The 42,964-nt window shown below is 40.3% G+C and carries 39 protein-coding genes, 1 tRNA gene and 1 pseudogene; 38 read left to right on the top strand and 3 right to left on the bottom strand.

What is annotated here, in order from left to right:
• A tRNA-Pro gene (locus P7J58_RS06810) sits at positions 1-73 on the top strand.
• A 65-nt stretch (positions 74-138) separates the two neighbouring features.
• Here the strand turns inward: P7J58_RS06810 and P7J58_RS06805 are convergent.
• Both P7J58_RS06805 and rlmD read right to left on the bottom strand, forming a co-directional pair.
• Positions 139-301, bottom strand: a pseudogene (locus tag P7J58_RS06805) (transposase); the annotation flags it as partial.
• Positions 302-399: 98 nt separating this feature from the next.
• The gene (gene rlmD, locus P7J58_RS06800; RefSeq protein ID WP_408555965.1) at positions 400-1,752 is read right to left on the bottom strand and encodes a 23S rRNA (uracil(1939)-C(5))-methyltransferase RlmD; all 1,353 of its coding nucleotides are present in this window, start codon (positions 1,750-1,752) and stop codon (positions 400-402) included.
• A gap of 37 nt (positions 1,753-1,789) precedes the next feature.
• On the opposite strand from rlmD, the gene recX reads away from it, so the two are divergent.
• The 4 genes from recX (at position 1,790) to P7J58_RS06780 (ending at position 4,381) form a co-directional block, all read left to right on the top strand.
• Positions 1,790-2,566: a recombination regulator RecX gene (recX, locus tag P7J58_RS06795; protein WP_044692219.1), complete on the top strand. Its 777-nt coding sequence runs from the start codon at positions 1,790-1,792 to the stop codon at positions 2,564-2,566.
• Between the two features lie 75 nt (positions 2,567-2,641).
• On the top strand, positions 2,642-3,175 hold the full coding sequence (locus P7J58_RS06790) for a DUF402 domain-containing protein (protein ID WP_024375910.1): 534 nt from the start codon (positions 2,642-2,644) through the stop codon (positions 3,173-3,175).
• A 57-nt stretch (positions 3,176-3,232) separates the two neighbouring features.
• Positions 3,233-3,550: a DUF960 domain-containing protein gene (locus tag P7J58_RS06785; protein WP_002942715.1), complete on the top strand. Its 318-nt coding sequence runs from the start codon at positions 3,233-3,235 to the stop codon at positions 3,548-3,550.
• 99 nt (positions 3,551-3,649) lie between these two features.
• Positions 3,650-4,381 (top strand): GntR family transcriptional regulator, encoded by a 732-nt coding sequence (locus P7J58_RS06780; protein ID WP_029943392.1) that lies wholly within the window; start codon positions 3,650-3,652, stop codon positions 4,379-4,381.
• Positions 4,382-4,520: 139 nt separating this feature from the next.
• Here P7J58_RS06780 and P7J58_RS06775 read toward each other — a convergent pair whose 3' ends face one another.
• On the bottom strand, positions 4,521-5,231 hold the full coding sequence (locus tag P7J58_RS06775) for a GntR family transcriptional regulator (protein ID WP_172034978.1): 711 nt from the start codon (positions 5,229-5,231) through the stop codon (positions 4,521-4,523).
• Positions 5,232-5,453: 222 nt separating this feature from the next.
• On the opposite strand from P7J58_RS06775, the gene P7J58_RS06770 reads away from it, so the two are divergent.
• The 33 genes from P7J58_RS06770 (at position 5,454) to ileS (ending at position 42,524) form a co-directional block, all read left to right on the top strand.
• Positions 5,454-7,226: a glycoside hydrolase family 35 protein gene (locus tag P7J58_RS06770; RefSeq protein WP_408555964.1), complete on the top strand. Its 1,773-nt coding sequence runs from the start codon at positions 5,454-5,456 to the stop codon at positions 7,224-7,226.
• Between the two features lie 55 nt (positions 7,227-7,281).
• Complete coding sequence (locus P7J58_RS06765) at positions 7,282-7,767, top strand: PTS system mannose/fructose/N-acetylgalactosamine-transporter subunit IIB (protein ID WP_004195634.1); 486 nt, start codon at positions 7,282-7,284, stop codon at positions 7,765-7,767.
• A gap of 38 nt (positions 7,768-7,805) precedes the next feature.
• Positions 7,806-8,702 carry a PTS mannose/fructose/sorbose/N-acetylgalactosamine transporter subunit IIC gene (locus P7J58_RS06760; RefSeq protein WP_024375914.1) on the top strand — a complete coding sequence of 299 codons (897 nt, stop codon included), beginning with the start codon at positions 7,806-7,808 and terminating at the stop codon, positions 8,700-8,702.
• Positions 8,689-9,507: a PTS system mannose/fructose/sorbose family transporter subunit IID gene (locus P7J58_RS06755; RefSeq protein WP_004195637.1), complete on the top strand. Its 819-nt coding sequence runs from the start codon at positions 8,689-8,691 to the stop codon at positions 9,505-9,507. The genes P7J58_RS06760 and P7J58_RS06755 overlap by 14 nt, the downstream gene beginning before the upstream one ends.
• Entirely contained in the window at positions 9,507-9,902 is a 396-nt protein-coding gene (locus P7J58_RS06750) for a PTS sugar transporter subunit IIA (RefSeq protein WP_408555963.1), read from the top strand. The genes P7J58_RS06755 and P7J58_RS06750 overlap by 1 nt, the downstream gene beginning before the upstream one ends.
• Before the next feature lie 228 nt (positions 9,903-10,130).
• On the top strand, positions 10,131-11,132 hold the full coding sequence (locus tag P7J58_RS06745) for an aldose epimerase family protein (protein ID WP_408555962.1): 1,002 nt from the start codon (positions 10,131-10,133) through the stop codon (positions 11,130-11,132).
• A 109-nt stretch (positions 11,133-11,241) separates the two neighbouring features.
• Positions 11,242-11,496 (top strand): DUF1912 family protein, encoded by a 255-nt coding sequence (locus tag P7J58_RS06740; RefSeq protein ID WP_002943432.1) that lies wholly within the window; start codon positions 11,242-11,244, stop codon positions 11,494-11,496.
• A gap of 178 nt (positions 11,497-11,674) precedes the next feature.
• Complete coding sequence (locus P7J58_RS06735) at positions 11,675-12,061, top strand: helix-hairpin-helix domain-containing protein (RefSeq protein WP_408555961.1); 387 nt, start codon at positions 11,675-11,677, stop codon at positions 12,059-12,061.
• 240 nt (positions 12,062-12,301) lie between these two features.
• Positions 12,302-12,688: a VOC family protein gene (locus P7J58_RS06730; protein WP_408555960.1), complete on the top strand. Its 387-nt coding sequence runs from the start codon at positions 12,302-12,304 to the stop codon at positions 12,686-12,688.
• Positions 12,689-12,731: 43 nt separating this feature from the next.
• The gene (locus P7J58_RS06725) at positions 12,732-13,475 is read left to right on the top strand and encodes a hypothetical protein (protein WP_408555959.1); all 744 of its coding nucleotides are present in this window, start codon (positions 12,732-12,734) and stop codon (positions 13,473-13,475) included.
• A 2-nt stretch (positions 13,476-13,477) separates the two neighbouring features.
• On the top strand, positions 13,478-16,123 hold the full coding sequence (locus tag P7J58_RS06720; protein ID WP_408555958.1) for a valine--tRNA ligase: 2,646 nt from the start codon (positions 13,478-13,480) through the stop codon (positions 16,121-16,123).
• A 175-nt stretch (positions 16,124-16,298) separates the two neighbouring features.
• Positions 16,299-17,105, top strand: a complete 807-nt coding sequence (locus P7J58_RS06715) for a Fic family protein (protein ID WP_408555957.1) — start codon at positions 16,299-16,301, stop codon at positions 17,103-17,105.
• Between the two features lie 94 nt (positions 17,106-17,199).
• Entirely contained in the window at positions 17,200-19,899 is a 2,700-nt protein-coding gene (locus P7J58_RS06710) for a TOTE conflict system archaeo-eukaryotic primase domain-containing protein (RefSeq protein WP_408555956.1), read from the top strand.
• A gap of 201 nt (positions 19,900-20,100) precedes the next feature.
• Entirely contained in the window at positions 20,101-21,264 is a 1,164-nt protein-coding gene (locus tag P7J58_RS06705; RefSeq protein ID WP_029173606.1) for a DNA cytosine methyltransferase, read from the top strand.
• A gap of 10 nt (positions 21,265-21,274) precedes the next feature.
• A complete protein-coding gene (locus tag P7J58_RS06700) occupies positions 21,275-23,473 on the top strand; it encodes an ATP-binding protein (protein WP_029173605.1) in 2,199 nt (732 codons plus the stop codon).
• Between the two features lie 115 nt (positions 23,474-23,588).
• Entirely contained in the window at positions 23,589-24,404 is an 816-nt protein-coding gene (locus P7J58_RS06695) for a hypothetical protein (RefSeq protein WP_408555955.1), read from the top strand.
• Positions 24,405-24,408: 4 nt separating this feature from the next.
• Positions 24,409-25,173, top strand: coding sequence for a DUF3883 domain-containing protein (locus tag P7J58_RS06690; protein WP_172052641.1), 765 nt, complete (start codon positions 24,409-24,411; stop codon positions 25,171-25,173).
• A 42-nt stretch (positions 25,174-25,215) separates the two neighbouring features.
• Positions 25,216-26,274 carry an MmcQ/YjbR family DNA-binding protein gene (locus P7J58_RS06685; RefSeq protein WP_408555954.1) on the top strand — a complete coding sequence of 353 codons (1,059 nt, stop codon included), beginning with the start codon at positions 25,216-25,218 and terminating at the stop codon, positions 26,272-26,274.
• Positions 26,275-26,358: 84 nt separating this feature from the next.
• Positions 26,359-27,351 (top strand): aspartate--ammonia ligase, encoded by a 993-nt coding sequence (gene asnA, locus P7J58_RS06680; RefSeq protein WP_015646534.1) that lies wholly within the window; start codon positions 26,359-26,361, stop codon positions 27,349-27,351.
• 134 nt (positions 27,352-27,485) lie between these two features.
• Complete coding sequence (typA, locus tag P7J58_RS06675) at positions 27,486-29,333, top strand: translational GTPase TypA (protein ID WP_408555953.1); 1,848 nt, start codon at positions 27,486-27,488, stop codon at positions 29,331-29,333.
• 17 nt (positions 29,334-29,350) lie between these two features.
• Positions 29,351-29,641: a DUF3165 family protein gene (locus tag P7J58_RS06670; protein WP_024399526.1), complete on the top strand. Its 291-nt coding sequence runs from the start codon at positions 29,351-29,353 to the stop codon at positions 29,639-29,641.
• Positions 29,642-29,738: 97 nt separating this feature from the next.
• Positions 29,739-31,088, top strand: a complete 1,350-nt coding sequence (gene murD, locus P7J58_RS06665) for a UDP-N-acetylmuramoyl-L-alanine--D-glutamate ligase (RefSeq protein ID WP_336371921.1) — start codon at positions 29,739-29,741, stop codon at positions 31,086-31,088.
• Between the two features lie 2 nt (positions 31,089-31,090).
• Entirely contained in the window at positions 31,091-32,155 is a 1,065-nt protein-coding gene (locus tag P7J58_RS06660) for a UDP-N-acetylglucosamine--N-acetylmuramyl-(pentapeptide) pyrophosphoryl-undecaprenol N-acetylglucosamine transferase (RefSeq protein ID WP_408555952.1), read from the top strand.
• A gap of 5 nt (positions 32,156-32,160) precedes the next feature.
• On the top strand, positions 32,161-33,243 hold the full coding sequence (locus P7J58_RS06655; RefSeq protein ID WP_408555951.1) for a cell division protein FtsQ/DivIB: 1,083 nt from the start codon (positions 32,161-32,163) through the stop codon (positions 33,241-33,243).
• A gap of 152 nt (positions 33,244-33,395) precedes the next feature.
• Positions 33,396-34,775, top strand: a complete 1,380-nt coding sequence (gene ftsA, locus P7J58_RS06650; RefSeq protein WP_408555950.1) for a cell division protein FtsA — start codon at positions 33,396-33,398, stop codon at positions 34,773-34,775.
• A gap of 25 nt (positions 34,776-34,800) precedes the next feature.
• The gene (gene ftsZ / locus P7J58_RS06645; protein ID WP_002943037.1) at positions 34,801-36,030 is read left to right on the top strand and encodes a cell division protein FtsZ; all 1,230 of its coding nucleotides are present in this window, start codon (positions 34,801-34,803) and stop codon (positions 36,028-36,030) included.
• 6 nt (positions 36,031-36,036) lie between these two features.
• Positions 36,037-36,708, top strand: coding sequence for a YggS family pyridoxal phosphate-dependent enzyme (locus P7J58_RS06640; RefSeq protein ID WP_105121869.1), 672 nt, complete (start codon positions 36,037-36,039; stop codon positions 36,706-36,708).
• 16 nt (positions 36,709-36,724) lie between these two features.
• Entirely contained in the window at positions 36,725-37,288 is a 564-nt protein-coding gene (locus P7J58_RS06635) for a cell division protein SepF (RefSeq protein ID WP_002943041.1), read from the top strand.
• 4 nt (positions 37,289-37,292) lie between these two features.
• Positions 37,293-37,556, top strand: a complete 264-nt coding sequence (locus P7J58_RS06630; RefSeq protein WP_002943042.1) for a YggT family protein — start codon at positions 37,293-37,295, stop codon at positions 37,554-37,556.
• A 2-nt stretch (positions 37,557-37,558) separates the two neighbouring features.
• The gene (locus P7J58_RS06625) at positions 37,559-38,350 is read left to right on the top strand and encodes an RNA-binding protein (RefSeq protein ID WP_408555949.1); all 792 of its coding nucleotides are present in this window, start codon (positions 37,559-37,561) and stop codon (positions 38,348-38,350) included.
• 8 nt (positions 38,351-38,358) lie between these two features.
• Positions 38,359-39,048: a DivIVA domain-containing protein gene (locus P7J58_RS06620; RefSeq protein WP_029185013.1), complete on the top strand. Its 690-nt coding sequence runs from the start codon at positions 38,359-38,361 to the stop codon at positions 39,046-39,048.
• 232 nt (positions 39,049-39,280) lie between these two features.
• Positions 39,281-39,721: a GNAT family N-acetyltransferase gene (locus tag P7J58_RS06615; protein ID WP_408555948.1), complete on the top strand. Its 441-nt coding sequence runs from the start codon at positions 39,281-39,283 to the stop codon at positions 39,719-39,721.
• A 13-nt stretch (positions 39,722-39,734) separates the two neighbouring features.
• A complete protein-coding gene (ileS, locus tag P7J58_RS06610) occupies positions 39,735-42,524 on the top strand; it encodes an isoleucine--tRNA ligase (RefSeq protein WP_029187356.1) in 2,790 nt (929 codons plus the stop codon).
• Positions 42,525-42,964: the final 440 nt, after the last annotated feature.

The raw sequence follows: 42,964 nt of genomic DNA, 5'->3' as shown, positions 1-42,964 counted from the left end.
GGGAAGTAGCTCAGCTTGGTAGAGTACTTGGTTTGGGACCAAGGTGTCGCAGGTTCGAATCCTGTCTTCCCGATTATTGTAAGAGAGCAGCAATGTTCTTTTTTAGATCTTTGTCAACTGTAGTGGGTAGATGAAAAGCTAACACCTAGAGAGGACGAACTTCGTTCTCCCTTTTTTTGTGTTTAAGGCAATCAAAATCCGTTTTTCTAGTTTTCATCTTCCTGAAACCAAAGGCATTTCTTTTAATGACTTTGATGAGATTGTTAGTTGTTTCTAATTTGGTGTTGGAAAATATGAGTTTTGTTGTTTTTCAGTGTAGGTCATAGGGGACTTTTTTCTACACTCAAAAAGGCTCTATATGACTATGGTGGGTTTACCCGTCATAGTCTTATAGGCCTTTTATTTTTTGTTTAGTTTAACAACCGCCTCTGTCCGTGCTGTGTGGGGAAACATGTCGACAGATTGAATGTATTCTACCTTGTAGGCTTTGCTTAGCTCAACAAGGTCCCTTGCAAGAGTGGAGACATTGCAGGATACATAAACCATTTTAGCTGGTTTGTAATCCAAAATGGTTTTGAGGAGCTTTTCGTCGAGTCCAGTCCGTGGAGGATCAACTACCAAGGCATCGGCCCTGTAGCCTTCTTGGTACCACTTTGGAATGATTTCTTCTGCTTTACCTGCCTCATAGTGGGTATTGGATAGTCCCATTCGCTTAGCGTTTGCTTTAGCATCCTCGATGGCTTCTGGAATAATGTCCATACCTCGAACAGATTTGACCTTTTTAGCAAAGGCGAAGCCGATTGTGCCCACGCCACAGTAGGCATCAATCAAGTCTTCATCTCCTGAAATATCCAAAGCCTTGACGGCCTCGCCATAGAGAATTTCTGTTTGTTGGGGATTTAATTGGTAAAATGCCCGTGGAGATAGTGAGAATTCGTAATCTAAAACAGCTTCATCGATAGCTTGTTCTCCCCATAAAATTTCTGTTTTTTCACCATAAATATCACTCGTTTTCTGCCTATTCCAGTTTAGAGCAATAGTGATTATACTTGGAAATTGACTGGTGAGTTCATCAATTAATTTAATAAGATTAACCTGACAAGAGGTGACAAAGATCACTTGAACTTGACCTGTTTTTCGAGCCTTGCGGACCATAACCGTGCGGATTCCATGTTGCTTGCGCTCATTATAAATAGGAATACGGTGCTTGGTGAGTAGCTTTGCGATTCCGTTGATAATCTCTTGTGTTTCGGCATCTTGGACGTAACAATTCGTAATTCCAATCAAGCGATGGGAATTTTCCGCATAGAGACCGGCCTTGACTTGATCTTTGAAAGATCGAGTCTGGAACTGTAATTTAGCACGATAGTGGCTAGGCTTATCCATACCGATTGTTGGATAAATAGTGTAGTTTTCGTAGCCAGCTGGTTTGAACTTTTTTAGGGCCTGCTGCAAGAGATCTTGTTTGAAGTCTAATTGTTTATCATAGCGGAGGTGCATGATTTGACAGCCACAACAGGCTTGATAGATGTCACAGGCAGGCTTGACACGGAATTTTGATTCCTTGTTGATTTTTAACAATTTTGCTTCAACGAAATTTCGTTTGACTGAGGTAATTTGACAAAAAATTTCTTCCCCCTTAAGGGCACCAGGGACAAAGACTAGCGTTTTTTGATAAAATCCGATGCCTTCTCCGTTGATGCCCATTCGTTTGATTTTTAAGGGGATTCGTTGGTTTACTTGTAGATTCATATTATTATTTTACCGAAAAATCCTGTATAATGAAAGAATGAGAATTACAAAAATTGAAAAGAAGAAACGTCTTTATTTACTTGAAGTGGATGGTCAGGATAGTTTGTATATTACGGAAGACACAATTGTTCGCTTCATGCTTAGTAAGGGAAAGGAAATCACGGAGCAGGAGTTTCGTGAGCTTCGCGATTTTGCTCAGTTTTCTTATGGGAAAAATCTAGCACTTTATTACCTTTCCTTCAAGCAACGTACCCAAAAAGAAGTTAGTGATTATCTAAAAAAATATGAAATTGAAGAAAACAATATTGTCAAGATTGTGACGGTATTAGAAGAGGAAAAATGGCTGGACGATGGGAATTATGTTGATAGCTATGTTCGTCAGAATGCTCTAAATGGAGATAAGGGACCAGCTATGATTCGTCAGAAGTTGATGCAGAAAGGAATTCCTAAACCGCTGATTGATAAAAGGCTGGCTGAGGAAGATTTTTCAGAGCTTGCTGGGAAGATTGGGGAGAAATTGGTGGGTAGATACCAAAGAAAGTTGCCTCTTCGAGCTTTGCAAGATAAAGTTGTACAGGGATTGATGGGTAAGGGGTTTTCTTATGAGACGGCCAAACAAAGCCTGGGTCAGTTGGAACTTGTGGCTGATGAGGAAAATGAAGATGATTTAATCGCCAAGGAATTGGATAAGCAGTATAGAAAATATAGTCGTAAATATGAAGGCTATGAATTGAAGCAAAGGTTGATACAGGCTTTAGCTCGAAAGGGTTATGACTTTGATCGGATTCAGACTGTCCTTCGTGATTATCTGTGAAAAAATTTAGCCTAGGTTAGAAAAATATGATATAATAGTCAAGATAAATTGTAATTGTAGAAAGTTGGTAACAAAGTGAAATTACCAAAGGAAGGCGACTTTATTACAATTCAAAGTTATAAGCATGACGGTGAAATTCATCGCACTTGGCGTGACACCATGGTATTAAAAACAACGGAAAATGCTATTATTGGAGTCAATAATCATACCTTAGTGACTGAAAATGATGGTAGGCGTTGGGTAACAAGAGAACCAGCAATCGTTTATTTTCATAAAAAATACTGGTTCAATATCATTGCAATGATTCGTGAAAACGGAGTTTCCTATTATTGTAACCTTGCTAGTCCATATGTTCTCGACAATGAGGCGCTCAAATACATTGATTATGACCTAGATGTTAAGGTCTTTGCTGATGGTGAAAAGAGATTGCTGGATGTGGATGAATATAAGCGTCATCGTAAGGCGATGAAGTATTCGGATGATATTGATTTTATTTTGAAGGAAAATGTCAAGATACTGGTTGATTGGATTAATAACCAGCGCGGACCATTCTCTCCAGCCTACGTTAATATCTGGTACAAACGCTATTTAGAACTGAGAAGTAGATAAAGTTAGAAAAGAAAATCCTGTTTTACAGGCTTTTTTCTTATTGTAAAGGAGGGGCTTATGGCCTTTGAACAAACAAATGGGCGCTATGCAAGTTTTGGAGTTGTGACCTCGCTTCCCGGGGAAGTGATTGATAGTTTCTGGTATGTTATTGATCACTACTTAAAAGGAGTTATTCCTTTGAAAAATGTAATCCGTTTTTCTATCAAAAATCGTCGTGGTAAGATTACGCTGGTCTTTTCGCAGGAAGGTTATAAAAATGTACTGGCTGTAGATTTAAGTAGTCGTTTTGATCCTTTTTATCCCTCAACAATCTTGGTAATGGACAAGCAGGGAAAAGAGACCATTACTTTGCCAGATGAGGTGACCTTGCTTTAGCTTGAAGAGCTGGTATTTTATCACCCAAGATATTGTTAATATATGAAATTTGGTGTAAAATAGATTTGTAAGCTTATGTGGGTTAGAAAGGAGGAGTCTATGGTTAGTCAAACTGTTGAGAAACCTCTCTATTTGCAGTTGGTTGATGAATTGGAAGTTGCAATTCGTGAGAGGATGGCTCCGAATGACAAGTTATTTTCAGAGCGTGAGTTGACACAGGTTTATGGTGTCAGTCGTATTACAGTTCGTTTGGCTTTGCAAGAATTGGAAAAACGGGGCTTAGTCTATAAGAAGCACGGTAAGGGAACCTATGTATCTGAGATTTCAGATACTGCAGTTGATTTGTCTCAGGCCTATAGTTTTACTGAGCAAATGAAAAAAATTGGGAAAGTACCGAGGACATCAATTTTATCCTTTGAATTGGTTAAGGCGTCAGACTATATTGTGCAGCATTTACAACTTAGTCAGGGTGAGGAAGTGTTTGAAGTTGAACGTTTGAGACTTGCAGATGAGGTTCCGATGATGTTGGAAAGGACATATGTTCCTGCCTCGCTATTTCCTGCCTTAACAGCCATCAGGATGAGGGAAAAACCACTCTATGAAATCTTTCTTGAGGATTATGGTCAGACAATTCGACTAGCAGAAGAAGAGTTCTATGCAAGTATTGCTTTGGATAATGAAGCTAAGATACTCGGAATTCCAAGCAATAGTCCAGTGCTTCATTTGGTAAGAAAAACGTATAATGATAAGAATAGAATTATCGAGTTTACGTTTAGTATTGCTAGAGCGGACCAGTTTCGTTACAAGATTACCCATCAACGGGGATATTAGAATTAATACTCTTCGAAAATCAAAATTATTCGTTGTCAAGAGCCTTTATGAAATCCAGTTCTATCTTCGGTTTCGTTTCCTAGGCTACTGTTGATTGTTATTGGGTATGAAAAAAACGCGGACGTTAGTCTGCGTTTTTTTAGCGATGATTGGCTGTAATTTCAAATTTGTAATACTTCCAGTGTTTGTAAGTTTCAGTATATTCCATCACTTCACCGCTAGTACTGTTAGTAGTTGTTTTGTTTTGTAGTACAGCTGGTTCAGTCGCTTTTAATTTCAAATGGCTGGCAACCTCTTTTGGACATGGGCTGACAATTTCATTCGTTTCTACAAATGGTTCCTCGGACATGTGGATATTGTAGTCCAGTTTGAAGCGTTGATAGATTGATTGATAGTGCTCGAGTGGAGCATCGGGATTCTGGATATATCGTTGAGGGATATATGAATTGTGGAAGATGTATGGAGTGTCTTCTGCTGCGCGGACGCGTACAATTTTATAGTAAAACTCATTCTTGTCAAGATTTAGTTTTTCAAGGATATCGGGTTTATTGCCTTTTTCGCACGAGAGAACAGTAACCTTATCCTTATCCATCGGAAAAATCTCAATATCAGAAAATTCTACAAGCCGTCCTTTGCGTGAACGGGATACAAAGGTCCCTTTACCTTGTTGCCGAACGAGGTAGCCGTCTTTAACTAGTTCGTTTACTGCACGAATAACGGTGATAGAGCTAACGTTAAATAGTTTTGTTAATTCAGATTCTGTGTAAAATTTGTCGCCATTTTCAAATTTACCAGAAATGATTTGCTGACGTAAGTCATTTTGTATAAGCTGGTACTTAGGTACTTTCATACTTATTTCCTTCCTTTCCATGACTTATTATACTAAATTAATTGATGAAAATCAAAAAAATATAGCTAGAATCCATAAAAAAATAGATGTAATCCCTTTCTGACTGATGAAATAGATGTGTTTGCAAAAAAAAAGTAAAAATTTTTTAAAAAGTACTGGACATAACCACAAATAAGTGTTAGTATATTAATAGAAAGGTAAGCGGTTGCATCGGAGGAAGAAATGAAAAAATTTTATATTGGAGACCAATTTTATTTAGACGGTGAACCTTTTAAGATTTTATCAGGTGCGATTCATTATTTTCGTGTCCATCCTGATGATTGGTACCATTCTTTGTATAACTTAAAGGCCCTTGGTTTTAATACGGTTGAAACCTATGTCCCTTGGAATATGCATGAACCTCGAAAGGGTGAGTTTTGTTACGAGGGTATATTGGATATTGAGCGATTTTTGAAATTGGCTCAAGAATTAGGGCTTTATGCAATTGTACGTCCTTCCCCTTATATTTGTGCGGAGTGGGAATGGGGTGGCCTCCCTGCTTGGTTGATGAAGGAAGAGCTTAGAGTACGTTCGAGTGATTCGGTGTACTTGCAGCACTTAGATGAATATTACGCTTCTCTTATTCCTAAATTGGCCAAGCTCCAACTCGCACAGGGTGGAAATGTACTTATGTTCCAAGTGGAAAATGAGTATGGCTCTTATGGTGAGGAGAAGGAGTATCTAAGATCGGTGGCTGGCTTGATGCGTAAACATGGTCTAACTGCTCCCTTGTTTACCTCGGACGGTTCTTGGCGAGCAACATTACGTGCAGGAACACTGATAGAGGACGATGTATTTGTAACAGGAAACTTTGGTTCTAAAGCTAGAGAGAATTTTGCAAATATGACGGCATTCTTTAATGAACATCAGAAGAATTGGCCACTCATGTGTATGGAATTTTGGGATGGTTGGTTCAATCGCTGGGGCGATGAAATTATTCGTAGAGAGCCGGAGGAAATGGTTGATTCGGTTATGGAATGTATCGAATTAGGCTCCTTGAATCTGTACATGTTCCATGGTGGAACAAATTTTGGTTTCATGAATGGTTGCTCTGCTCGTGGTCAAATTGATTTGCCTCAGGTAACTTCTTATGATTATGATGCTATATTGGATGAAGCTGGAAATCCTACTAAGAAGTTTTATATTTTGCAACAACGTTTGAAAGAAGTCTATCCTGAATTAGAGTATGCAGAACCGCTTGTAAAAGAGGCAAAAGCTTTTTCAGATGTGTTGCTTCATGATAAGGTGAGTTTATTTGCTACTCTAAAAAATGTAAGCGATTGCGTAAAAGGGTTTTATCCTAAGAATATGGAAGAACTTGATCAGTCAACAGGTTATATTTTATATAGAACAGAGTTGGAGCGGGATAAGACAGAAGCGGAGCGTTTCCGAGTGGTTGATGCGCGTGACCGTATCCAAATTTATGCAGATGGAAAATTCGTTGCAACTCAGTATCAGACTGAGATTGGTGACGATGTTGAATTGGAGTTTAAAGATGACAAGCTAACATTAGATATTTTGGTAGAAAATATGGGACGTGTCAATTATGGGCACAAACTAACGGCTCCTACCCAGTCTAAAGGGCTTGGTCGAGGTGCGATGGCTGATTTACATTTTATTGGTCATTGGGAAACCTATCCTTTGCATCTTGAGTCAGTTGAGGACCTGGATTTTAGTAAGGGCTGGGAGGAAGGTCAAGCTGCTTTCTATCGTTATCAGTTTGAACTGGATGAACTTGCGGATACTTACTTAGACATGACAGGTTTTGGTAAGGGAGTTGTTTTCGTTAATAATGTAAATATCGGACGTTTCTGGGAAAAAGGACCAATCCTCTATCTCTATATTCCAAAAGGATACTTAAAGAAAGGAGAAAATGAAATCGTCGTCTTCGAGACGGAAGGAAAATATAGAGAGAAGATTAGTTTTTCACAGGAACCCGTTTATAAAGAGGTGTAGGTGTTCTGCAGAGAACATCTAACAGAAAGATTTATGAAGAAAAGGAGAACACTGTATGGCAATTATTGCTACGCGTATTGATGGTCGTTTGATTCACGGTCAGGTTGCTAACCTTTGGACTACTAAATTAAATATTAGTCGTATCATGGTTATTGACGATGCGGTTGCTCAAAACGACATTGAGAAACAAGGTTTGAAATTGGCTTGCCCACCGGGGGTAAAATTATCTATTTTGCCAATCGAAAAAGCAGCCAATAACATCAAGGAAGGCAAATATGATGCGCAACGTCTCTTGATTGTTGCTCGTCGTCCAGAAAACTTCCTTCGCTTGGTAGAATATGGTGTAGAACTTGCTGAATTGAACGTCGGCAATATGTCACAATCACCAGAAACTCGTTCTGTAACTCGTTCTATTAACGTTGTAGATAAGGATATTGCAGATTTTGATGCCTTGGCGGCTAAGGGTGTAAAATTATTTGCACAAATGGTACCTGGCGATTCACCAAAAGACTTTATGCCATTATTGGATAAGGTTAGATAACATTCGGATATTTTTGAAAAATTTAAAGGAGGATCACTATTATGCAATGGTGGCAAATATTACTTCTAACGCTCTACTCTGCTTACCAGATTTGTGATGAGCTGACCATCGTATCGTCAGCAGGTTCACCGGTCTTTGCAGGGTTCATCTCTGGTTTAATCATGGGCGACATGGCAACAGGTTTGGCAATCGGTGCTAGCTTGCAGCTCATGGTACTTGGTGTAGGTACTTTCGGTGGTGCATCTCGTATCGACGCAACCTCTGGTGCGGTATTGGCAACTGCCTTCTCTGTATCACAAGGTATTGACCCTGAACTTGCGGTATCTACTATCGCGGTTCCAGTAGCAGCACTTCTTGTTTATACAGATATTGCTGGTCGTTTCTCAACTACTTTCTTTGCACACCGTGTAGATGCTGCGATTGAACGCTTTGACTACGCTGGTATCGAACGCAACTACTTGCTTGGTGCAATTCCTTGGGCACTTTCTCGTGCACTTCCAGTCTTCCTTGCTCTTGCTTTTGGTGGTGGGTTTGTAGATGCAATGGTTAAAACTATTGAACAATACCAATGGATTGCCAATGGTTTGACGCTTGCAGCTCGTATGCTTCCAGGTCTTGGATTTGCAATCTTGCTCCACTACCTTCCACTTAAACGTAACCTTCACTACTTGGCGGTAGGTTTCGCCCTTACAGCTATGTTGACTGTTCTTTACGGTAATGTGTCAGCTTTGGGTGGTGCAGTTGCTGGTATCGTTGGTACTCTTCCTGAAGATGCAGGCGTGGCTTTTGTTAACAACTTCAAAGGCTTGTCAATGATTGGTATCGCTATTGTGGGTGCATTCCTTTCAGTGCTTCACTTCAAAAATAGCCAAAAAGTAACTGTGGTTGCTCCATCAAATTCAGAAAGTGGGGAAATTGAAGATGACGAAATCTAATTACAAATTAACAAAAGAAGATTTTAATCAAATCAACAAACGTAGTTTATTCACTTTCCAACTTGGTTGGAACTACGAGCGGATGCAAGCGTCTGGTTACCTCTACATGATTTTGCCACAATTGCGTAAAATGTATGGAGATGGTACTCCTGAGTTGAAGGAAATGATGAAACTACATACCCAGTTCTTCAATACTTCACCATTCTTCCATACCATCATCACAGGTATTGACTTGGCTTTGGAAGAAAGCGACGGTGTAGCTTCTAAAGACGCGGTTAACGGTATTAAGACTGGTTTGATGGGTCCATTTGCCCCAATCGGTGACTCTATCTTTGGTTCTCTTGTTCCAGCGATTATGGGTACTGTGGCAGCGACTATGGGTAAGGAAGGTTCTCCGGTAGGTATTTTCCTTTGGGTAGCCGTGGCTGTTGCATATGATATTTTCCGCTGGAAACAGTTGGAAGTTGCCTACAAAGAGGGGACTAAACTCATCACAACTATGCGTGATAAGTTAACAGCTCTTGTTGATGCAGCGTCTGTAATGGGTGTCTTCATGATGGGTGCCTTGATTGCAACTATGATTAACTTTGAAGTGACTTGGGCTCCACATGTAGGTGAGAAAGTGATTGACATTCAAGACTTGCTCAACACAATCTTCCCTCGCCTTGTTCCAGCTGTCTTTACAGGATTTGTCTTCTGGCTTCTTGGTCGTCGTGGCATGACTTCTACTAAAGCTATCTTGATTATCATCGCACTTGCAGTTGGACTTTCTGCAATCGGTCACTTCGTATTTGGTATGGCATAATGACTAGAAGTTTAGTATTAGTAAGTCATGGTATCTTCTGTGAAGAGTTGAAGAAATCTACTGAGATGATTATGGGTCCTCAGGAGGATATCTATACAGTAGCTCTTTTACCAGAAGAAGGTCCAGAAGACTTCCAGAAAAAATTTGAAGAAACAATTGCAGGATTGGAAGATTTCGTTGTCTTCGCAGACTTGTTGGGCGGTACACCAGCCAACGTCGTATCACGAAAATTGATTGAAGGTGGGCGGTTTGACCTCTATGCAGGGATGAACATGCCAATGGTTATCGGATTCTTGAACGGCGTCCTGCTAGGTGAAGCAGTTGACTATGTGGAATTCGGTACAAGCAACCTAGTTCATGTCAATAGTCTATTAACAAGTGATGAAGATGAGTGAAAAACTCCAGTGGAGTTTTTCAGCCCGAGCTTAGAAATAAGAGAGCGAGGGAAGTCTAAGTGACTGTTTCAGCCTGAGCCTAGAAATAAGAGAGTGAGGCTAACTCAGCCGATTGTTACAGACGGATTTGATTTTCGTTAATTATAAACTGTTCTATAGTTGATAGGCTTTAAGTATCCTGAGGGAGTTGCAATAGTGACTCCCTCATTTGGCTTGTGAGGAAAAGAAATGATTGAAGTAAAAACATTTGGTAAAAAAGCAAAACTGTATTGCTTGGAAAACAAGAATGGGATGCAAGTAACCTTGACGGATTTTGGAGCTAGAGTGGTGGGAGTGTTCCTCCCTGTGGAAGAAGGTGGCAATTTACGAAATGTCAGTTTGGGAGCAGGGGCGGCTGAGGAATATTTGCAGACGGATCCCTATCCCGGGGCAACGATTATCCCTGTGGCAGGACGGATTTCGGATGCTCAGGTGGAAATTGGTGGACACGTTTATCCATTGACAGAAAATGAATCGGGTCGGACCTTGCATGGTGGTATTGGAACGGCAAATGAGCAGTACTGGGACGTTGAGCTAGACCAGGAGAGAAATCAAGTGACCTTTGGTATGGTCCTAAAAGATGGTTTTAATGGCTTTCCTGGTGATGTGAGGGTCAAGGCTATTTATTGTTTGACGGATAAAAATGAATTGACGGTTGACTACCAGGCTGTATCGGATAAGGATACGATTTTTAATCCGACCAACCATATCTATTTCAACTTGACTGGTGATTTTCAACGGTCAGTTGCCGAGCACCGTATTAAAATTGCTGCCAATCACTATGCTCCGCTTGGGGAGAATAACCTGCCAACGGGTGTCTTAGAAGATGTGACAGGGACGCCGTTTGATTTTAGAGATTTTGCGCCTTTTGCTCAGGGATTTGATAGCCAATATCCTCAAAATGTATTGGTAAAAGGCTATGACCACCCATGGTTATTGGAAGAGGTGGATATTCCGGTAGAAGTTTTGAGTCCAGATGGGAAAATTGGACTCAGTGTCAAAACCAACCAGCCTGCGGTCGTTATTTATACATATAATTTTCCTGTTGAAGCTTTAGCCTGTTACCACGGTGTCTTTAGTTTAGAGTGTCAGGCCTTGCCGAATGCGTGCAATGTCGATGGATTTGGTTCGATTTTGTTAGAGCAAGGAGAAGAATTTTTGTCTAAAACGACCTATCGTTTTACTTGGTAAAAAAATGAGGACTCTAACTGTGTTATAGTTAGGGTTTTCTTGTGTTTTCTAGAAAATATGGTATAATAAACCGGTGTGTTTCAATCGAAGCAGGCGAAAGAGGAAAATAATGACAAAAGAACAAGAATTTTTAAAAGAATTTGAAGCTTGGGTCAACACTCAGGTCATGGTAAACGAGATGGCGGTTGAAGAAAGTCGTCGTGTCTTGGAAGAAGACAAAGATGAGCGTGCAGCGGATGCTTATATTCGTTATGAGAGCAAGCTGGATGCCTATCGATTCATTCAAGGGAAATTTGCCAACTACCATGCTGGCAAAGGTTTTCATGATTTACCAGATGAGTTGTTTGGTCAAAGGCATTATTAAGAAACTATATTCACAGTTCAGCATTTCTATCTAAGGCTAGTTCTTCAGCTATTCATCGTTGTTTTTTTCAAAATACAGTCAGTATTTCCTTAAAAAACGGCCTTGATTAGTAAAAAACTATTTCTTATATATAGGCACTTTACTTGTGAGTACAGGTTCTAAGGAGAAAGGAGTTAACATGGCAAAGAAAAAAGTAAATCGAAAAAAACAATTGAAAAAACAATTAGCAGACTTGAAACGTGCAGGTCGTGTAGGTCTTGAAAGAGCTGCAGAGGTAGTAGAGACAGTTGCTCACAAGGCTGAGGCTGTAGTAGAGCATGCTGTGGAACAAGTGAAAGAAGTTGTAGCAGAGGTGATTTCTTCAGCGACTTCATTGGAAGACTTCTTGGCACTTCCTGAGTTGGAAGGCATTGCGGCAGCACGTTTGGAAACCTTCTACGAAGCAGGTATTCAATCTGTGGCTGATTTTGCAAACCATACAGAAAAAGAGCTCTTAGCTCTTAAAGGCATCGGTCCTGCAACCATCAAGCAGTTGAAAGAAAAAGGGATTGAGTTGAAAGCCTAAATCCCTTGCTTTTCAAGGTGCAATTTGTTACAATAAAGCCATTCAGAGGTGTTTTGAGCCCCATTTGTCACAGGAAGCGGTGGTACTGAGAAATCCGCACAAATGTCAAAACTGGTTGCTGATGATGTGAATCGAATAAGCAAAGTGCAGATAGTTTATCTGAACAAGGGTGGTACCGCGGAATAACTTCGTCCCTGTCTAGCAAGTCTAGGCAGGGATTTTCATTTGGAAAGGAGAAATATGTTACATCATGTTGAAATATACGTTTCTGACTTGGAGACTTCGCGTGCATTTTACGATTTTCTTCTGACCAAGCTGGGCTACTCGCTCTATCAGGAGTGGGAGGACGGGCTGTCTTATAAAAAAGCAGAGCAGTACCTGGTCTTTGTCCAAACGCCAAAGGACTTCCTAGAGGCAGGTTATCACCGGTGCCGTACAGGTCTCAATCATCTAGCTTTTCATGTGGGCACACCTGATGAAATTGACCAATGGCGGAAGGAATTTTTGACCAGACGAGTCAAACTGCTCTACGACGACCGCTATCCCCATGCAGGAGGACCAGACCACTATGCCCTTTATTTGGAAGACCCAGATGGGATTAAGATAGAGTTGGTGGGGGAGTATTAAATTAAAAATTTATTTATAGAAAGAGGAGGTCAGTGTAAGTAAGATGATCGAAACACTGTTGAAGTCGAATGGATTTTCTAGTGAAGAAAGGTGGTATCCTGAAAAATTAGAAAAGTATAAATCACTACTGCGTAATGGAAGTCTTGCTAATATGGAAGATGAGGTAAGAAGAAATCTAGGGTATAGTTTACAGTATTTAGAATTTTTGAATTTACAAATCGAAGAGTTAGTGTTCTCTTCAGTTATAGAGAAGATGATTTTAAAAAACTTTATAATTGTAGCTGTTTCAATTGTTGAAGCTATTCTTGAAGAGATTGTCAAAAATAATAATTGGCAGACCAAAGAATATTTTGAGGTTATTGGAGATGCGATAGACTCTAATGTATTTACCGATCAAGATGGGAGTAGAAAGAAAATACGAACGGAAATTTTAAAGGAATTAGCTGAGCCTAAAGACGTTCAGATGAAGTTTGATGATATTATAAAGAAAATAAAAAATAGGAATAAGAAGAAAAAAGTTCTTAGCTTAAACCACGATGAACTTCTAGCATTGGATCGTTTTAGAAAGCTTCGAAACAAAGTTCATTTATCAAATATAGAGTCAGGAAAAACTAATTGGCACGAATTTTCAAAATTAGAGTATGTTACTGTAAAATTTCTATTATATAGCATATTAACAGATGATGGATTAGAGAATAATAATGCTAATGAGGTTGTCAAGTTTCTAAAACCTAAAGATGACGAGATGACAGTTTTAGCTAGTTTTAAACGATTTGAGGAGAAGTAATTATGAAAGAATTATCACCAAAATACAATCCAGCCGAAGTTGAGGCTGGTCGTTACCAAACTTGGTTGGACCAAGATGTCTTTAAGCCGTCAGGCGATGCGGAGGCTAAGCCTTATTCTATCGTCATTCCGCCACCAAACGTAACAGGTAAGTTGCATCTGGGACACGCTTGGGATACCACTCTTCAAGACATCATCATCCGTCAAAAACGCATGCAGGGCTTTGATACCCTCTGGCTTCCAGGTATGGACCACGCGGGGATTGCCACTCAGGCTAAGGTTGAGGAACGCTTGCGTGAGCAAGGCGTGACCCGTTATGATCTTGGTCGTGAAAAATTCCTCGACAAAGTCTGGGAATGGAAGGATGAGTACGCAGCGACCATTCGTGAGCAATGGGGTAAGTTGGGGCTGTCTTTGGACTACCAACGTGACCGCTTCACGCTGGACGAAGGTTTGTCGAAAGCTGTTCGCAAGGTCTTTGTAGAACTCTACAAAAAAGGCTGGATCTACCGTGGCGAATTTATCATCAACTGGGACCCAGCGGCTCGCACAGCTCTTTCAGATATTGAAGTGATTCACAAGGACGTAGAAGGTGCCTTCTACCACATGAATTACATGTTGGAAGACGGTTCTCGTGCGCTTCAAGTTGCGACAACCCGTCCTGAAACCATGTTCGGTGACGTTGCGGTGGCAGTTAACCCAGAAGACCCACGTTACAAGGACTTGATTGGTAAAAATGTTATCCTGCCAATCGTTAACAAGTTAATTCCAATCGTTGCGGATGAGCACGCAGATCCTGAATTTGGTACAGGGGTTGTGAAAATCACTCCTGCCCACGATCCAAATGACTTCCTCGTAGGTCAACGCCACAATCTGCCACAAGTCAATGTCATGAACGACGACGGTACCATGAACGAGTTGGCAGGTGAATTTGCAGGTATGGACCGCTTTGAAGCCCGTAAAGCAACGGTTGCTAAGTTACAAGAACTGGGCGCCCTTGTTGAAATCGAAAACCGTGTGCATTCCGTTGGACACTCTGAGCGTACAGGTGTGGTAGTTGAGCCACGCTTGTCAACACAGTGGTTTGTCAAAATGGACCAACTGGCGAAGAATGCCATTGCCAACCAAGACACAGCTGATAAGGTAGAATTTTACCCACCACGCTTCAACGATACCTTCCTACAATGGATGGAAAATGTACACGACTGGGTTATCTCGCGTCAGCTTTGGTGGGGGCACCAGATTCCAGCATGGTATAACGAATCTGGCGAAATGTACGTCGGAGAAGAGGCTCCAGCAGGTGACGGTTGGGTACAGGATGAGGATGTCCTAGATACCTGGTTCAGCTCTGCCCTTTGGCCATTCTCAACCATGGGCTGGCCTGATGAAAATGCGGCGGACTTCCAGCGTTACTTCCCAACCTCAACCTTGGTAACAGGCTACGACATCATCTTCTTCTGGGTGTCACGGATGATTTTCCAATCGCTTGAGTTCACAGGCCGTCAGCCATTTAAGAACGTGCTAATCCACGGTTTGATCCGTGACGAAGAAGGTCGCAAGATGTCCAAGTCGCTTGGAAATGGTATCGACCCAATGGATGTCATCGAGAAATACGGTGCGGACGCTTTGCGTTGGTTCTTGTCAAACGGCTCTGCCCCTGGTCAAGATGTTCGCTTCTCTTATGAGAAGATGGACGCGTCTTGGAACTTCATCAACAAGATTTGGAACATTTCCCGCTACATCCTCATGAACAATGAAGGGTTGACCTTGGATGCGGCGCGTGAGAATGTTGCCAAAGTTGCAGCTGGTGAGGCTGGCAACGTGACGGACCGCTGGATTCTCCACAATCTCAACGAAACCATTGCCAAGGTCACTGAAAACTTCGACAAGTTCGAGTTTGGTGTGGCTGGTCACATCCTCTACAACTTCATCTGGGAAGAGTTCGCCAACTGGTATGTCGAGCTGACCAAGGAAGTGCTTTACAGCGACAACGAAGCTGAGAAAGTCATGACCCGCTCTGTCCTTCTCTACACGCTGGACCAAATCCTTCGCCTTCTTCACCCAATCATGCCGTTTGTGACGGAAGAGATCTTCGCCCAGTACGCAGAGGGCTCTATCGTGGTGGCGGCCTACCCTGTGGTCAACCCAGCATTTGAAAACGCGGAAGCACATAAGGGAGTGGAAAGCCTTAAGGACTTGATCCGTTCGGTGCGCAATAGCAGAGCAGAAGTGAATGTTGCCCCTTCTAAGTCGATTACCATTTTGATTAAGACGGCAGATAGTGAGCTTGAAACCTTCTTCAAAGCAAATGAAAACTACATCCGCCGCTTTACAAATCCAGAACAGTTGGAAATCAGCTCAAGCATCGCTGCACCAGAATTAGCCATGTCAGCTGTTATCACCGGTGCTGAAATCTTCTTACCACTCGCCGACCTCCTCAACGTCGAAGAAGAGTTGGCTCGTCTAGACAAAGAACTTGCCAAATGGCAAAAAGAACTAGACATGGTCGGCAAAAAACTCAGCAACGAACGCTTCATCGCCAACGCCAAACCAGAAGTCGTTGAAAAAGAAAAAGAAAAACAAGCCGACTACCAAGCAAAATACGATGCGACACAGGAGCGTATCGCAGAAATGAAAAAATTGGTCTAGTGGTCTAAAACCACTTGATACTTCGTCAACTCACCTTGCCGTACTCAAGTACTGTCTGCGGTGTCGTTTCCTAGTCTCAAGCTGATTTTAACCGCACTAGATTAACTAAATGCCCAGCCTTAAAAGGCTGGGTTTTGTGGTATAATAAGGCTAGAAATTCAAATAGGAGGAGTCTATGCAAGCAACTTACAATATTGATAATCCCAATCTTTCTTACGAAGCCAAGCAGGAGCTCTGGGAAACGGGTTTTGGTCTTCAAAAGGTGGATGGGTTGACTCCGTCTGTTTATATGGAGGAGTTGGCGGATAGGCAAGCTCGTGGAGAATATACCTATGAGCAGGTGTACGAGGAAATTACGAAATACCACCAGTCAACTGATGCCAGTACACAAGAGGCAGATATTGTCTCTCTTCGGATTGTTGAAATGCTTTCTCAAAATGGTTTTAGCCTCCGACCAACCACTCTCTTACATATCCACAAAGAGCTCTTTCAGGATATTTTTGATAGCAGTATTCCAATTGGTGAGTATCGAACGGTTAACATTACAAAAAACGAGCCAGTTTTAAAGGGTGATACTGTAATCTATTCAGATTTTCCACTAATCGCCGCCACTTTGGACTATGATTTCCAGCAAGAAAGGGATTTTTCTTATATTGGGTTAGATAAACAAACCATTGTTGCTCATATCCAATCCTTTATTTCAGGTGTTTGGCAAATCCATCCATTCCGTGAAGGGAATACTCGAACAATCACCGTATTTCTCATCAAATACCTTCGCTCACTTGGATTCGACATTGACAACGAGCCTTTTCAAAAACATGCCAAATACTTTCGAGATGCTCTTGTACTTGACAATGCTAAGTTAGTCAATAAACGCTCAGACTTTTTAACCGCTTTCTTTGAAAATCTCCTCTTGAATGGTCAGAATGATTTGTCAAGTGAGAGGATGTATGAAGAGTTGGGGATTGTTGAATATCAATAAAGACAGGATAGTTTTCAAGTCGGAAATAGACCAGTGAATACTTGGGCTTTTGACTTTTCGTTGATAAGCTCGTTAGGCAATTTGGAGAAATCGTATGTCCTATTATTATGAAAAATCAACGGGTAAGGTTGCGAAGCATCTTGCTCGTTTTCCCTATTATGCTACCGATAAGATTCTGAATTTATTGCAATTTCAAGATAGCAATCAGCAGTTTCTGATTAGTGATAAGCATTTATACGATTACTTTGAAGAACAAAAACATCAGCTAAGTACCGATGAAAAACTCTCCATTCTACTCAATCTTTTTAAGGGGCGTTTGGATGTCTATGCGAAGTCTTATATTGATGAAAATGGGAAAATAAACTATTTTCCTTCTTACAATTATGGCTGGAAAAGTCTTCCTGTTGAAAAGAGAACTTGTCAACCCTTGACCAAACAGGTGTTATTGGCTCACCTACGTGGCGAAATGAGTATTGGCATTTTTCCAATGAGTTTAGAAGATACTTGTTCTTTTTTGGCGATTGATTTTGATAAAAAGAATTGGAGAGAAGAGGTATCCATTCTACGAGATACAGCAGAAAAGTATGGTTTTGAAGGGCATATTGAAATCTCTCGTTCGGGCAATGGTGCTCACCTCTGGTTTTTCTTCGAGGAAGAAATTGCTTGTCAGCAGGCAAGAAATGTTGGGAAACGATTGCTGGAATTGGCCATGCAGGCGTCAAAGGATATTCGCTTTTCTTCATTTGACCGTATGTTTCCAAATCAAGATATTCTGCCCAAGGGAGGATTTGGTAATCTTATTGCTCTGCCCTTACAAGGGGACGCTTTCAAGAAGGGAAGAACCGTTTTTGTTGATAAACATTTTCAGCCCTTTTCTGAACAATGGACCTATCTTCAACAGGTTCAAAAGATTGGACAGAAGAAAATACTAGACTTCTTAGGGCAGGAGTTTTCAGGTTCTGTAGATGATACAGTGTTAGATTGTAGCTTATCAAACGTTATTCAAGTCGAGAAGAGGACGATTTCTTCAAAGACAAATTATTTATTGAGAAAGCTGACATCTTTTCCTAACCCTGAATTTTATCTAAAACAAGCGACCAGACAACCAACCTATCAGACTCCAGAACGTATCTACTTATTTGAAGAAACGGATGAAGTCTTGCATCTTCCAAGAGGAATATTGGCTAGGTTACAGGAATTATTTGAAACAGTAACTGTTAGGGACAATCGCAACAGTTTATCTCCGATTCATATTTCTTTCAAAGGGATCTTACGTTTTGAGCAGGAGCTTGCTTTGGCAGATTTATTAGCTAGTGAGAATGGCTTGCTATGTGCTGAAACAGGTTTTGGGAAGACAGTTCTGGGGGCAGCCTTGATTGCACAAAGGAAATGCCGAACGCTTATCTTAGTTCATAATCGTCAACTGATGGAGCAGTGGTTGGAAAGGTTGGATGAATTTTTAGAGATTGAAGAGGAAGAGGCGGTTCGCTATACTCCTTCAGGGCGTGTAAAAGTAATAGGGCATATTGGGCAATATGGGGCTTCTAAAAGATGGAGGAGTAAACTGGTGGATGTGGTTATGGTTCAATCTCTCTTCCAATTGGACACTATTTCCGAATTTTTGTCGGATTACGATATGATGATTGTGGATGAATGCCATCATGTGACAGCCTTGCAGTTTGAAAAGGTAGTTGCTCAATTTGCTGGACAATATCTATATGGTCTAACAGCAACGCCAGAGCGTAAAAATGGACATCAACCAATTGTTTTTCAACGTATTGGACCAATTTTACATACTGCTCAGTCTGGTCAATACGATTTTAAAAAGAGGATGCTACTCCGTTTAACATCTTTTGGGAAATTGGACTTGGAACAGTCGAATAGTACGAACTTTTCAGCCTTTAATGATTGGCTTGCCAAAGATTCACATCGCAATACGTTGATTGTGCAAGATATTTTCAAACTATATCAAGAAAAACGAAACATCCTTGTCTTAGTCAATCGACGGGAACATATAGAACTATTGGAAAAGCTACTTATTGAAAAAGAAATGACCAATATATTTTGCCTGAGTGGAGCGAGTAAAAGACGAGATACGAAAGAACTTCTGAAAAGAATCAGTGAGCTAGATGAGAATAGTCCCATTGTCCTCATTTCAACAGGAAAGTATATTGGCGAGGGTTTTGATATGCCAAAGTTGGATACATTAATTTTGGCAGCTCCCTTGTCTTGGAAAAATAACCTCATACAGTATGCAGGGCGGCTCCATCGTCCCTATCGAGGTAAAACTGAGGTGAGAATCGTTGACTATCTTGATATACACGTTCCCTATCTTGAAAGAATGTACCAGAAACGTCAGATAGCTTATCGAAAAATGGCTTATCAGGTTGGAGAGAAAGAACAAACCCAAGTATTATTCAGTGGTAGGGACTACGAAGAGAAATTTAGAGAGGATTTGCGGAATACACGCTCAACAGTCTATTTACAATTGTATTCGTTCACTTCTAGTAAGATTCAGGAACTATTGGGACTGCTCCGAGGAAAACAAGTGGTTATTCATGCCTCCAAAAACCATAAGTTAAGCGAGTGGTTAATGGGGTTAAACAGTGACAATGTGAAGGTGAAGCTTGTACCAGAAAGGATTGGTACGACCACAGTTATATTAGATAGTACTACCGTTTGGTACGGCAATTTATCCCCCTTTATTTATCAGTCGGATGACCAAGCTAGTTTGTTGAGGTTGGAAAGTCAAGCTATCGCTGAGGAGTTGCTTGAAAAATTTAATGAAGAATAAAAATTTCGAGATTGATGACAATAAATATGATGTGATAGTAGGACGGATTGAAGAAATGAAAAAACTGGTTAAGTAGGTAGAATATGATAAATGCCCAGCCTAAAATGGCTGGGTTTTGTGGTATAATCTAAAATAGGGGTTGTTTTATGCTTTGATAAGACAATAAACAAGTTATTTACACTGTAAAAGTAAGGATATTTTATGATTAATGTTGTAGATTTATTCTCCGGTGCGGGAGGACTAACATTTGGTTTTCAAAAAAGAATTGTTGACAATTCTTTTGTTAGGAGAGATGATTTTAAAATAAATTTTGCCAACGAATTTGATAAGAATGCAGCTGAAGCATTTAGGCAGAATTATCCTGATATCCCAATGATAGAAGGAGATATAGCGGATCTTAATATTGATTACTTGACTAATATAGGAGTAAATATAAAAGATATTGACTTGGTGATTGGAGGACCTCCATGTCAATCATTTAGTACCGTTGGAAAGAGACAATTTGATAATAGGGCAAAAATGTATAAGGAGTATAGAAGACTGCTATCATTTTTGCAACCAAAGATGTTTGTTTTTGAAAATGTGTTAGGCTTATTGACAATGAAAAATGATGATAAAAAGCCTGTTTTGGAAGATGTAAAAGAGAGCTTTCAAGATTTTTCTGACTTTAATGATGCGAATGGTTACAACCTACATATTCAGGTACTAAATGCTAAAGATTTCGGAGTTCCTCAAAATAGAGAACGTGTCTTTATTATTGGTGTGAGAAATGATTTACAATTAGATGTAGAGTGGCGATTCCCAAATAGTATAGCTAATGAACATCCTATAACATTAAGAGAAGCGATAAGTGATTTACCTCTTTTAGGAAATAATGAGACTATGAATAGCTATCAAGGAGAACCCGTAACGGTTTATCAGCAATTAATGAGAGGAAATACGATAGAATTAAAAAATCATGCTAGTAGACGACATGGTGATAGAATGATTAAAATCATGGAAGCTCTAAAAGAGGGACAAGGAAAAGATGATATAAACAGTATGGTTGAAGAAGGAAAATTACCCAAAGAATTGTTTCTTACTTCGGGGTATAGTAATACATATGGACGACTGTGGTGGGACAGACCTTCAACCACAATCACTAATAATTTATCAACCCCATCATCGTTGAGATGTATTCATCCCAGTCAAAATCGTGCTCTAACCGCACGAGAGGGAGCTAGGATTCAATCTTTTCCTGATGACTATGTTTTTATTGGAGGGTTTGAAGCAGTGAATACACAGATTGGAAATGCAGTCCCTCCAATTCTAAGTATATATTTAGCAAATAGAATAGCTGATTTTTTTAGAGAGAATAATTTATAAAGGAATTGTTATGATTGAAAAGGATAAAATTCAGTTTAATTTTTCATATTATGCACTAAATTTATTGGGAAAGCAAATGTATACCAATAGATGGAGTGCTATATCTGAATTAATTGCAAATGGACTAGATGCAGGTGCTACTAAGGTAAATCTCTATATTGAATCTATTGATAAAAAAAATTCTATCTTAGAAATTATTGATAACGGTAGTGGAATGGACTATGATGATTTATCTACAAAATATGCTCTGATTGGTCGGAATAAACGTTTATCAAGTGAAGATTTATCAGAAAAAACAAAGGGGAGGAAAGGAATCGGAAAATTAGCAACGTTATTTCTTTCTAAAAAATATTATATAGTCTCAAAGAAAGATGGCATTGCAAGTGCATGGATGTTAGATTCAACTGACGCATTAGACAGTGACATACCTGAACTAGTGCGAGTACCTATCGATGATGTACATATTGAGAATACAAAAATCTGGGATGAAATTGAGAGCGGTACGCTAATCAAGTCTGTTGGTGTCAATTTAGCGGGTTTTGCTGAAGGGAAACTAGAGTCTTTGAAGATGACTTTGGCAAACTACTATCTTTTGGATAATCTTGGGGCAGACATTGAAGTAGCGTATAGGACCGATGTAAATCAGGCTATAGAGTTTTCAAAAGTTTCTAAGGTCATTGGATTTAAAAATTTTTATGCCTTTTTTCAAACAGATAAAACAGTGGTCAATATGGATCTGCTAAATGATTCGGTAAAGATAAGTGCGGATTTAGAGGAAGTGTCAAATAAACTGCGTCAGGTAAAAAGAATATATCCTTCTGAGATATCAAGAATTAGTTTAACTGGTAAAGAGGAATTTCTGAATATTGATGGAGAGCTAGAAGAAATTACTTACGAGCTAACAGGATGGATTGGTATCCATAGTACAATCAATATGTCTGAAGCTCTTGAAAATACTGGAACGGATACAAAGGACAGATTTATAAGGAATCAAGTTTATAAAGCTAATCAATTGAGATTATATGTTCGTGATAAATTAGCTGTTTCAGATTTTATGCCCTTGTTAAATAATACTCAAGCATTTGGTGCTTACATAGAGGGGGAAATTTCATTTGACGTTTTGGATCATGATAGATTGGAAGATATTTCGACAACTAATCGAGAAGGTCTCTCGGGAAACGATGAACGTATTACTTTGTTAATTGACTTGTTGAAACCTATTGTTAATAAGTTGATTAGTGAGCGTGCAAATATAGGTTCAGTTGTTCGTAAAGAAGTTGATGAAATTAGGAGAAAAGAAAAAAAAGCTCTTGAGGAAAAAAGAATACAAGAAGAAGAAGCGAAAAAGATTGCAGAAGAAGAACGTAGGGAGGCAGAACTTGCTCGTAAGACGGCTGAGCGAGAAAAGATTGAGGCTCAACAAAAGCAGAGGCAGGCAGAAGTCGCAAAAGAAGTTGAGCGAGAAAAGCGGTTGGTTACAGAACAAGAATTGAAGATTACAAGTAAGCAGGCTTTATTTTTAAGAAAATTGACAAATCCAAAATTTGAGAATGCGACGGAAGCTCTACATGCTATGTATACAGAGTCTGATAGTATTGAACTATCAATTAATTCAATTAGTCAGATATTAAATGAGTATCAAGCAACAGACATTATTGCTGAGGTGGATGAGGATATATATGGGATCACTATTTCTGCTCAGAAAATTAAGAAAATTTATGATTTAGCATTCTCAGCAGATTTTCGATTATCTGATCAAACTCAGTCTTTTATACTACAAGAGTTTATTGAGCAATATATAAAAGATTTACTTAAGCCTACCAAAGATCGATATAGTAAAATAAAATTTAAATACCAGCCTGAAAAGATTTTAACAAACAAAATAAAATTTAATACTGCTGAGCTAGGGCTAGTTGTTGATAACCTAGTAAATAATTCTTTCAAGGCAGGTGCAAGTAATATAGATTTAGATTTTTACACAAATGGAATTTATACGGTTATGGAATTTAAAGATGATGGGGAGGGGCTCTCTTCCGCCATAATTACCCCGGATAGAATATTTGAATTAGGCTATACAACAACAGAAAGTACCGGAGTCGGCTTATCTCATGTTAAGCGTGTTATGGAAGAGAATGGAGGTTATATAAAATTACATGAAAAAAATGAGAGGGGATTCTGTTTAGAATTGGGTTTTTTAAATGAGTATTGATTTAAATATTTTATGGTTTTAGGATACGACAACTTGGTATAATAATATTTATCGTAAACTAGAAAGATATGTAAAGGATAGGAATTTTTTATTAAAGGTTACAAGATTTGATACTGTGAATACCGAACAGCTAGTCAAGTTATTACATGAGAAGCATTTTGATGTCATTTTCATAGATTTAAATTTACTCGGTTCAATAAAAGGAACTTCAGCTATAGAAGTCATTAGAAGACAAAATATTTTGTCAGATATATTGTTTTACTCAGTTCAGAAAAATGATATTGAGGATCAATTATCTAAAAAGTTTATTGAGGGGACATATGTTTGTAGTCGTGAGAATTACGAATTTATCCCTAAGGCTAAAAAAATTATTGACAAAAATATTTTAAAAACAGAAAATGTTCTAAGTATACGTGGTTTATTGATGAATAATGTCAGTGTTTTTGATCAAAAGATGAAATTAATTATTTCAAAATATCTTGATTTAGCAACTGAAGACGAAAAAAATAGTTTAGATAGGTATGTAGAAAAACAAGGGAGAGATTTTTATAATAAAATAAGTAAAGTTCATCAAAATTCGACTAGTGCTTCTGAGGGGTATTTGAAGGCGGTTTTAGAACAAGAACGGGCTTATGTTATGGATTCAGACAAACTTGCTAGGGTAGTAAATAAAATATTTAAGATGCTAAAATCTTCAAATGATGACAAGTATGATGAAAGATACGACAACTTTGTGGACAATTACCGTTCAAATATATTAAAGGAAAGGAATTTATTAGCTCATGCAAAAACTGATGGAGTGCATGGATTTAAAATTGAAAATCAAGATGGCAGAATAATAACGTATGATTCGGTTAAGTGTAATGAAATCAGGGGGAATATAAATAGATATAATAATCTTTTTGAAGAAACATTGCATAAGTGGGGGTAAGGATATGTCAAATAGAAACCGTCACAAATATTACGAACTATTAAATCTATTAGGCTATGGTCTAGCTAAATTCGATAATGAATTTATCAAAGAATTTGGGTTCAAGACTAAAACAGATTTTTATCAATATTTTGTTGACTTAGGAATCGCTGAGACTAGAAGTGTTGTCAAGAATAGGATGGATATTTTTGATCCATTCTTTCCAAATCCACGGAGTGGATGGTGGCAAAGAATGGAAGATTATCGCCCTAGAAAAGAACTAATTGATAGCTTGTTTGGAAATGAAGATGTTGTAAATTATGCCAACATCGTTAAGTTGTACCTTCAGAAAGTTCATAATGTAAAGGAAATAACATTAATTGAAAGTCCTATAGTGAAGTCAAAATTCAAAAGATTACAAGAAACAGGACTAGAAGCTGAATTGTACTTTATGAACAATTATCAAAAAGAGTCCGTTTTCCAAAGTGGTACTATAGAGGATGCTCGTTTGTATGGTGATGGATATGATTTTCAGATCAGTGTAGGAAAGAATAATTATTTAGCTGAGGTAAAGGGAATTAGGGGAAAACACGGGGATATTCGACTAACTTTAAAAGAGTATCAACAAGCTGAATTTTATAAGTCGAATTACTTTCTTTCTGTCGTTTCAAATTTAGAAAGTTCCCCTAAGCTTACTATTATTTCTAATCCCTTAAAACAACTAGAATTTAGAAAAGTAATTCGGAAAACCAAAGATATTGTTGAATATCATTTGGTTGATAAACTTTAATTTTAGATTTTATTGATTTTGTTTCAAGAGAGAACTATGCCTATGTCTTCAGTTAATTCTTACCAACCCTACTTCCCCTCCCTCATCCCTTTCGGTTTTATTCTCGCCGACAATCGTTACATCTACCGTGAGGTCTTCATGGAGGGGCAGTTTGAGGCGGTGGTGGAGGTTGATGAGGCTGGTCAGCTGTCGTCTTATATTTGGGATTGTGAGATGGAGGAGGTCTATACCGCCCATCTGGTGACTGCGCCAGCTGGGGCTTTTGTGGGGCAGGTGCGTGAGGCTTATCAGTCCATTTTGGATCGGGTAGAGGAAGCCTGCTGTGTCGCTCTGCCATTTACCAAGGACCAAAGCAACCGCATAGCCCAGCTCATCAAGGAGCAGTGGGGTGACCTTCCTGACTATCCCTTTGCCAAGTTGCCGACCTATGGGGCTTTTCGCCACCCCAACAATAACAAGTGGTACGCCCTGGTCAGTCAGATTCCGAGGAACAAGCTGGACGGGAGCGGGTCTCAAGAAGAGGTGGAGATTGTCAATCTCAAGGTTGACGGTCGGGAAATAGCAGAGCTGCTGAGTCAGTCGGGTATCTTCCCTGCCTACCATATGTCGAAGAAGACTTGGGTGTCAGTCTTACTTGATGATACTGTGGAGGACCAGACGGTGTTTGACCTCCTTGAGAAAAGTCGTTATTTGGTGGGACCGAAATCCTACAAGGCGGTGCAAGGGCCTGATTACTGGGTTATTCCAGCCAATCCCAAGGTCTATGATATTGACACCGAGTTTGCGGAAAATAAGGTAGTCTATTGGCCACAAAAATCAACCATTCAAGCTGGGGACATCGTAGCCATCTATATCACGGCACCTGTACAGGCTATTCGCTATGTTTGTCGAGTCTTGGGGGCAAACTTGGAAAATCACGGAGAGTCAGATATTCCGACAGAAAAGAAACTCATGCAGGTAGAATTGCTCGCTCAGTTTTCCGATGATGTTTTGCCGAGAGCGCGCATGAAGGACTTGGGAGTCAGGGCGGTGCGTGGTCCTAGACGCTTGACAGAGGGCGTGATAGAAGTGCTATCAGCCGAAGTGAAACACCTCTATTAAATTATCAGAATATTTAATAAAAAGACTTTACAAGTGGGTAAAAAAGAGTATAATAAGGTGTATAAATTTACGAGGAGGTAAGGTATGAAGAAAAGCTTCATTCATCAGCAAGAGGAGATTTCTTTCGTCAAAAATACATTCACTCAGTATTTGAAAGACAAGCTAGAAATCGTAGAAGTGCAAGGACCGATTTTGAGTCGTGTCGGGGATGGTATGCAGGATAATTTGTCCGGTGTGGAGAATGCGGTTACTGTTAATGTGAAGTTAATTCCAGATGCGACCTATGAAGTGGTTCACTCACTTGCTAAGTGGAAGCGCCATACCTTGGCTCGATTCGGTTTTAATGAGGGAGAAGGGCTCTTTGTTCACATGAAGGCTCTTCGTCCTGACGAGGATTCCTTGGATCCCATTCACTCAGTATACGTGGATCAGTGGGATTGGGAAAAGGTCATCCCTGATGGTCGTCGCAACTTGGCTTATTTGAAAGAAACTGTGGAGCAGATTTACAAGGCTATCCGTCTGACAGAGTTGGCAGTGGAGGCTCGTTATGACATTGAGTCTGTTTTGCCTAAGAAAATCACCTTTATCCACACGGAGGATTTGGTCAAGAACTTCCCAGACTTGACACCAAAAGAGCGTGAGAACGTGGTTGCCAAAGAATACGGTGCAGTTTTCCTAATCGGTATCGGCGGTGAACTGGCAGATGGTAAACCACATGATGGACGTGCACCAGACTATGATGACTGGACAAGCCCATCAGAAGCAGGCTACAAAGGACTCAATGGCGACATCTTGGTTTGGAATGAAGCGCTTGGATCAGCCTTTGAGTTGTCCTCAATGGGGATTCGTGTAGACGAGGAAGCGCTGAAGCGCCAGGTTGCTATTACAGGTGATGAGGACCGTCTAGAATTTGATTGGCATCGTGCCCTGTTGAATGGTCTCTTCCCGCTTTCAATCGGTGGCGGCATCGGTCAATCCCGTTTGGCCATGTTCTTGCTTCGTAAGAAACATATCGGTGAAGTTCAATCTAGCGTATGGCCACAGGAAGTGCGAGATAGTTTTGAAAATATTTTGTAAGAGGTTGATTTTCAATCTCTTTTCTTTTTCTTCTCAATCAACTGCCTGAAAACATTTACAACAAGATTATCTGTGATTTTTGCGCCAATCTATGATATACTTTTTTAGTTAAATTAAAAGATACAGAGGATATTATGACAAAACTTAGAGAAGACATCCGTAACGTAGCCATTATTGCACACGTTGACCACGGAAAAACAACCCTCGTTGATGAATTATTGAAACAATCCCAAACGCTTGATGAGCGCACAAACCTTGATGAGCGTGCCATGGACTCTAACGACCTTGAAAAAGAGCGTGGTATTACCATCCTAGCAAAAAATACTGCCGTAGCTTACAACGGTACCCGTATCAACATCATGGACACACCGGGACACGCGGACTTCGGTGGTGAGGTTGAGCGTATCATGAAAATGGTTGACGGTGTTGTGCTTGTCGTGGATGCTTACGAAGGGACTATGCCACAGACTCGTTTCGTATTGAAAAAAGCCCTTGAGCAAAACTTGACACCAATCGTTGTTGTTAACAAGATTGATAAGCCATCTGCTCGTCCAGAAGAAGTGGTAGATGAAGTGCTTGAACTCTTCATCGAATTGGGTGCAGATGATGACCAGTTGGAATTCCCAGTGGTTTACGCATCAGCTATCAACGGAACTTCTTCCTTGTCTGACAATCCAGCAGACCAAGAAGAAACAATGGCACCAATCTTCGATACTATTATCGAGCATATCCCAGCTCCTGTGGATAACTCAGATGAGCCTTTGCAGTTCCAAGTATCCCTTTTGGACTACAATGACTTCGTAGGTCGTATCGGTATCGGTCGTGTCTTCCGTGGCACTGTTAAAGTTGGTGACCAAGTTACCCTTTCTAAACTTGACGGCACAACCAAAAACTTCCGCGTTACAAAACTCTTTGGTTTCTTCGGTCTTGAGCGTAAGGAAATCCAAGAAGCTAAAGCTGGTGACTTGATTGCCGTTTCAGGTATGGAAGATATCTTCGTTGGTGAGACGGTAACTCCAACAGATGTAGTTGAGGCACTTCCAGTTCTTCGTATCGATGAGCCAACTCTTCAAATGACTTTTTTGGTGAACAACTCACCGTTTGCAGGTCGTGAAGGTAAATGGGTGACATCTCGTAAGATTGAAGAGCGCCTTTTGGCTGAGTTGCAAACAGACGTTTCTCTCCGTGTTGATCCTACTGACTCTCCAGATAAATGGACTGTTTCAGGTCGTGGGGAATTGCACTTGTCTATCTTGATTGAAACCATGCGTCGTGAGGGCTATGAGCTTCAAGTATCACGTCCAGAAGTTATCATCAAGGAAATCGACGGCGTGAAAATGGAGCCATTCGAGCGCGTGCAAATCGATACTCCAGAAGAATACCAAGGGTCTGTTATCCAATCCCTATCTGAGCGTAAGGGTGATATGTTGGATATGGTTGCGACAGGTAATGGTCAAACTCGTCTTGTTTTCCTAGTACCTGCGCGTGGTTTGATTGGTTATTCAACAGAATTCCTTTCAATGACTCGTGGTTACGGTATCATGAACCATACTTTCGACCAATACTTGCCTGTTGTTCAAGGTGAAATCGGTGGCCGCCACCGTGGTGCTTTGGTTTCTATCGATCAAGGTAAGGCAACGACCTACTCTATCATGCGTATTGAAGAGCGTGGTACCATCTTTGTCAACCCAGGTACTGAAGTGTACGAAGGAATGATTATCGGTGAAAACTCGCGTGAAAATGACTTGACAGTTAACATCACAACTGCAAAACAAATGACCAACGTTCGTTCAGCTACCAAAGACCAAACGTCTGTAATTAAGACACCACGTATCTTGACTCTTGAAGAATCACTAGAATTCTTGAATGATGATGAATACATGGAAGTAACGCCAGAATCTATCCGTCTTCGTAAGCAAATCTTGAACAAGGCAGAGCGTGATAAGGCTGCGAAGAAGAAAAAATTAGCGACTGAGGAATAATTTCTAGGAGAAGAAGCATGTTTTATTTAATCCTCGCCATCATGTTAGTACTTTTTTATATTTTTATTGCACCTCGCAATATTAAGGGGACTATGAATTTGATTGCGGCAGTATTTTTACTGGTAGCATTAGCGATTGCCTTGGTACTTGGATTTTTAAGAATCATGCAATTTTCAAAGGAAATTTGGGTTGGTCTACTAATGATTCTGATTGGTTTTTGGGCGATGCGGGATATTTATTATCTCGATAAAGAACCTAAAGATAGGCAGAGGAGAACAGAGCGACCTGGTCCTTATAGATATAGATGAAATTAACCGACGCTTTGCGTCGGTTTTTCTGTCCTCTGGCTTGAAAAAGGTCTTCGTAAAGGGTAAAATAAGGTGTTAGAAAGTAAAGGTAATTGAGATGAAGATGATTGATATTGTAAAAAATAAGAAAGTGTTAGTGCTAGGTTTAGCTAAATCAGGGGAATCCGCAGCCCGTCTCCTGGATAAATTGGGTGCTATCGTCACTGTTAACGATGGAAAGCCTTTTGAAGAAAATCCGACTGCTCAATCTTTGTTGGAAGATGGTATCCGTGTTATTTGCGGGAGCCATCCCTTGGAATTATTGGATGAAGATTTCGCTTTGATGGTAAAAAATCCAGGAATTCGCTATGATAATCCCATGGTTGAAAAAGCAATTGGAAAAGGAATTCCAGTATGGACAGAGGTTGAGTTGGCCTACTTGGTATCAGATGCTCCAATTGTGGGGATTACAGGTTCGAACGGTAAGACAACGACAACGACCATGATTGCAGAAGTCTTGAATGCTGGAAATAAACCTGCAAAATTATGTGGAAATATTGGTTACCCAGCATCTTCGGTCGCTCAAACTGCGACTGCAGAGGATACCTTGGTCATGGAATTATCGTCTTTCCAGTTAATGGGGACAGAATCTTTCCGCCCGCATATCGCCGTTGTGACTAATCTTATTGCCAGTCATATTGATTATCATGGGACTTTTGAAGACTATGTAGCAGCAAAATGGATGATTCAGCGTCAGATGACGGCTGAGGATTTTGTAGTGCTCAACTTCAACCAGAAAGAAGCCAAGGAATTGGCTGGACAGACCAAAGCAACTGTAGTTCCTTTTTCTACGCTGGAAGTGGTTGATGGAGCTTATTTGGCAGATGGAAAACTCTATTTCAAGGGTGAATACATCATGGATGCTGACCAAATTGGTGTTCCAGGTTCACACAATGTTGAAAATGCCTTGGCAACAATTGTAGTTGCAAAATTGATGGGAGTAGACAACCAAGCGATTCAGGAAAGTTTGTCTGCCTTTGGAGGAGTCAAACACCGCCTGCAATTTGTAGGTGAAATCAATGGCGTTTCCTTCTACAATGATAGTAAGTCTACCAATATCTTGGCGACTCAAAAAGCTCTTTCAGGGTTTGACAATAGCAAGGTCATTTTGATTGCAGGCGGCTTGGACCGTGGCAATGAATTTGATGAATTAGTCCCTGATTTGGTTGGTCTAAAGAAAATGGTGATCCTTGGTCAATCAGCTCCCCGTGTTCAACGTGCTGCAGATAAGGCAGAAGTGGAAACGATAGAAGCTCTTGATATTGCGGATGCGACTAGAAAAGCCTTTGCCATTGCAGAAAAAGGAGATATTGTCCTTTTAAGTCCAGCTAATGCAAGTTGGGATATGTATGCCAATTTTGAAGTGCGTGGCGACGTCTTCTTACAGACCTTTGAGGAGTTGAAATAATCATGAAAAAAATTGTTTTTACAGGTGGAGGGACTGTTGGGCACGTGACGCTCAATCTCCTTTTGATTCCGCGATTTTTGGAAGAAGGCTGGGAAGTCCACTATATTGGTGATGGGAACGGTATTGAACATGAGCAGGTTGTGAAATCAGGTTTAGATGTCTATTTTCATTCTATTTCGACTGGAAAATTGCGCCGTTATTTCTCTTTCCAAAATATGTTGGACGTGTTTAAAGTTGGTTTTGGTGTTCTTCAATCCTTGGCCATCATTGCAAAAATTCGTCCGCAAGCTCTTTTTTCAAAAGGTGGATTTGTATCGGTTCCGCCAGTTATTGCTGCTAATTTGCTGCGGGTTCCGGTCTTTATCCATGAATCAGACTTAACAATGGGACTGGCCAATAAAATAGCCTATAAATTTGCGACAACCATGTATAGTACTTTTGAGCAGCCTGCCAGCTTGACTAAAGTAAAACATGTTGGTGCGGTTACAAAAGTGGGGCAAACGAATGACAAAGTTACACCAATTCAGTTGCCAGAAATTCTCAGTCACTTCGATAAAAGTCTGCCGACCCTACTGTTTGTAGGTGGTTCGGGCGGTGCTAAGGTCTTTAATGATTTAATCAGTCAGAATAGTGCTGCTCTGACCGAACGATTCAATATTATCAACTTGACAGGGGACAGTAGTCTCAATCAATTAGATAAAAACCTATATAGAGTTGACTATGTGACAGAACTTTATCAACCCTTGATGGATTTAGCGGATGTCGTTATTACCCGTGGTGGTTCCAATACTCTGTTTGAGTTGATTGCCATGCAACAACTCCATTTGATTGTGCCACTAGGAAGGCAGGCCAGTCGAGGGGATCAGATTGAAAATGCTCTCTATGCAGAGAAAAAGGGATATTCTAAGCAGATTGATGAAAGTCAATTGACATTTGCCAGCCTGTTAGTAGAAGTCGATGAGCTATTGAAAAATAAGGAATTTTATATCCAAAACATGGCAAATTCTAATGAAATTCAGTCAGTAGATAGTTTTTACAATTTGCTTAGAGAAGATATGGGAAGGTAGGTTCTATGACGGAAAAAGATTCAAATATAGAAGAACCAGTGCTAGAAGTGGAACAGGCACCCCAAGTAGAATTGGATTCAGAACAAATTTCACCAGTAGAGAAAGAATCTGTATTAGCCGAAGAAAAAGGACTTTCTACGGATGTAGACATACCTGAGATGACTGCTCCGGATGATGAAAAAAGTGCCTTTTTCGAACAATGGAAAGCACGCCATCAAGCCTACCTTGCTCATAAAGATGAGGCAGATGTTCAGGCAGTTGACGAAGGGCAGACAGAACAGAAGAGCCCAAAAGCTAGAAAGAGTAAAAGAGTCCTTTTTCAGGGAATAAACAGAAGACAAGAGAATCGGGAATCCAAAAAGGAAACAGAGAAAGAGGTTCAAACTTTAAAAGTTGATATTCCTTCCAAGGTAGTGTGGAAAGCCGTTCCAGTTCTTATGGCGAGCTTGTTATTGGCAGCCTTGGCTCTGTATTTTATTTCTCCAACCAGCAAGAAAAAACAGATAGAGGTCGTTGGAAATGAGCGACTAACTGCTGAGCAAGTAGAAAATTATAGCCTTATCTCTCCAGATGATTACATTGTAACCATAGCTTTGCATGCAGATGCTTACGCAAAGAATATTAAGAAGAATAGTTCGTCTGTAGAGACTGCAACAATCAAGTTCCAGTTTCCAGCTACCTTTACGATTCAAATTAAAGAATACGCTATAATAGGCTACATTCAGCAACAAAGTCAGTGGTATCCAGTATTGTCTAGTGGAGAGGTTGGTGGAGAGTCAATTTCACAGGATTCCTTGCCAGAAGGCTACCCAACGATTAATTTATCCGACAAGGAATTAATCAAGGAACTGGCCATTGAATTGGGGAAAATAGATACAGGAATTCGTTCTGCTATTCAGACAATAAATTTAACGCCAAGTAAAGTGACCGCGGATTTGCTGACACTCAATATGGCAGATGGGAACACGGTTTTAGTTCCATTGAGTGAGCTTAGTCAGAAGTTGCCTTACTATACAAAAATAGCGGCAGAAGTGACAGTTCCAACGACAATTGATATGGAAGTTGGCATTTATAGATATGCAAGCTAAAATAGATAATTTTGTAAAGAAAAAGTAATAAAAAAATCCTTTAAAAACACCATAATTCGATATAATATGGTATAATGAATGATGACTAATTATACTATTTTTCAAAATGGAAGATGATTTGTTAAAGTTGGAAGTAAGAGAGGACTGATAGAATGGCTAGGAACGGCTTTTTTACGGGATTAGATATTGGTACAAGCTCCGTTAAAGTCTTGGTTGCAGAATATATTGATAACGAAATGAATGTGATTGGGGTCAGCAATGTAAAAAGTGCTGGCGTCAAAGATGGAATTATTGTAAATATTGAGGTGGCTGCTGGAGCGATTAAAAAAGCGATCGAGCAGGCAGAAGAAAAGTCAGGTATCCGCATTGAAAAGGTAAATGTTGGATTACCTGCCAACCTTCTTCAGATTGAACCGACTCAAGGGATGATTCCTGTTACAACAGATTCACAAGAAATTACAGACTTGGATGTTGAGAATGTTGTAAAATCAGCATTGACAAAGAGTATGACTCCGGAACGCGAAGTGATTTCATTTATTCCAGAAGAGTTCACTGTCGATGGATTTCAAGGCATTAAGGACCCTCGTGGAATGATGGGAATTCGCTTGGAAATGCGTGGTATGCTGTACACAGGACCACGTACCATTCTTCACAATCTTCGTAAAACGGTGGAGCGTGCAGGTGTCCAAGTTGAAAATATTGTAATTTCTCCGTTGGCACTAACTCGCTCTGTATTGAATGAAGGTGAACGTGAGTTTGGTGCGACTGTCATTGATCTTGGTGGCGGTCAAACGACTGTGGCTGTTATGCGTGGCCAAGAGTTGCAATACACAAACATCTACCAAGAAGGTGGAGATTATATCACAAACGATATTTCAAAAGTATTGACAACTTCAAAGAGTATCGCTGAAAACTTGAAATACAACTACGGCATTGCCTATCCGCAAGATGCAAGTGATAAGGAAAAATTCACTGTTGACGTGATTGGAGAAAACGCTCCAGTTGAAGTGACCGAGCGCTACCTTTCAGAAGTGATAGCGGCACGTCTGCGTCAGATTTTTGACCGTGTGAAACAAGATTTGGAGCGTACACGTGCTCTAGATTTACCAGGAGGCGTTGTTATTGTAGGTGGTGGTGCTATCTTACCAGGAATTACAGAATTGGCCCAAGAAGTGTTTGGTGTTAACACTAAACTTTATGTTCCAAATCAAATTGGTATCCGCAATCCAGCATTTGCAAGCGTGATTAGCTTTGTTGAGTATGTTGGTGAGTTAGAAGATGTTGAAAATATTGCCCAACATGCAGTAAATGGCGAAACTACCTTGAGACATAAGCCAGTTGAAATTCCTGTTGCTCGTCCTCGGATTAGTCAGCCAATTCAAAGAGAAATCGTGAACGAATTGAACACAGTTGATCAGGTAGAGGAACAAGTTGCTCCTACTTACCATGATGAGGAAGAAGAAGCTCGTCCAGCTGCTAAGGGAAACATCACAGATCGCATTCGTGGTTTGTTTGGCAGCATGTTTGAATAAGAGAAAAGAAAAGGTGATTTAAACTATGGCATTTTCATTTGAAGCAGCAGCTAGTCATGGTGCTGTCATTAAAGTAATCGGTGTCGGCGGTGGTGGCGGGAACGCAATCAACCGTATGATTGAAGAAGGTGTTGCTGGGGTTGAGTTTATTGCAGCAAACACAGATGTACAAGCGCTAAGTAGCTCTAAAGCTGAAACAGTGATCCAACTAGGTCCTAAATTGACTCGTGGTTTGGGTGCTGGAGGTCAACCTGAGGTTGGTCGTAAAGCTGCTGAGGAAAGCGAAGAAGCATTGACTAATGTATTAACTGGTGCAGATATGGTCTTCATCACTGCTGGTATGGGCGGTGGCTCAGGGACTGGTGCGGCTCCTGTTATTGCACGTATTGCTAAAAACTTGGGTGCGTTGACTGTCGCAGTTGTGACTCGTCCGTTTGGTTTTGAAGGTAATAAACGTGGAAACTTTGCGATTGAGGGAATTGAAGGTCTTCGCGAACAAGTAGATACACTCTTAATTATTTCAAACAACAACCTTCTTGAAATTGTTGATAAGAAAACACCGCTTTTAGAAGCACTAAGCGAAGCTGATAATGTTCTTCGTCAAGGTGTTCAAGGAATTACAGACTTGATTACAAATCCTGGTTTGATTAACTTGGACTTTGCAGATGTGAAGACAGTTATGGAAAACAAAGGAAACGCCTTGATGGGTATCGGTATCGGTACTGGTGAGGACCGAGTGATTGAGGCGGCTCGTAAAGCGATTTATTCTCCTCTTCTTGAAACAACAATTGATGGTGCAGAGGATGTCATTGTCAATGTTACAGGTGGTTATGACATGACTCTGACAGAAGCAGAAGATGCTTCAGAAATCGTTAATCAGGCTGCGGGTCAAGGTGTTAACATTTGGTTGGGTACATCTATTGATGAAACAATGAAAGATGAGATTCGTGTGACTGTTGTGGCTACGGGTGTTCGTCAAGATACTGCTGATAAACCAGCCCGCCATCGCACGGAAGCTGTTTCACCACGCCCTTCTCAACGCTTTGATCATTCAGTAGCATCAGCACCAACTCGTGGAGCTGCACAACAAACTGAAGCGCCGAAAGCTTCTGCCTTCGGAGAGTGGGATTTGCGTCGTGAAAACTTGATTCGTCCAACTGACACAGAACCAACATCCACTGTTTCAGTCGAAAAATTTACAATGGATCAAGATGAGGATGAATTGGATACACCACCATTCTTCCGTAATCGCTAAACTAAAATGAATTTTCAAAAGAATAAGGATGCTATCTTTTCAGCAGTGGCAAAAGCTGCTGAGAAGGCAGGTCGTCCAAGTGAATCAGTAAAGGTAATAGCTGTCACCAAATATGTTGACAGCTCTATTGCTAATCAGCTAGTGAATACTGGGATTACCCATATTGGAGAAAATCGAGTCGATCAGTTCTTAGAAAAGTATAATGCCCTAGCAGACAAACAATTGACCTGGCATTTGATAGGGACTTTACAGAGAAGAAAGGTCAAGGACATTATTCCATTTGTTGATTATTTCCACGCCCTAGACTCTGTCAAACTAGCTCAGGAAATAGATAAACGTGCGACTAAAATAGTCAAGTGTTTCCTCCAAGTCAACGTTTCCGGTGAGGAGAGTAAGCATGGCTTTGCAGTATCTGAGATTGATACGGCACTTGCTGAAATTAGTTTATTGGAGAACATTGAACTTGTTGGATTGATGACGATGGCACCGATTGATGCTACAGATGATGAATTAGACGAGATCTTTTCTAAAATGCAGGAAATCCAAGAAGAACTAGCTACAAGGAACTTACCACGTATGCCCTTTACAGAGTTAAGTATGGGAATGAGTGGGGACTTTGAACGCGCCATTGCTCACGGAGCTACATATGTGAGAATTGGCTCAGCATTCTTTGAATAATGGAGAGGAGGAAAATATGGCATTAAAAGATACATTTAAGAACTTATTTAATTACTTTGAAGTTGACGAAGTCAATGAAGTTGAAGAACAGGCAGATGCCTATTCAATGCCTAATGATCGTCCTAAAATGCGTGTTGCCAGTACTACAGCTGCACCTGTGCGCGAACAGCAGCCAAAAGTAGAGACGCGTCGGGAAGCACGTTCAGAAAGTCAACTTCAACGCCTACATGAAAGGCAGCAAGAATTGATGACTAATAATAACGAAAAAGAGATTGTCAAAACTACAATTGATATTAAGTTTCCAAAACGTTATGAAGATGCACCAGAGATGGTAAATCTTTTATTAGATAATGCGAGTATTCTCATTGATTTTCAATATATGTCGGAGCAACAAGCTAGACGTTGCCTAGACTACTTGGATGGTGCTCGTTCAGTATTATCTGGAAATTTGAAAAAGGTCTCAAATACCATGTGGCTGTTAACTCCAGTAAATGTCACAGTCAATATTGAAGAATTGCGCAATGCTGGTACAAGTACTGGTGTGGCTGATTCAAATTTTGACTTTGATATAAAACGGTAACACTATGCAAATTTTGATTTTTTTACTATTAAAAATTGTAGAAATTTATTCCTATCTCTTATTAGCATATGCTTTGCTAAGTTGGTTTCCTAGCCTATACACAAGCTCGATTGGACGTTTGATTCAATGGTTGGTAGCACCGATTTTAAAACCCTTTAGGCGATTTAATCTGCAATTTATGGGGTTGGATTGGACTGTAATGGCAGCCATGATTGCGCTTAATATGGGAACACGCTTCTTGGTTCAATTATTGCTCCTGTTAGCATAGTTATGAAAAATGACAAAAACTTATTGCAACATTTTTCTAGGGAAGAAAGAGAGTTTGTAGAGAAAATAATGGATATGTGTCAGCAAGTTGAAGATACGTATTCATACAGATTAACTCAGTTTTTACATCCTAGACAAGATGAAATTGTATGCAAAATTGCTAACTACTACCAGTTACAAACGTTTTCTAGTCGGGACTTTGTTTCGACTGAACATTCGCGGGTTATTATTGCCCCGGCTTATTATGAGTTGGACATCAAGGACTTTGAGTTAACCGCTCTTCATTTGTCCTATGCTAGAAAATTTCACACCTTATCCCATTCACAAGTTCTTGGAACTTTTCTCAATCAACTAGGGATTAAAAGGGAGTATTTGGGTGATATTTTGATTGATGATGAACGATTGATTGTCTTTATCGATCAGAAATTTGGGCAGATTGCCTTACAATCTATCACTAAAGTTGCTCGTGTCCCTGTTAAGGGAAAGGAAGAAGAATGGACGACTGTTCGACTACCGATTGGACAGGAATGGCGTTCAAAGGATGTGTTGGTTTCCAGTATGAGATTGGATAAATTGATTTCGGTCGCATTTAATCTTTCAAGGGCAACTGCAAACAAGTTGATTGAGGCTGGACATGTGAAGTTGGATTATGTTCTGACAGAACAAACCAGTAAATTAGTTGAAATAGGGCAATTAATTAGTGTTAGGAGATATGGTAGAGTTCACCTAAATGAATTTTTAGGTTTTTCTAAGCAAGGGAAGATAAAATTGAAGTTAGACATTGTTAAAACTTAGGAGGAAAGATGGCACTTACAGCATTAGAATTAAAAGATAAAACCTTTGCTACAAAATTTAGAGGATACGACGCAGATGAAGTTGATGACTTTTTGGACATTGTAACACGTGATTATGAGGATTTAATTCGTAAAAATCATGACCAAGAGTTAGAATTGAAAAATTTGCGGGAACGTTTAGCTTATTTTGATGAGATGAAAGAATCATTGAGTAAATCAGTTCTTTTAGCTCAAGATACAGCTGAGAAAGTAAAGGTTGCGGCCGAAGATCAAGCGGTAAATATTATTAAACAAGCTGACTATGATGCGGCAACATTGTTACATGAAGCTAAAGATAAGGCAAATGAAATTCTTCGTAATGCGACTGACAACGCGAAAAAAGTTGTCATTGAGACTGAAGAATTAAAAAACAAGACACGTATTTTCCATCAGCGTCTGAAATCAACAGTAGAAAGCCAATTATCATTGGTTAATTCATCTGAATGGGAGGAAATCCTTCGCCCAACAGCAAGTTACATTCAAACAAGTGACGAAGCCTTTCGTGATGTTCTTCATAAGGCTTTGGATGAAGAATTACCTGTTGAAGAAGAAAGTTTGGATTATACACGTCAATTGACACCAGAAGAAATTGCAGAATTAACTCGTCAGGCAGCGGCTTTTGAGAGTGGAGATTCTGTAGAAATTTCAACAGAAGAATAATAAAGATCATAAGCAGAGACACGGTCGGTAGAAATATTTATAGCGAGTAGGAGATGGTGGAAGCCCTACAATCTCTTTCTATGGATCATCACTTTGTTTGATTTTTCCTGAAAATAGTAAGGAAAGACGTCCGTTCACGTTACGAACATAGAGGGATAGGGGAAACTCTATCTAAACTAAGGTGGTACCACGAACTTTCGTCCTTATTTGGCGGGAGTTTTTTATATTTTTTATGATACGATTAGAATTAGTAAACAAGGACAACTTTGAAGCGGTGTTACAAGTTCAACTTGCACCTGAGGACCAACGCCGAGTAGCATCGGTTGAATATTCTTTGGCCCAGGCTTGGCTGTATAAGGATAGCGGACAATTGTATCCCTATGCGGTGATGTTTGGTCGGAAAGTTGTAGGTTTTGTGCTCTTGTCTATTCAAGAAGAGGACAAGAGCTACTATGTTTGGCGTTTGTTAATCGATAAGAATCATCAAAATCGCGGACATGGTAAAGAAGTGATTCGACAAATTCTGGTTCTGGCCAAAGAAGATACTTTATGCCAAAAAGTTACGATGAATTATGTGATTGGTAATCATAAAATGCGGTATATCTTAGAAAAATTTGGCTTTCAATCAGTTGGTATGATTGGCCAAGAAATAAAAATGGAATTAACTTTTTAATAAAGGAGATAAAATGAAACTCAAAGAAACCCTTAATTTAGGCAAAACGGCTTTCCCAATGCGTGCAGGCTTACCAACTCGCGAGACAGAATGGCAAAAGGCCTGGGATGAAGCAAACTTGTATGCTCGTCGCCAAGAACTCAATGAAGGCAAACCTGCCTTTCATCTTCATGACGGTCCCCCATACGCTAACGGAAATATCCACGTTGGACACGCCTTGAACAAGATTTCTAAAGATATTATCGTTCGCTCAAAGTCAATGTCTGGCTTCCGTGCACCATTTGTACCGGGTTGGGATACGCATGGTCTTCCTATTGAGCAAGTCTTGGCAAAACAAGGTGTTAAGCGCAAGGAAATGGACTTGGTAGAATACCTTGAAATGTGCCGTGACTACGCTCTTAGCCAAGTTGACAAGCAACGTGATGATTTCAAACGCTTGGGTGTTTCTGCAGACTGGGAAAATCCATACATCACCTTGACGAAAGACTATGAAGCTGCTCAAATCCGTGTCTTCGGTGCTATGGCAGACAAGGGCTATATTTACCGTGGTGCCAAGCCTGTTTACTGGTCATGGTCATCTGAATCTGCCCTTGCAGAAGCTGAAATTGAATACCATGACATTGACTCAACATCTCTTTACTATGCTAACAAGGTCAAAGATGGCAAGGGGCTCTTGGATACAGACAGCTACATCGTTGTCTGGACAACGACTCCATTTACAGTAACGGCTTCTCGCGGTTTGACCATGGGAGCAGATATTGACTATGTCTTGGTTCAACCAGCTGGTTCTGACCGTAAGTATGTCTTGGCAGAAGCCTTGGTTGATAGTTTGGCAGCCAAATTCGGTTGGGAATCCTTTGAAGTGATTTCAAAACACAAGGGTGCTGAGTTTGAATATATCGTGACCGAACACCCATGGGATGTTGAAGTTGATGAATTGGTTATCTTGGGTGACCATGTCACAACAGACTCGGGTACTGGTATCGTCCATACAGCTCCAGGTTTTGGTGAGGATGACTACAATGTCGGTGTCAAATATGACTTGGAGGTTGCGGTAACTGTCAACGAACGTGGCTTGATGAATGAAGCTGCGGGTCCTGATTTTGAAGGGCAATTCTATGACAAGGTTGTACCAACGGTTAAGGAAAAATTAGGCGACTTGCTCCTTGCTAGTGAAGTGATCAATCACTCATACCCATTTGACTGGAGAACCAAGAAGCCAATCATCTGGCGTGCAGTGCCACAGTGGTTTGCCTCTGTTTCTAAATTCCGTCAGGAAATCTTGGACCAAATCGAAGCAACGACCTTTATTCCTGCTTGGGGTAAAACACGTCTTTACAACATGATCCGTGACCGTGGTGACTGGGTCATCTCTCGTCAACGTGCTTGGGGTGTGCCGCTTCCAATCTTCTATGCAGAAGATGGTACAGCGATTATGACCAAGGAAGTGACAGACCACGTAGCAGCTCTCTTTGAGGAGCATGGTTCTATCATCTGGTGGAAATCTGAAGCCAAAGATCTCTTGCCAGCTGGTTTCACACATCCAGGTTCACCAAATGGCGAATTTACCAAAGAAACAGACATCATGGACGTATGGTTTGACTCTGGTTCATCTTGGAATGGTGTTATGAACGCCCGTGAAAACCTTTCCTACCCAGCAGACCTCTACCTAGAAGGTTCTGACCAATACCGTGGTTGGTTTAACTCATCCTTGATTACCTCTGTTGCTGTAAATGGTCATGCGCCATACAAGGCTGTCTTGTCACAGGGCTTTGTCCTTGATGGTAAAGGCATGAAGATGTCTAAATCCCTAGGAAATACCATTCTTCCAAGTGATGTTGAGAAACAGTTTGGTGCAGAAATCTTACGTCTGTGGGTAACTTCCGTTGATACTTCAAACGACGTACGTGTGTCTATGGATATTCTTGGACAGGTTTCTGAAACCTACCGTAAAATCCGTAATACCCTTCGCTTCTTGATTGCTAACACTTCTGATTTCAATCCTGCAAGCGATGCGGTGGCATACGACGAGCTTCGTTCTGTTGACCAGTATCTCTTGGTGAAATTTAACAAGTTGGTAGCTCAAATCCGTGAAGCCTACGACAATTATGATTTCATGGCTATTTACAAATCTGTAGTAAACTTTGTAACACTTGATTTATCAGCCTTTTACCTCGATTTTGCCAAAGATGTCGTCTACATTGATGGTGCTAAATCACTTTCTCGTCGTCAGATGCAGACAGTATTCTACGACATCTTGGTGAAAATTACCAAGCTCTTGACCCCAATCTTGCCACACACGGCAGAAGAAATCTGGTCATACTTGGAACACGAAGCAGAAGAGTTTGTACAATTGGCGGAAATGCCAGAGGTGGAAACCTTTGCTAATGAAGCGCAGCTTTTAGCTGATTGGGAAAACTTTATGGTCTTCCGTACAAAAGCTCAAAAAGCCTTGGAAGAAGCACGTAATGAAAAAGTGATTGGTAAGTCACTCGAAGCTCATTTGACTGCCTATGTCTCAGCTGAAACCAAGTCCTTCTTGGAGAGCTTGAATGCAGACCTTGCTCAGTTGCTCATCGTTTCAAACTTGACAGTAACCACGGAAGCAGCTCCTGAAAGTGCTGTTCTTGTAGAAGAAGTTGCCTTTACTGTAGAGCGTGCAAGCGGTGAAGTATGTGACCGTTGCCGCCGTATTGATACTAGTGTTGCAGAGCGCAGCTATGGTGCGACAATCTGTGATCACTGTGCAAGCGTAGTGGAAGAAAACTTTGCTGAAGCAGTAGCTCAAGGTTTTGAAGCTTAAGTAATCACAATACATTTGTTAAAGTCTATCTAGCGATAGGCTTTTTTGTAATACTCTTCGAAAATCAAAATTATCCGTTGTCACGAGCCTTGATGAGTGAAAAGCTCCATTGGAGGTTTTCAGCCTGTTACCTTGAAATAAGAAAGTAACAGAGTTCGATCTTCGGCTTCGTTTCCTAGGCTACTTTTGATATATAGTCGAATGAATTAGCTTTCAGACAAGGAACTGAGGCGCAGGCTATACTAAAGTATGGCAAGACGAAAGTGACGATGTATCAAAGATAATTCAAATGACTATAAATAGAAAAAAAGAAGCCATCTGGCTTCTTCAGATTGCAGACAAACATCGTTTTGGTGTTTGTCTTTTTTACTGTTTTTAGAGAAAAATGGCTGTTTTAATGCTGAAACCACCCCATCTGGACAAAATAAAAAGGCCTTCTT

This window comes from Streptococcus suis, assembly GCF_046032535.1.
Taxonomy (GTDB): Bacteria; Bacillota; Bacilli; order Lactobacillales; family Streptococcaceae; genus Streptococcus; species Streptococcus suis_AK.
This window is presented reverse-complemented; position numbering and strand designations above follow the sequence as displayed.

Bases quoted from the DNA above. Each gene is read 5' to 3' on its own strand.
- P7J58_RS06670 (WP_024399526.1), top strand. From the start codon at position 29,351: ATGTTTTATTTAATCCTCGCCATCATGTTAGTACTTTTTTATATTTTT.
- P7J58_RS06720 (WP_408555958.1), top strand. From the start codon at position 13,478: ATGAAAGAATTATCACCAAAATACAATCCAGCCGAAGTTGAGGCTGGT.
- rlmD (WP_408555965.1), bottom strand. From the start codon at position 1,752: ATGAATCTACAAGTAAACCAACGAATCCCCTTAAAAATCAAACGAATG.
- murD (WP_336371921.1), top strand. From the start codon at position 29,739: ATGAAGATGATTGATATTGTAAAAAATAAGAAAGTGTTAGTGCTAGGT.
- P7J58_RS06690 (WP_172052641.1), top strand. From the start codon at position 24,409: ATGTCAAATAGAAACCGTCACAAATATTACGAACTATTAAATCTATTA.
- ileS (WP_029187356.1), top strand. From the start codon at position 39,735: ATGAAACTCAAAGAAACCCTTAATTTAGGCAAAACGGCTTTCCCAATG.
- P7J58_RS06735 (WP_408555961.1), top strand. From the start codon at position 11,675: ATGGCAAAGAAAAAAGTAAATCGAAAAAAACAATTGAAAAAACAATTA.
- P7J58_RS06615 (WP_408555948.1), top strand. From the start codon at position 39,281: ATGATACGATTAGAATTAGTAAACAAGGACAACTTTGAAGCGGTGTTA.
- P7J58_RS06755 (WP_004195637.1), top strand. From the start codon at position 8,689: ATGACGAAATCTAATTACAAATTAACAAAAGAAGATTTTAATCAAATC.
- P7J58_RS06640 (WP_105121869.1), top strand. From the start codon at position 36,037: ATGAATTTTCAAAAGAATAAGGATGCTATCTTTTCAGCAGTGGCAAAA.
- P7J58_RS06775 (WP_172034978.1), bottom strand. From the start codon at position 5,231: ATGAAAGTACCTAAGTACCAGCTTATACAAAATGACTTACGTCAGCAA.
- P7J58_RS06780 (WP_029943392.1), top strand. From the start codon at position 3,650: ATGGTTAGTCAAACTGTTGAGAAACCTCTCTATTTGCAGTTGGTTGAT.
- asnA (WP_015646534.1), top strand. From the start codon at position 26,359: ATGAAGAAAAGCTTCATTCATCAGCAAGAGGAGATTTCTTTCGTCAAA.
- P7J58_RS06740 (WP_002943432.1), top strand. From the start codon at position 11,242: ATGACAAAAGAACAAGAATTTTTAAAAGAATTTGAAGCTTGGGTCAAC.
- ftsA (WP_408555950.1), top strand. From the start codon at position 33,396: ATGGCTAGGAACGGCTTTTTTACGGGATTAGATATTGGTACAAGCTCC.
- P7J58_RS06685 (WP_408555954.1), top strand. From the start codon at position 25,216: ATGTCTTCAGTTAATTCTTACCAACCCTACTTCCCCTCCCTCATCCCT.
- ftsZ (WP_002943037.1), top strand. From the start codon at position 34,801: ATGGCATTTTCATTTGAAGCAGCAGCTAGTCATGGTGCTGTCATTAAA.
- P7J58_RS06700 (WP_029173605.1), top strand. From the start codon at position 21,275: ATGATTGAAAAGGATAAAATTCAGTTTAATTTTTCATATTATGCACTA.
- P7J58_RS06745 (WP_408555962.1), top strand. From the start codon at position 10,131: ATGATTGAAGTAAAAACATTTGGTAAAAAAGCAAAACTGTATTGCTTG.
- P7J58_RS06785 (WP_002942715.1), top strand. From the start codon at position 3,233: ATGGCCTTTGAACAAACAAATGGGCGCTATGCAAGTTTTGGAGTTGTG.
- P7J58_RS06715 (WP_408555957.1), top strand. From the start codon at position 16,299: ATGCAAGCAACTTACAATATTGATAATCCCAATCTTTCTTACGAAGCC.
- P7J58_RS06705 (WP_029173606.1), top strand. From the start codon at position 20,101: ATGATTAATGTTGTAGATTTATTCTCCGGTGCGGGAGGACTAACATTT.
- P7J58_RS06625 (WP_408555949.1), top strand. From the start codon at position 37,559: ATGAAAAATGACAAAAACTTATTGCAACATTTTTCTAGGGAAGAAAGA.
- P7J58_RS06630 (WP_002943042.1), top strand. From the start codon at position 37,293: ATGCAAATTTTGATTTTTTTACTATTAAAAATTGTAGAAATTTATTCC.
- P7J58_RS06750 (WP_408555963.1), top strand. From the start codon at position 9,507: ATGACTAGAAGTTTAGTATTAGTAAGTCATGGTATCTTCTGTGAAGAG.
- P7J58_RS06620 (WP_029185013.1), top strand. From the start codon at position 38,359: ATGGCACTTACAGCATTAGAATTAAAAGATAAAACCTTTGCTACAAAA.
- P7J58_RS06655 (WP_408555951.1), top strand. From the start codon at position 32,161: ATGACGGAAAAAGATTCAAATATAGAAGAACCAGTGCTAGAAGTGGAA.
- P7J58_RS06765 (WP_004195634.1), top strand. From the start codon at position 7,282: ATGGCAATTATTGCTACGCGTATTGATGGTCGTTTGATTCACGGTCAG.
- P7J58_RS06710 (WP_408555956.1), top strand. From the start codon at position 17,200: ATGTCCTATTATTATGAAAAATCAACGGGTAAGGTTGCGAAGCATCTT.
- typA (WP_408555953.1), top strand. From the start codon at position 27,486: ATGACAAAACTTAGAGAAGACATCCGTAACGTAGCCATTATTGCACAC.
- recX (WP_044692219.1), top strand. From the start codon at position 1,790: ATGAGAATTACAAAAATTGAAAAGAAGAAACGTCTTTATTTACTTGAA.
- P7J58_RS06770 (WP_408555964.1), top strand. From the start codon at position 5,454: ATGAAAAAATTTTATATTGGAGACCAATTTTATTTAGACGGTGAACCT.
- P7J58_RS06660 (WP_408555952.1), top strand. From the start codon at position 31,091: ATGAAAAAAATTGTTTTTACAGGTGGAGGGACTGTTGGGCACGTGACG.
- P7J58_RS06635 (WP_002943041.1), top strand. From the start codon at position 36,725: ATGGCATTAAAAGATACATTTAAGAACTTATTTAATTACTTTGAAGTT.
- P7J58_RS06725 (WP_408555959.1), top strand. From the start codon at position 12,732: ATGATCGAAACACTGTTGAAGTCGAATGGATTTTCTAGTGAAGAAAGG.
- P7J58_RS06730 (WP_408555960.1), top strand. From the start codon at position 12,302: ATGTTACATCATGTTGAAATATACGTTTCTGACTTGGAGACTTCGCGT.